The 57,185-nt window shown below is 69.8% G+C and carries 50 protein-coding genes and 1 pseudogene (2 of these 51 running past the window's edge); 30 read left to right on the top strand and 21 right to left on the bottom strand.

Translation table 11 applies throughout. The features are described 5' to 3' along the window. The 3 genes in view from ACFVV5_RS06875 to rfbB are tightly spaced (at most 4 nt apart) and all read right to left on the bottom strand, a layout consistent with a single transcriptional unit that may run on beyond the window. On the bottom strand, window positions 1–42 hold the 5' end (the start) of the coding sequence (locus ACFVV5_RS06875) for a glycosyltransferase family 4 protein (protein WP_387240911.1). It extends 1,107 nt beyond the left edge of the window; the window shows 42 of its 1,149 coding nt (coding positions 1–42); the start codon lies at window positions 40–42; its stop codon lies beyond the left edge, outside the window. Continuing rightward, on the bottom strand, window positions 17–892 hold the full coding sequence (rfbD, locus tag ACFVV5_RS06880) for a dTDP-4-dehydrorhamnose reductase (protein WP_387240914.1): 876 nt from the start codon (window positions 890–892) through the stop codon (window positions 17–19). The genes ACFVV5_RS06875 and rfbD overlap by 26 nt, the downstream gene beginning before the upstream one ends. A 4-nt stretch (window positions 893–896) precedes the next feature. Next, entirely contained in the window at window positions 897–1,886 is a 990-nt protein-coding gene (gene rfbB / locus ACFVV5_RS06885; RefSeq protein ID WP_387240917.1) for a dTDP-glucose 4,6-dehydratase, read from the bottom strand. A 92-nt stretch (window positions 1,887–1,978) separates the two neighbouring features. On the opposite strand from rfbB, the gene ACFVV5_RS06890 reads away from it, so the two are divergent. From ACFVV5_RS06890 to ACFVV5_RS06900, 3 genes are all read left to right on the top strand, one after another. Then, complete coding sequence (locus ACFVV5_RS06890; protein WP_387240920.1) at window positions 1,979–2,590, top strand: dTDP-4-dehydrorhamnose 3,5-epimerase family protein; 612 nt, start codon at window positions 1,979–1,981, stop codon at window positions 2,588–2,590. A 4-nt stretch (window positions 2,591–2,594) separates the two neighbouring features. Further along, complete coding sequence (gene rfbA / locus ACFVV5_RS06895; protein ID WP_387240923.1) at window positions 2,595–3,467, top strand: glucose-1-phosphate thymidylyltransferase RfbA; 873 nt, start codon at window positions 2,595–2,597, stop codon at window positions 3,465–3,467. A gap of 93 nt (window positions 3,468–3,560) precedes the next feature. Then, window positions 3,561–5,672, top strand: a complete 2,112-nt coding sequence (locus tag ACFVV5_RS06900) for a cell wall-binding repeat-containing protein (protein ID WP_387240926.1) — start codon at window positions 3,561–3,563, stop codon at window positions 5,670–5,672. Between the two features lie 22 nt (window positions 5,673–5,694). Here ACFVV5_RS06900 and ACFVV5_RS06905 read toward each other — a convergent pair whose 3' ends face one another. Together ACFVV5_RS06905 and ACFVV5_RS06910 are read right to left on the bottom strand one after the other, a co-directional pair. Continuing rightward, window positions 5,695–6,540, bottom strand: a complete 846-nt coding sequence (locus tag ACFVV5_RS06905) for a glycosyltransferase family 2 protein (RefSeq protein WP_387240929.1) — start codon at window positions 6,538–6,540, stop codon at window positions 5,695–5,697. Beyond that, complete coding sequence (locus ACFVV5_RS06910) at window positions 6,537–9,044, bottom strand: glycosyltransferase (RefSeq protein ID WP_387240931.1); 2,508 nt, start codon at window positions 9,042–9,044, stop codon at window positions 6,537–6,539. Before ACFVV5_RS06910 ends, ACFVV5_RS06905 begins: the two co-directional genes overlap by 4 nt. A 161-nt stretch (window positions 9,045–9,205) precedes the next feature. Between ACFVV5_RS06910 and ACFVV5_RS06915 the strand changes: the two genes are divergently transcribed. From ACFVV5_RS06915 to wecB, 7 genes are all read left to right on the top strand, one after another. Next, window positions 9,206–10,321 carry a glycosyltransferase family 2 protein gene (locus ACFVV5_RS06915; RefSeq protein WP_387240934.1) on the top strand — a complete coding sequence of 372 codons (1,116 nt, stop codon included), beginning with the start codon at window positions 9,206–9,208 and terminating at the stop codon, window positions 10,319–10,321. An 84-nt stretch (window positions 10,322–10,405) separates the two neighbouring features. Continuing rightward, on the top strand, window positions 10,406–11,302 hold the full coding sequence (locus ACFVV5_RS06920; protein ID WP_387240937.1) for an ABC transporter permease: 897 nt from the start codon (window positions 10,406–10,408) through the stop codon (window positions 11,300–11,302). 11 nt (window positions 11,303–11,313) lie between these two features. Beyond that, a complete protein-coding gene (locus ACFVV5_RS06925) occupies window positions 11,314–12,561 on the top strand; it encodes an ABC transporter ATP-binding protein (RefSeq protein WP_387240940.1) in 1,248 nt (415 codons plus the stop codon). 5 nt (window positions 12,562–12,566) lie between these two features. Continuing rightward, window positions 12,567–14,276 carry a hypothetical protein gene (locus tag ACFVV5_RS06930; protein ID WP_387240943.1) on the top strand — a complete coding sequence of 570 codons (1,710 nt, stop codon included), beginning with the start codon at window positions 12,567–12,569 and terminating at the stop codon, window positions 14,274–14,276. A 9-nt stretch (window positions 14,277–14,285) separates the two neighbouring features. After that, window positions 14,286–15,830: a DUF2142 domain-containing protein gene (locus ACFVV5_RS06935; RefSeq protein ID WP_387240946.1), complete on the top strand. Its 1,545-nt coding sequence runs from the start codon at window positions 14,286–14,288 to the stop codon at window positions 15,828–15,830. 85 nt (window positions 15,831–15,915) lie between these two features. Then, window positions 15,916–17,214 (top strand): nucleotide sugar dehydrogenase, encoded by a 1,299-nt coding sequence (locus ACFVV5_RS06940; protein ID WP_387240949.1) that lies wholly within the window; start codon window positions 15,916–15,918, stop codon window positions 17,212–17,214. A 9-nt stretch (window positions 17,215–17,223) separates the two neighbouring features. After that, window positions 17,224–18,288 carry a non-hydrolyzing UDP-N-acetylglucosamine 2-epimerase gene (wecB, locus tag ACFVV5_RS06945; RefSeq protein WP_387240952.1) on the top strand — a complete coding sequence of 355 codons (1,065 nt, stop codon included), beginning with the start codon at window positions 17,224–17,226 and terminating at the stop codon, window positions 18,286–18,288. Here the strand turns inward: wecB and ACFVV5_RS06950 are convergent. Genes ACFVV5_RS06950 through ACFVV5_RS06965 form a run of 4 tightly spaced genes read right to left on the bottom strand, consistent with a single transcriptional unit; the run spans window position 18,263 to window position 22,135 of the window. Continuing rightward, the gene (locus ACFVV5_RS06950; protein WP_387240955.1) at window positions 18,263–19,453 is read right to left on the bottom strand and encodes a glycosyltransferase; all 1,191 of its coding nucleotides are present in this window, start codon (window positions 19,451–19,453) and stop codon (window positions 18,263–18,265) included. The two genes, wecB and ACFVV5_RS06950, sit on opposite strands and share 26 nt — an antisense overlap. Next, window positions 19,450–20,451, bottom strand: coding sequence for a Gfo/Idh/MocA family oxidoreductase (locus ACFVV5_RS06955; RefSeq protein WP_387240958.1), 1,002 nt, complete (start codon window positions 20,449–20,451; stop codon window positions 19,450–19,452). Before ACFVV5_RS06955 ends, ACFVV5_RS06950 begins: the two co-directional genes overlap by 4 nt. Then, window positions 20,451–21,548 carry a DegT/DnrJ/EryC1/StrS family aminotransferase gene (locus ACFVV5_RS06960; protein ID WP_387240961.1) on the bottom strand — a complete coding sequence of 366 codons (1,098 nt, stop codon included), beginning with the start codon at window positions 21,546–21,548 and terminating at the stop codon, window positions 20,451–20,453. The genes ACFVV5_RS06955 and ACFVV5_RS06960 overlap by 1 nt, the downstream gene beginning before the upstream one ends. Then, window positions 21,548–22,135, bottom strand: a complete 588-nt coding sequence (locus tag ACFVV5_RS06965; RefSeq protein ID WP_387240964.1) for an acyltransferase — start codon at window positions 22,133–22,135, stop codon at window positions 21,548–21,550. Before ACFVV5_RS06965 ends, ACFVV5_RS06960 begins: the two co-directional genes overlap by 1 nt. A gap of 222 nt (window positions 22,136–22,357) precedes the next feature. Here ACFVV5_RS06965 and ACFVV5_RS06970 point away from each other — a divergent pair, with 222 nt between their 5' ends. From ACFVV5_RS06970 to ACFVV5_RS06985, 4 genes are read left to right on the top strand one after another with little or no spacing between them, the layout of a single operon-like run. Further along, window positions 22,358–23,005, top strand: coding sequence for a glycosyltransferase family 2 protein (locus ACFVV5_RS06970; RefSeq protein ID WP_387240967.1), 648 nt, complete (start codon window positions 22,358–22,360; stop codon window positions 23,003–23,005). 8 nt (window positions 23,006–23,013) lie between these two features. Continuing rightward, window positions 23,014–23,529, top strand: coding sequence for a DUF2304 domain-containing protein (locus tag ACFVV5_RS06975; RefSeq protein WP_387240970.1), 516 nt, complete (start codon window positions 23,014–23,016; stop codon window positions 23,527–23,529). A gap of 10 nt (window positions 23,530–23,539) precedes the next feature. Further along, entirely contained in the window at window positions 23,540–24,517 is a 978-nt protein-coding gene (gene galE / locus ACFVV5_RS06980) for a UDP-glucose 4-epimerase GalE (RefSeq protein ID WP_387240973.1), read from the top strand. Further along, complete coding sequence (locus tag ACFVV5_RS06985) at window positions 24,481–25,491, top strand: glycosyltransferase (protein WP_387240976.1); 1,011 nt, start codon at window positions 24,481–24,483, stop codon at window positions 25,489–25,491. Before galE (ACFVV5_RS06980) ends, ACFVV5_RS06985 begins: the two co-directional genes overlap by 37 nt. Window positions 25,492–25,517: 26 nt before the next feature. Here ACFVV5_RS06985 and ACFVV5_RS06990 read toward each other — a convergent pair whose 3' ends face one another. From ACFVV5_RS06990 to manA, 4 genes are read right to left on the bottom strand one after another with little or no spacing between them, the layout of a single operon-like run. Next, a complete protein-coding gene (locus tag ACFVV5_RS06990) occupies window positions 25,518–26,816 on the bottom strand; it encodes an O-antigen ligase family protein (protein ID WP_387240979.1) in 1,299 nt (432 codons plus the stop codon). Between the two features lie 9 nt (window positions 26,817–26,825). Then, complete coding sequence (locus ACFVV5_RS06995) at window positions 26,826–28,142, bottom strand: O-antigen ligase family protein (RefSeq protein ID WP_387240982.1); 1,317 nt, start codon at window positions 28,140–28,142, stop codon at window positions 26,826–26,828. Next, window positions 28,139–28,909, bottom strand: coding sequence for a glycoside hydrolase family 16 protein (locus ACFVV5_RS07000; protein ID WP_387240985.1), 771 nt, complete (start codon window positions 28,907–28,909; stop codon window positions 28,139–28,141). Before ACFVV5_RS07000 ends, ACFVV5_RS06995 begins: the two co-directional genes overlap by 4 nt. A gap of 10 nt (window positions 28,910–28,919) precedes the next feature. Beyond that, window positions 28,920–30,140, bottom strand: a complete 1,221-nt coding sequence (gene manA / locus ACFVV5_RS07005; protein ID WP_387240989.1) for a mannose-6-phosphate isomerase, class I — start codon at window positions 30,138–30,140, stop codon at window positions 28,920–28,922. 128 nt (window positions 30,141–30,268) lie between these two features. On the opposite strand from manA, the gene ACFVV5_RS07010 reads away from it, so the two are divergent. The 5 genes from ACFVV5_RS07010 to ACFVV5_RS07030 all read left to right on the top strand — a co-directional run bounded on the left by ACFVV5_RS07010 (window position 30,269) and on the right by ACFVV5_RS07030 (window position 37,844). Continuing rightward, window positions 30,269–31,447, top strand: coding sequence for an acyl-CoA dehydrogenase family protein (locus tag ACFVV5_RS07010; protein ID WP_387240992.1), 1,179 nt, complete (start codon window positions 30,269–30,271; stop codon window positions 31,445–31,447). Window positions 31,448–31,621: 174 nt separating this feature from the next. Then, window positions 31,622–32,584, top strand: a complete 963-nt coding sequence (gene galE, locus ACFVV5_RS07015; RefSeq protein WP_387240995.1) for a UDP-glucose 4-epimerase GalE — start codon at window positions 31,622–31,624, stop codon at window positions 32,582–32,584. A gap of 188 nt (window positions 32,585–32,772) precedes the next feature. Next, window positions 32,773–33,093, top strand: coding sequence for a WhiB family transcriptional regulator (locus ACFVV5_RS07020; RefSeq protein ID WP_387240998.1), 321 nt, complete (start codon window positions 32,773–32,775; stop codon window positions 33,091–33,093). Window positions 33,094–33,193: 100 nt separating this feature from the next. Beyond that, window positions 33,194–36,421 (top strand): glycosyltransferase, encoded by a 3,228-nt coding sequence (locus ACFVV5_RS07025; RefSeq protein ID WP_387241000.1) that lies wholly within the window; start codon window positions 33,194–33,196, stop codon window positions 36,419–36,421. Further along, the gene (locus ACFVV5_RS07030; RefSeq protein ID WP_387241003.1) at window positions 36,414–37,844 is read left to right on the top strand and encodes a DUF5719 family protein; all 1,431 of its coding nucleotides are present in this window, start codon (window positions 36,414–36,416) and stop codon (window positions 37,842–37,844) included. Before ACFVV5_RS07025 ends, ACFVV5_RS07030 begins: the two co-directional genes overlap by 8 nt. Before the next feature lie 25 nt (window positions 37,845–37,869). Here the strand turns inward: ACFVV5_RS07030 and ACFVV5_RS07035 are convergent, their stop codons facing one another. Continuing rightward, window positions 37,870–38,313, bottom strand: a complete 444-nt coding sequence (locus ACFVV5_RS07035) for a metallopeptidase family protein (protein WP_387241006.1) — start codon at window positions 38,311–38,313, stop codon at window positions 37,870–37,872. 42 nt (window positions 38,314–38,355) lie between these two features. On the opposite strand from ACFVV5_RS07035, the pseudogene ACFVV5_RS07040 reads away from it, so the two are divergent. From ACFVV5_RS07040 to ACFVV5_RS07055, 4 genes and pseudogenes are all read left to right on the top strand, one after another. Further along, a pseudogene (locus tag ACFVV5_RS07040) lies at window positions 38,356–38,541 on the top strand (DUF3499 family protein); the annotation flags it as partial. Window positions 38,542–38,573: 32 nt separating this feature from the next. Then, window positions 38,574–40,013, top strand: coding sequence for a phosphomannomutase/phosphoglucomutase (locus ACFVV5_RS07045; RefSeq protein WP_387241009.1), 1,440 nt, complete (start codon window positions 38,574–38,576; stop codon window positions 40,011–40,013). A 57-nt stretch (window positions 40,014–40,070) separates the two neighbouring features. Then, entirely contained in the window at window positions 40,071–41,561 is a 1,491-nt protein-coding gene (ahcY, locus tag ACFVV5_RS07050) for an adenosylhomocysteinase (RefSeq protein WP_387241012.1), read from the top strand. Beyond that, window positions 41,561–42,112, top strand: coding sequence for a GNAT family N-acetyltransferase (locus ACFVV5_RS07055; protein ID WP_387241015.1), 552 nt, complete (start codon window positions 41,561–41,563; stop codon window positions 42,110–42,112). Before ahcY ends, ACFVV5_RS07055 begins: the two co-directional genes overlap by 1 nt. A 29-nt stretch (window positions 42,113–42,141) precedes the next feature. Here the strand turns inward: ACFVV5_RS07055 and ACFVV5_RS07060 are convergent, their stop codons facing one another. Together ACFVV5_RS07060 and ACFVV5_RS07065 are read right to left on the bottom strand one after the other, a co-directional pair. Then, on the bottom strand, window positions 42,142–43,044 hold the full coding sequence (locus ACFVV5_RS07060; RefSeq protein ID WP_387241018.1) for a cyclase family protein: 903 nt from the start codon (window positions 43,042–43,044) through the stop codon (window positions 42,142–42,144). Window positions 43,045–43,093: 49 nt separating this feature from the next. Then, window positions 43,094–43,933, bottom strand: a complete 840-nt coding sequence (locus tag ACFVV5_RS07065; protein WP_387241022.1) for an RDD family protein — start codon at window positions 43,931–43,933, stop codon at window positions 43,094–43,096. Between the two features lie 17 nt (window positions 43,934–43,950). Between ACFVV5_RS07065 and ACFVV5_RS07070 the strand changes: the two genes are divergently transcribed. Further along, window positions 43,951–44,946 carry a stage II sporulation protein M gene (locus ACFVV5_RS07070; RefSeq protein ID WP_387241024.1) on the top strand — a complete coding sequence of 332 codons (996 nt, stop codon included), beginning with the start codon at window positions 43,951–43,953 and terminating at the stop codon, window positions 44,944–44,946. A 31-nt stretch (window positions 44,947–44,977) separates the two neighbouring features. On the opposite strand, the gene ACFVV5_RS07075 is transcribed toward ACFVV5_RS07070, so the two are convergent. The 5 genes from ACFVV5_RS07075 to ACFVV5_RS07095 are packed head-to-tail and all read right to left on the bottom strand — an operon-like array spanning window position 44,978 to window position 50,629. Beyond that, entirely contained in the window at window positions 44,978–46,309 is a 1,332-nt protein-coding gene (locus ACFVV5_RS07075; protein WP_387241027.1) for a DUF58 domain-containing protein, read from the bottom strand. A 9-nt stretch (window positions 46,310–46,318) separates the two neighbouring features. Further along, entirely contained in the window at window positions 46,319–47,332 is a 1,014-nt protein-coding gene (locus tag ACFVV5_RS07080; RefSeq protein ID WP_387241030.1) for an AAA family ATPase, read from the bottom strand. Then, window positions 47,329–48,630: a DUF4350 domain-containing protein gene (locus ACFVV5_RS07085; protein WP_387241033.1), complete on the bottom strand. Its 1,302-nt coding sequence runs from the start codon at window positions 48,628–48,630 to the stop codon at window positions 47,329–47,331. The genes ACFVV5_RS07080 and ACFVV5_RS07085 overlap by 4 nt, the downstream gene beginning before the upstream one ends. Further along, a complete protein-coding gene (locus ACFVV5_RS07090) occupies window positions 48,627–49,298 on the bottom strand; it encodes a DUF4129 domain-containing protein (protein ID WP_387241036.1) in 672 nt (223 codons plus the stop codon). The genes ACFVV5_RS07085 and ACFVV5_RS07090 overlap by 4 nt, the downstream gene beginning before the upstream one ends. After that, window positions 49,295–50,629, bottom strand: coding sequence for a glycerophosphoryl diester phosphodiesterase membrane domain-containing protein (locus ACFVV5_RS07095; RefSeq protein ID WP_387241039.1), 1,335 nt, complete (start codon window positions 50,627–50,629; stop codon window positions 49,295–49,297). Before ACFVV5_RS07095 ends, ACFVV5_RS07090 begins: the two co-directional genes overlap by 4 nt. Window positions 50,630–50,816: 187 nt before the next feature. On the opposite strand from ACFVV5_RS07095, the gene mtrA reads away from it, so the two are divergent. The 6 genes from mtrA to secA all read left to right on the top strand — a co-directional run. Continuing rightward, window positions 50,817–51,500, top strand: coding sequence for an MtrAB system response regulator MtrA (mtrA, locus tag ACFVV5_RS07100; protein ID WP_387241042.1), 684 nt, complete (start codon window positions 50,817–50,819; stop codon window positions 51,498–51,500). An 18-nt stretch (window positions 51,501–51,518) separates the two neighbouring features. Then, the gene (gene mtrB / locus ACFVV5_RS07105) at window positions 51,519–53,273 is read left to right on the top strand and encodes an MtrAB system histidine kinase MtrB (RefSeq protein WP_387241045.1); all 1,755 of its coding nucleotides are present in this window, start codon (window positions 51,519–51,521) and stop codon (window positions 53,271–53,273) included. Then, complete coding sequence (locus ACFVV5_RS07110; protein WP_387241048.1) at window positions 53,270–54,985, top strand: GerMN domain-containing protein; 1,716 nt, start codon at window positions 53,270–53,272, stop codon at window positions 54,983–54,985. The genes mtrB and ACFVV5_RS07110 overlap by 4 nt, the downstream gene beginning before the upstream one ends. A gap of 95 nt (window positions 54,986–55,080) precedes the next feature. Further along, window positions 55,081–55,782 (top strand): ComF family protein, encoded by a 702-nt coding sequence (locus ACFVV5_RS07115; RefSeq protein WP_387241051.1) that lies wholly within the window; start codon window positions 55,081–55,083, stop codon window positions 55,780–55,782. 144 nt (window positions 55,783–55,926) lie between these two features. Next, a complete protein-coding gene (gene hpf / locus ACFVV5_RS07120) occupies window positions 55,927–56,631 on the top strand; it encodes a ribosome hibernation-promoting factor, HPF/YfiA family (RefSeq protein WP_387241054.1) in 705 nt (234 codons plus the stop codon). A gap of 159 nt (window positions 56,632–56,790) precedes the next feature. Continuing rightward, window positions 56,791–57,185, top strand: the 5' portion of a protein-coding gene (gene secA / locus ACFVV5_RS07125; protein ID WP_387241057.1) for a preprotein translocase subunit SecA. Its footprint extends 2,413 nt past the window's final position; only the first 395 of its 2,808 coding nucleotides appear in the window; its start codon is at window positions 56,791–56,793; the stop codon falls past the right edge of the window.

The raw sequence follows: 57,185 nt of genomic DNA on the forward strand, positions 1-57,185 counted from the left end.
GTCGCCGATGAGCTCGTCAACGACCACTCTCAGGGTTGTCATGCTGCTCCAGAACTCCGTCTCGCGCGGCGTCGGCCAGCGCATCCTGCCATGCCCTCATGGGCTCGAGCCCGACGTCTCGCCAGGCCCGGTGACCGAGCACCGAGTACGCGGGTCGCGGTGCCGGTCGCACGAACTGGGAGCTGTCGGTCCGTGTGACCCTATCAGGGTTCAAACCGGCCTGGCTGAAGACGGCCTTCGCGAACTCGTACCAGGTCGCCTCGCCCGAGTTGGTGCCGTGATAGATGCCCGCGGGGGCATCCGAGTCGACGAGGGCGACGATGCACTCGGCGAGGTCTCCCGTCCAGGTGGGCTGACCGCGCTGGTCGTCGACGACGCCGACGGTCTCGTGGCTCGCGGCCAGGCGCAGCATGGTCTTGGCGAAGTTGGGGCCGCCCGCTCCGTAGAGCCAGGCGGTGCGGACGACGTAGGTGCCATCCGGATGCGCGGCGAGGGCGAGCTCTTCGCCGGCCGCCTTCGTGCGGCCGTAGGCGTTGATCGGGTCGCGCGGGGCGTCCTCCTCGTAGGGAGCGGTTCCGTTTCCGTCGAACACGTAGTCCGTCGACACGGTCACCAGGCGCGCCCGGTGCTGCTTCGCCGCCCGGGCGAGGTTCTCGGTCCCCGTCGCGTTGATCGCGTAGGCCTCGTCCTCATGGCTCTCGGCGTCGTCGACCTTCGTGTACGCCGCCGCATTGATCACGACGTCGTGGCCGGCGACCGCGGCGAGCACGGCCTCCTGATCGGTCACGTCGAGGTCGGCGCGGCGGAGCGCGGTGACCTCACGGCCGGTGAGGGCCTTCTGGAGGTCCTGGCCGAGCATTCCGGCGGCGCCGGTGATGAGGTAGCGGGTCATGCGCTCAATTGTCCAGTGCGGCGCGGGCCTTCAGCGGCTCCCACCAGGACCGGTTGTCGCGGTACCACTGCACCACGTCGGCGAGACCCTGCTGGAACGGGACGAGCGGCTCGTAGCCGAGCTCGGACCGGATCTTCGAGATGTCGACCGAGTAGCGGAGGTCGTGCCCGAGCCGGTCGGCGACGCGGTCGACGTACGACCAGTCTTTGCCGGTGGCGTCGAGGAGGAGCTGCGTGAGCTCCTTGTTCGTGAGCTCCGTCCCTCCGCCGATGTTGTAGATCTCGCCGGCGCGGCCGTTGACGAGGACCATCGCGATGCCGCGCGTGTGGTCGTCGACGTGCAGCCAGTCGCGGATGTTGTTCCCCTCGCCGTAGAGGGGGACGTGCTTGTCGTCGATCAGATTGGTGACGAAGAGCGGGATGACCTTCTCGGGGAAGTGGTACGGCCCGTAGTTGTTCGAGCACCGGGTGATCGAGAGGTCGAGGCCGTGCGTGCGGAAGTAGCTGCGGGCGAGAAGGTCGCTGCCCGCCTTGCTGGCGGAGTAGGGGGAGTTCGGCTCGAGGGGCCGGTCCTCGGCCCAGGAGCCCTCGGCGATGGAGCCGTAGACCTCGTCGGTGGAGACGTGCACGAAGCGCTTCAGATTGTTGCGCAGCGCCGCGTCGAGCAGCTGCTGCGTGCCGAGCACATTGGTCTCGACGAAGATCGACGCGTCGCGCACGGAGCGGTCCACGTGCGACTCGGCGGCGAAGTGGACGACGGCGTCGATGGACGGGAACAGCTCGTCGAGGAGGCCGCCGTTGCGGATGTCGCCCTTCACGAACGTGTAGCGCGGTGAGTCGGCGACCGGCGCGAGGTTCTCCAGGTTGCCCGAGTAGGTGAGGGCGTCCAGCACGACGACCTCGGCGCCTTCGAGGCCCGGGTAGGCGTCCTGGAGGGTGCGGCGGACGAAGTTGGAGCCGATGAAACCGGCGCCGCCGGTGACGAGAATCTTCATGTGGTGATGGGTGCTTTCTGTCGACAGATCGGCAACGAGTCTAGCGCGGACCATGAACGCCGCACTCAGGAGGCGATTGGTAGACTCCGTGGGTGCAAATCCGTGAACTCTCCGTCCCCGACGCGTACGAAATCACCCCCAAGCAGTTCGCCGACGACCGCGGCGTCTTCCTGGAGTGGTACCGCTTCGACCGCCTGGAAGAGGCGATCGGGCACTCCCTCGACCTCAAGCAGGCGAACACGTCGGTCTCCCGGCGCGGGTCGGTGCGCGGCATCCACTTCGCCGACGTCCCGCCCAGCCAGGCCAAGTACGTGACAGCGACGCGCGGCGCCGTGCTCGACTATGTGGTCGACATCCGCGTCGGCTCGCCGACCTTCGGAACGTGGGACTCGGTCCTGCTCGACGACACCGACCGCCGGGCGATCTATGTGGGCGAAGGCCTCGGGCACTGCTTCGTCGCGCTCACCGACGACGCGACCGTCAGCTACCTGGTGACCGACGTCTACAACCCCACCCGCGAACACGGCATCAACCCGCTCGACCCCGAGGTCGGCCTGCGGTTTCCCGACGAGGCGGGGGAGCTGCTCCTCTCGCCGAAAGACACTGACGCCCCCGGGCTGGCGGAGGCCGCGGAGAGCGGTCTCCTGCCCACCTGGGAGGCCGCGCGGGCGTACTACGCCTCGCTGAACAACGGAGGCAAGTAGACGAATGCGCGGAATCATCCTCGCCGGCGGATCCGGTACGCGGCTGTGGCCGATCACCAAGGGCATCTCGAAACAGCTCATGCCCATCTACGACAAGCCGATGGTCTACTACCCGCTGTCGACGCTGATGATGGCCGGCATCAACGAGATCCTCATCATCACCACGCCCGAGTACAACGAGCAGTTCAAAGCGCTGTTCGGTGACGGCTCCTCGCTGGGCATCCGGCTCGAGTACGCCGTGCAGCCGTCGCCCGACGGCCTGGCCCAGGCGTTCATCATCGGCGAGGAGTTCATCGGCGAGGAGTCGGTCGCGCTGGTGCTCGGCGACAACATCTTCCACGGCGCCGGACTCGGCTCGTCGCTTCGCAACCACAGCGAGATCGACGGCGCACTGATCTTCGCCTATCACGTGAGCAATCCGACCGCGTACGGCGTCGTCGAGTTCGACGAGAACTTCATCGCCCGCTCGATCGAGGAGAAGCCGGTCAAGCCGAAGAGCAACTACGCCGTTCCCGGTCTCTACTTCTACGACAACTCGGTCGTGGCGATCGCCAAGACGATCGAGCCGAGCGCCCGCGGCGAGCTGGAGATCTCGACCGTGAACGAGCGGTACCTGGATGCGGGCAAGCTGCAGGTTCAGGTGCTCGACCGCGGCACGGCCTGGCTCGACACCGGGACGTTCGAGTCGATGATGCAGGCCTCCGAGTACGTGCGCGTGATCGAGGACCGGCAGGGCTTCAAGGTCGGCTGCATCGAGGAGATCGCCTGGCGAGCCGGGTGGATCGACGACTCCCGCCTCAGTGAGCTGGCCGCCCCTCTCGTCAAGAGCGGCTACGGACGGTACCTGAACGGTCTGCTCGCCACGCCGGAAAGCTGAGCATCGCTCGATAATTGCGTCATCGTGCGCGTGGGAGCAATTTCGTTGCGTGGCTGAGGTCAATACGCTCCGAATCTGACTAGGTTGGTAAGCGTGTTGCTCCGACCAGCCCGCACGAGACTCCTCGCTGCCCTCCTCACGACCATCGCCGTCGTGCTCGGCAGCGCGACGATCGCCGCGCCGGCCGACGCGGAACCCGCTGCATCGGCGGTGAGGGCGAGCGTGGGCGGGCCTGCGAAGGCCGCTGTCGCATCCGGCTTCAACCCCGGCTACATCATCAGCGACTACAACTTCTTCAACGGCAGCGTGCTCGACACGGGCACGATCCAGTCGTTCCTCAACAACCAGGTCCCCACCTGCCGGGCCGGCTTCACCTGCCTCAAGAGCTACACCGAGAAGACGGTGTCGCGCGCGGCGGACGCGATGTGCGCGGCCTACACCGGGGGAGCGGTGGAGAGCGCCGCCACCATCATCTTCAAAGTCGGGCGTGCCTGCGGGATCAGCCAGAAGGTGCTGCTCGTCCTGCTCCAGAAAGAGCAGAGTCTCGTCACGGACGACTCCCCGAGCGCCAACCAGTACCGGAGCGCGACCGGGTACGCCTGCCCGGACACGGCCCCCTGCGACGCGCTCTACTACGGGTTCTACAACCAGGTGTACAAGGCGGCCTGGCAGTACAAGCGCTACAGCAACCCGCCCGGCACCGGCAACACGTTCACCTGGTTCCCGGTGGGCAAGGCGACCGCCATCCGGTACAGCCCCGTCATGACGTGCGCCGCCCCGTCCGTGGTCATCCAGAACGCCGCGACCGCCGCGCTCTACTACTACACGCCCTATCAGCCGAACCCAGCGGCTCTCGCCAACCTCTACGGAACCGGCGACGCGTGCTCGGCGTACGGCAACCGCAACTTCTGGCGGATCTACACCGACTGGTTCGGCTCGACCACCCGCAGCGTCCCGCCGATCGGGAGCTTCGACACCGCCGTGCTGAGTGCGACCGCGTTCACCGTGAGCGGCTGGGCGATCGATCAGTCGCTCATGCAGAAGTCGATCACCGTGTCCGTCAGCCTGAACACCCCGGCCGGCGTCACCACCAAGAGCATGGTCGCCAGCGGATCGCGGCCCGATGTCGGCAATGTCTACCCGTCGGCGGGCGCAGCGCACGGCTTCTCGGTCTCCATCCCGCGCAACGGCGCCAACGGCCAGTTCATGGCCTGCGTGACAGCGGTGGCGACGACAGGCAATTCGGCGGGCAATGCCGGCTTCGGCTGCAAGACGGTGTTCTACTCGCCGTCCCTCCTGGGAAGCCCGCCGGTGTCGCGGTTCCAGGGCGGCGACCGCTTCTCCACGTCGGTGGCGGTCTCGCGCGCGACCTATCCGGCCTCGGGCGTCCCCGTCGCCTTCATCGCCTCCGGCACGAAATTCGCCGACGCGCTGAGCGCCGGTCCCGCCGCTGCCGCTCAGGGCGGCCCTTTGCTGCTCGTCGCCCCCAACGCTCTTCCCTCGACGATCGCTGCCGAGCTGACCCGGCTCGCGCCGAAGAAGATCGTGATCGTCGGAGGGCCAGCCGCGGTGAGCGACGGCGTGGCGGCGAAGCTCCGCGCCATCCAGCCCAACGTGCAGCGACTGGCCGGGAGCAACCGGTTCGCCACCTCCCGTGCGGTCGCGTCCGCGGTGTTCGGCGCATCGACCGCCGCTTACGTGGCGTCGGGCTTCAACTTCCCGGATGCCCTGTCGGCGACCGCTGCGGCCGGAGCCGCGAAGCGTCCGATCCTTCTCGTCGACAACCGTGCTGCGTCGATCGACCCGAGCACGGCCGCCTACCTGAAGTCGTCCAGGATCCGTTCCGTCGCGATCGTGGGCGGGCCGGCGGTCATGCCGGTCACGCTCGAGGCGAGCATCGCGAAGGCCGGGTCCACACCGAGCCGGTTCGGCGGATCGAACCGCTACAACACGAGCCACCTGGTGAACATGGCGGCGTTCACCAGCGCACCGGCGGTCTATCTCGCGACGGGGCTGTCGTTCCCGGATGCTCTGTCCGGGGCCTCCGCCGCCGGCGTGATGTCCAGTCCGCTGTTCGTGATTCCGGGCACCTGCCTTCCGCGCACGATCGGGAACGACATCGTGACGCTCGGCGCCAAGAAGGTGATCCTGCTCGGCGGTCCCGCGGCGCTCTCCGTGTCGGTGAACGACCTCCGGCCGTGCTGACGCGGCCGGTAGCGTCGGCGTTCTAGCGGGAGATCCACCAGAGGCGGCCCCAGAGGCCGAGACGCAGCGCAAGGCGCACAGGCGCGTTGTACCAGCCCGAGTACTTGCGCGACAGGTAGCGGTAGGCGCTGTCGTGATGCGCCCGCTCCATGCGTTTCACGTTCCGCGACGCCGAGTGCGCGCCGGAATGGGTGATGACGGCCTCGGGGATGTAGACGTTCGACCAGCCGGCCCGGCCGAGCCGGTCGCCCAGGTCGACGTCCTCGAAGTACATGAAGTACGAGAGGTCGAAGCCGCCGATGTCACGGTAGGCGGACGGGCGGATGAGCAGACACGCCCCGGAGAGCCAGCCCGCGTTGCGCCGCTGGTCGCTCTCCCGTTCGGCGCGATACTTCATCGACCACGGATTCGTCGGCCAGACCCGCCCGAACAGGGCGTGGGCGACCCCCGTGCCCAGGCTCGGGAGCCGGCGGGCGGACGGATAGACGTCGCCTTCGGAGGTCAGGATCTTCGGGCCGAACGATCCGCCGTCGAGCCGTTCCTCCGCGGCCGCCACGAGGACGTCGACCGATCCCCGTCCGAGCACGACATCCGGGTTCGAGACGAGGATGTAGTCGTACGGCTTCGAGGCCGCGTCGATCGCCGCTGCGACGCCGGAGCCGTAGCCCACGTTGCTGGAGAGCGGAAGGAACCGCGCACCGGCCGCCCCGGCGACAGCCTTGGTCTGCAGCGCCTCTGACGAAGCGTTCTCGGCGACGATCACCTCGCCGATCGACTCGCCGGCATCCGGGATGGACGCCAGAAACTGGCGCACTGCCTCCGTGGAGTCGTAGGTGACAGTGACGACGAGAACCGAGCGCCCGGTCATCCGGCGGAGTCGCGCCTGCGGGTCTGACGCGCGCGGTAGCGCGTCATGACGGCCCCGGGACCTCCCTCTCGGAGGTAGTACATGGCCCGTTCGAAGTCGCGGCGCACGCCCGTGCTGGGCACGCGGTCGGAGTTCTTCTTCTTGCCCTTGCCTTTGCCTTTGGCCTTCTCGCCTTTGCGCAGGACGATCTTGTCGGCCGCGTGCGCCGGGTTCTGGCAGAAGGCGATCAGGGGTGCGAGAGCGCGCGACCAGCGGAAGTCCTCGCGGACGACCGCCACATTCGCGCGGGCCGTCGCGACGGCCTCGTCGTCGTAGAGGAACCTCTCCATCGCTGAGACGAGCGCCTTCTGGTCGCGCTCGGGCACGGCGGCGCCCAGGCTGCGCTCCGCGACGAGGTCGCCGAAGCTGTCGCCCTCGGTGGTGACGATCGGCAGGCCGGCCCAGAGGTAGTCCAGGATGCGCGTGCGGAACGAGAACGTCGTCTCGACGTGCTGGAAGTGCGTCGAGACGCCCAGGTCGGCGTCGAGCAGGTAGTTCTGACGGTCTTCGAACGGCACCCAGTTGTCGTTGAAGAAGACGTGGGTGCCGAGGAGGCCCAGCTCCTCCGCGAGGCGCTTCGCCTCGCCGACGGCCTCCATCTCGGGCACATCCGGGTTCGGGTGCTTGACACCCATGAAGAACAGCTTGACGTCGGTGTGCTCGAGGGCGAGCTCGCCGACCGCCCGGATGAGCGTCTGAGGGTCGAACCAGTTGTAGATCCCGCCTCCCCACACGATCACCTTGTCGTCGAGGCCGATGCCGGGCACGGCACCGCGGATGGCGTGGCGCGTCTGCTCCGGCTCCTCACTGGCGATGCCGAACGGTGCGATGGCGATGAGTGAGTCGAGTTCCGAGTCGCGGGAGTACGTATAGGCGTTGACGCGGCCGAGGCCGGCGAGCTGGCCGAGCCAGAAGTGCCGCTGGCGATCGCTGGCGCACAGGAAGAAGTCGCCGACTTCGAGCTGGTAGTTGAGCGAGGTGGTGGCGTCGCCGATCTGCTTGTTCCAGAGCGAGATGGTCTGCCCGCGCCCCTGCTCGAGCTGCTCGAGGTGCATCGGGTCGTAGATGTCGGCAACGATGATCTTCTGCGACTTCTCGAGCGCCGGGAACAGGACCAGCGCGTTGCCCTGCACGATGATGATGTCGGCCCACTTCTCGTGCTCGACCACCGAGCTCGGCCGGTGGTGCGAGATGGTGCCCAGCTCGAACGGTGCATCGACGGCCTCGACCCGGTTCATCGACACGAGGCGCACGTCGTGCTCGCCCGAGAGCTCCTTGGCGATGTGCCAGGCGCGGATGGCCGGGCCCGCCATGCGGCCGCCCACCGGGTCGCCGGTGATGACCAGGATGCGACGGCGGGCGGAGACGGAGAGGACGTCGAGGTTGCGGACGATCTTCTCGTAGCCCTCGAGGTAGCTCTCGATCGGGTACGCCGGCTCGTCGACCTTGCCGAACAGCCGGCGGAGCTCGCGGTCGCTGCGGACGCGCGTGCCCTGCACCTTCTCGCGTGCCGCGCTCATCTCGGGAAGCAGCTCGACGAGACGATCGATCGCGAAGATGCCCGCCATCGTCGACTTGGAGACCGGCATCGTCGGCTCGTCGTCGCCGCCGGGGTTGCGCAGGTCGAGCGCGGTCGAGTCGAGCTTGCCGCGTGCGACGGCCCGCCGGACGGCGAGGAGCAGCGCGCCCGGGAAGACATGCTCGAGTGACTCGTCGTCGAGGTTCTTGTAAAGGGTGTAGAGCGCGTTGCGCTCCAGCAGGTACTCCTCGCGGAAGTTGCCGAACTTGTTCATGGACGCGTGGTGCTTGTGGTACGCCAGCGACTTGGGCTGGAACCGGAACCGGTGTCCGAGCAGGTTGAGTCGCCAGCCGAGGTCGACGTCGTCGTAGAACATGAAGTAGTCGTCGTCGAAGCCGCCGAGCTCTTCGAAGAGCGCGGCACGGATGAACATGGCGGCGCCCGTGCCGAACAGCACGTCCTTCTCCACGTCCCACGAGCCACGGTCCTCTTCGCCCGCGTGCGGCTTGTAGCCCATCCCGTACCAGGTGACGGCGGCGTCGAGGTAGTCGACGTTCACGCCGTCCCAGTCGAGCACCTTGCTGGCCACCGCTCCGATGTCGAGCCCGGTCGCGAACGTGGCGATCGCCTCGGCGATCCAGTCGGGGTGCGGTTTCGCGTCGTTGTTCAGGAAGGCGACGAACTCGCCGGTCGATTCGGCGACGCCGAGGTTGCAGCCACCGGTGAAGCCGAGGTTCGCGCCCGAGTCGATGAGGGTGATGGCGTCGCCGAGTGCGCCCAGCTTCTCCATGCTGTCGTCGCCCGAGCCGTTCTCCACCACGACGATCTCGAGAAGGTCGCTCGGCCAGTTGAGCTGCTGAAGCCCCCGCACGCATTCGATGGTGTCATCCGCACCGCGGAAATTGACGAGGACCACTGATACGACCCCGGTGCGACGCTTCTTCATATACCCCGATATCCCTTATTGCCGTCCGTCGATGAACGCGGAGCAGTCTACAAGGTGCGTCTGGCAGGCCTCCGAGTGCTGAGAGTCTCCATATGAAATGATTGAGTCCTTGCCCCCGGCACTCCCAACCCGAAGGTGTGAACACGACCGTGAGACTGGTAATGACCCTGATGGTCCGCGACGAGGCGGACATCATCGGATCGATGATCGATCACTCCCTGGCGCAGGGCGTCGACACGCTCATCGTCACCGACAACGGGTCGATCGACGGCACGGTCGAGATCCTCGAGTCGTACGGCGACCGGATCGTCCTGCGGCACGACCCGGTGCAGCGCAAGCAGCAGCACTCGGTCGTGACGGGCATGGCGCGGGATGCGGCCACCGAGTTCGGCGCCGACTGGGTGATCAACGCCGACGCCGACGAGTTCTGGCTCCCCACCGCGGGCGGGGCGACGCTGCGCGAGGTGTTCGAGCAGCTCCCCACCGAGCTCCGCACCTTCCAGGTCGAGGTCGTCGACATGACCGGGGCCCCCGCTCTGCGGGGGAGCGGGCTGCAGCGACTGGTGTACCGCGACACCCGTCCGGTCGCGCGGCTCAACGAGCTGGGCATCCACTCGCACTCGACCCCGGATGCCGTGCACATCGGCAGCCCGGACATCGAGGTCGCCCAGGGCAACCACTTCGTCAACCTCGAGCAGAACGGCGAGGTCCCGGCAGGGCTGGGGATCGAGGTGCTCCACTTCCCGTGGCGCTCCTGGGAGCAGTTCGAGGGCAAGGTGGCGAAGGCCGGCCGCGCCTACGAGGCGAATCCGGTGCTCCGGCCGAGCCCGAACCACCACGGGATGCGCGAATACCACCGCTGGGCGGCGGGGGCGCTGAAGGCGTATTACGTCATCCGTCATCCCGACCGCGACGAGCTGGAGGCGGGCATCCGGGATGGCGTGTTCGTGGAGGACACCCGGATCGCCTCCGCCGTTCCTTCGGTCGTGGCAGACGAGCCGCTCGACGACGACGACGTGACGGCGTCACGACGGTGGGGTCCGGTGCTGGCCGCGAGCGAGGCGCAGTCGATCGGCGAGATCCGCGCCCGCGACGCCCGCATCGACGAACTGCTGCACTACGTCGACGAGGGCAAGCAGCGCATCGACGGCCTCATCGAAGACGTCCGTATCCTGAACGAGCGCATCGGGACGCTTCAGCGCTCTGCGGCGATGCGCCCCGTGCGCCGACTGCTCCGGGCGGGGAAGCGCGTGGTGGTGCGCGTCACCAAACGCTGAGCGGCCCCGCGCTCTCAGGTTCCGCGCCCGGGCGAGCGGTTATGCTTACACCTGCCCATGACGACTCCACTCACTGATCACGAAATGCGCGAGGCGCGTTTCGCCGCCCTCGCCACGAAGCCGATGGTGCAGGTCGGCCCGACGGCCGGCGGGTTCGGCAAGACCTGGTCGGCCATCCGCGACGTCCTGTCGCAGCGCGAGATGCTCGGTCTGCTCGTACGCCGCGATCTGAAGGCCAAGTACAAGGACAGCGCGCTCGGGTTCCTCTGGTCGTTGGTGCGGCCGCTCACGCAGCTGGTCATCTACTACGTGGTCATCGGGAAGTTCCTGCAGGCGGCGAAAGGCACCCCCGACTTCGCGATCTACGTCTTCACCGGCCTGACCGCGTACACGTTGTTCAGCGAGATCGTCTCGAGCGGCACCTCGTCGATCGTCGGCAACGCCGGATTGATCAAGAAGATCTACCTGCCACGGGAGATCTTCCCGCTCGCCAGCGTGGGCTCCGCCCTCTTCAACTTCCTCATCCAGTTCGGCATCCTGGTCGTGGCGACCCTGGCGCTCGGCAAGTTCCCCTGGCATCCGGGGATCGTGTTCCTGGTCCCGTCGTTCCTGCTGATCGTCATCTTCGGCACGGCGTTCGCCATCCTGCTCTCGGCGCTCAACGTCTACCTGCGTGACATCCAATACCTCGTCGAGGTCTCCATCATGATCCTGATGTGGGCGTCGCCGATCGTGTACCCGTGGTCCACCGTGCAGAACGTGCTGGGCGACGGGATCCTCCTCGACATCTACACCGACAACCCGATCACACTCGCCGTGCTGGGCTTCCAGCGCGCGATGTGGGTGGCGGGCGACGACGTGCCCTCCCCGGAGTGGCTGATGCCGCGCATCCTGATCGCCTGCGCCGTCGGGCTCGTCATGCTGTTCGGGTTCCAGCGCGTGTTCGCCCGTCTGCAGGGCAACTTCGCCCAGGAACTGTGATGGGAGCGACGATGCCGAACACCGTGGAAGCCAGCACAGACAGCACCGGGATCCCCGAGATCATCGTGGTCGACGACGTCTCGAAGCGATTCGTCGTGCGCAAGGACAACTCGCTCAAGGAGCGCCTCGTGACCTTCGGTCGCGGCCGCCAGCACCGTGAGGACTTCTGGGCGCTGCGCAACGTCTCGGCAACGATCAAGGCAGGCAGCACCATCGGCCTGATCGGACACAACGGCTCCGGCAAGAGCACGCTGCTCAAGGTGATCGGCGGCATCCTCGAGCCGACGACCGGAGTGGTCAGCCACCGCGGACGCATCGCCGCGCTCCTCGAGCTGGGCGCCGGCTTCCACCCCGACCTCACAGGCCGGGAGAACGTGTTCCTCAATGCGTCGATCCTCGGACTCTCGCGCAAGGAGACCGAGGAGCGGTTCGACGAGATCGTCGCCTTCTCCGGCATCGCCGACTTCATCGACACCCAGGTCAAGTTCTACTCGTCCGGCATGTACGTGCGGCTGGCGTTCGCCGTCGCGGTGCACACCGACCCCGACATCCTGCTGGTCGACGAGATCCTCGCGGTCGGCGACGAGGCCTTCCAGCGCAAGTGCCTCGACAAGATCCGCTCGTTCCAGGAGCAGGGTCGCACCATCCTGCTGGTGACCCACTCGCTGAGCCAGGTCACCGAGCTGTGCGACTGGGTCATCCTGCTCGACAAGGGCAACGTGATCTTCGAGGGCGACCCCAACCAGGCGGTGTCGCTGCTGCGCGAGAACCTCGAGGAGCGGCGGCTCGCCGAGGGCGGCGGACAGGACGCCATCATGGGGCGCGGCAGGATCACCGCCGCGCGGGTGCATCGGGCAGGCGGAGACGCGCACGATCCGGTCGCTCCCGGCGACGACCTCGTGGTCGAGCTCGACGTCGAGCACTTCGACGGCCTCGACGACTGGATGGCGGCTGTGCAGATCGACACCCCCAACGGTCAGGCGGTGTACGGCACGACGACGAAGCGTCTGGGCATCCACCTGAAACGGCTGAAAGAGCCCCGCACGATCCGCTTCACCATCAAAGACGCACGATTCGGCTCGGGCAAGTACTTCGTGAACGTCTCGCTGATGGACGAAGCCGGGCGCCACATCCACGACCTGCCGCAGGTGGCGTCGTTCGACGTGCCGTACTACCCCTACGCCGTCGGCGCGATGCACGCGGAGCCGGTGGCGGACGATCTCGGCGAGGTTGCGCTCTCAGGCGAAAAGCTGGCGTGACGTCGATGGCGCTCACCGTGGTGCTCCGCCTGAACGACGGGGACGCCGACATCGTCGAGTCCTCGGTGCAGCACTATCGGCGCGAAGGCGTCGACCACATCGTCCTCGTCGACGAGAGTCACGACGACGAGGTGCGCCTGGCGGCGGAGGCGGTGCCGGATGCTCCGGAGCTCGACGCCACTGTCGAATTCGCGCGCACCTGGAGTCCGTCGGGCGGGGGCTGGCACCTCGACGCCCACGGCGGCGAGTTCTGGATCGCGTCCGACCCCGGCACCCGGCTCGCCGATGCCTTCGCGAGGCTCACGCGCGACGCTGCGCGCGTCGACGCCCCCGTGACCCGGATGACCGGAGCGCCCGCCGCCACCGGCTCCGGCCTCGCGCGCCTCACCTTCCGCGACCTCCGTCCGCCTGCAGAGGCGGAATCGGTCGGCCTGACCGTCGCCCCGTCCACCCGCACCGCCCTCCGCCCGGGCGCGGACGTCCCGGTGCCCGGCACGGGTGTCGAGGTGCTCCGGTTCGACCAGCGGTCGATCCGTCAGGTGCGAGCGCGGGCGGGCGGCGGAGCGGAAGCCGAGCTCGCGGTCGCCCGCTATCTCGCGCTCGCGCCCGGAGAGCCCGCTGCGGCCGGAAGCGCCGACGGCGTGTTCGAGTACGAGGGGCGGCTCGCCGACCTCGGCTCGCCCGAGACGGCCCTGAGCGGCGAGGAACGGGCGGTAGAGGTCCGCGCCGCGCTGCTGTCGACGCTTCGGCTGGTCGAGACGCTGCGTCCCCTCCCCGACAAGGTCGCCGAACTCGAGGCCGCGGTCCGCGGCTATACGGGGAGTCTCGTCGGGCGCACGGCCGACGGCGTCTCGCGCGTCGTGAACGGTGCGGGACGACGCGCAGGCCGCGCCGTCGGCCGCGGCCGGGCCGTCACCGCGCACTGGCTGCGCGCCCGCGGCGAGGAGCGTCGCGCCGCCACGGTGCGCAGACTGCTCGACCGGCCGATCCCGCCGACCGTCGTCCTCGGCACACCCCGCACCGACGCCGTGCCACTCGTGATGTGCCTCTGGAACCGGCCGCAGCGGCTCGGTGAGATCGTGCGGATGCTCGCGGCCCAGGAGTCCGGGCATCCGGTGCGGCTGGTGCTCTGGAACAACGCGCCCCAGCATCAGGCCGAGCTCGAACGCGTGCTGGCGGACCTCCCGCTCGGCGCGCTGTCCTCGGTGGAGCTGTACGCGTCGCCGGCGAACATCGGAGGCGTCGCGCGTTTCGTCGTCGCCCGCTGGCTGCGGAACGCGGGCACCCGCGGCGCGTTCATCATGCTCGACGACGACCAGCAGGTCGGGCCCGATTTCGTCGACCGGATGCTCGCCGACTACGCCCCGCACACCATCGCCGCCTGGTGGGCCTTCGCCAACCACGGCAGCCACTGGAGACGGTCGGAGCTCGAGCCGGGGGAGGACGCCGGCTACGCAGGGACGGGCGGCGCGGTCGCCGACCTCGACCTCGTGAGCGATGCGACGTTCTTCGACCTCCCCGCGCGCTACCTCATGCTCGAAGACCAGTGGATGACGTACTACGCCCGCACCAACGGCTGGACGGTGCGCAAGTCGGCCGTCTCGATCGAACAGGTGATGGCCGAAGAGTCCGAGAACCAGTACCACGGGCTCCGGTCGCTGAAGGACGAGTTCTACGACTACCTGTACGGCGATCGCCGTGGAGCGGGCGGGTAAGCTTCCGTGGTGCCCGTTTCTCACTCTGCCCCGACTCGCCGCAGACGCTGGTCGTACATCGGGCTCGTCCCGATCTTCGCGCTTCTCGCCCTCATCGCCTGGGCCGTATCGTCCCCCATCGGCTCCAGCCCCGACGACGACTACCACCTCCCCAGCATCTGGTGCGGACTCGGCGACCGGCCGGGCATCTGCGAGACGGTGCCGGGGCATCCGGATCAGCGGGCCGTGCCGAACGCGATCGCGGACTCGAAGTGCAACATCAAGATCCTGAACGTGCAGTGCCGGACCCGGGTGGTGCCGCCGCCCGGAACCATGACCCCGACCATGCGAGGCAACTTCGAGGGGATCTACCCGCCGGTCTACTACTCGTTCATGAGCATCTTCGTGACGCCGAACGTCGCCGCGTCGGTGATCGGGATGCGCATCGTGAACGCGGTGCTGTTCGTCGGAATCACGACGCTGCTCTATCTCCTGCTCGCACCGTCGCGGCGAAGAACGCTGCTCTGGACATGGGCGATCGGCATCGTGCCGCTCGGCGCCTTCCTCGTCGCCTCCAACAATCCGAGCGCGTGGGCGGTCATCGCGGGCGGCTCGCTCTGGCTCTCCCTGGTCGGCTACTTCGAATCCCAGGGCCGCAGAGCGATCTGGCTGGGAGTGCTCTCCGTGGTGCTGGCGGTGATGGGGGCGGGCGCACGCGCGGACTCCGCGCTGTACACGGTGGGGGCTGTCATCGTCGCCGGCATCCTCACCGCAGAACGCACGCGTGCGTTCTTGCTGAAGGCGATCCTGCCGGCGGCGCTGGTGATCGTCGGCGTGTTCTTCTACCTCACGGCCGGGCAGTCGGCGGTGGCGTCGTCCGGCTTCGGCGGCGGCAGCGGGGGCAAGGCCAACCCGGTCTCCATGTCATCGCTGCTCTGGAACAACCTCCTCAACCTCCCATCGCTCTGGGCGGGCAATCTCGGAACCTGGGGGCTCGGCTGGCTGGACACCCCGATGCCCGCCATCGTCTCGGTGACGTGCATCGCCCTGTTCGGCGGCGTCACCTTCGCCGGTCTGCGCTCCGCGTCGACACGGAAGCTCCTCGCGCTGGGCGCCGTGACACTCGCGCTGATCGTCGTCCCGATGTGGGCGCTGTACGTGAGCCGTGCCCTGGTCGGCTTCCAGATCCAGCCGCGCTACATCTTCCCCCTGCTGCTCATGTTCGCCGGTGTCGCCCTCCTGAGCGTGCGCGGACGGCCCATCACGTTCAGCCGGCTCCAGGTCGGCGTGGTCGCCGTCGGGATCGCGATCGCGAACTCCGCAGCGCTGCACATCAACCTCCGCCGGTACATCTCCGGCCTCCAGGTGACCGACCCGAACCTCAACCACTTCGTCACCTGGTGGTGGCACGTGCCGATCACCCCCATGGTCGTCTGGGTCGTGGGCTCGCTCGCGTTCGGCGTCGCCATCTGGCTCGCGCTCTGGTACGTCGCGATCAGGACGCCCCGGCTCGAGGCACTCGAGGAGCCTGCCGAGCCTGTCGAGCCGGTGACCCGACCGGTCGCCGCAGTGTAGACCGCGCCCGCCCGGAGGCTCCTCCGAGGTGCGGGCCAATAGGATTGACAGGATTGTTTTGCACCCCATGGGAAGTGACAGATAGATGAAGATCGCCGTTATCGCTCTAGGCAAGATCGGCCTGCCCCTCGCCACCCAGTTCGCCTCCAAAGGGCACGAGGTGGTCGGGGTCGACGTCAATCCGCGGACGGTCGAACTGGTCAACTCCGCCCAGGTGCCGTTCCCGGGTGAGGCCGGACTGGCCGAAGGGCTGTCCTCGGCGATCGCGGCCGGCACGCTGCGGGCGACCACCGACTACGCGGACGCGGTGCCGGGCGCCGACGCCGTGGTGATCGTGGTCCCGCTCTTCGTCGACCTGGATGCCCGGCCCGACTTCGCGTGGATGGACGCGGCGACCGAGTCGGTCGCCTCCCACCTCACCCCCGGAACCCTGATCTCCTATGAGACGACCCTTCCGGTCGGCACGACCCGCGACCGCTGGAAGCCGCGCCTCGAAGAGATCTCGGGCCTGACCGAGGGCGTCGACTTCGACGTCGTCTTCTCGCCGGAGCGCGTGCTCTCCGGCCGCATCTTCGCCGACCTCCGCAAGTACCCGAAGCTGATCGGCGGTCTCTCCGACAGCGGTGCCGCGCGTGCGATCGCCTTCTACGAGGCCGTCCTCGACTTCGACGCGCGCGCCGATCTGGCCCGGGCCAACGGCGTGTGGGACCTGGGCTCGGCCGAAGCGGCGGAGTTCGCCAAGCTCGCCGAGACCACTTACCGCGACGTCAACATCGGTCTCGCCAACCAGTTCGCCCGTTACGCCGAACGCGCCGGCATCGACGTGTACCAGGTGATCGATGCCTCCAACTCGCAGCCGTACAGCCACATCCACCGCCCCGGCATCGCCGTCGGCGGCCACTGCATCCCGGTGTACCCGCGTCTCTATCTCTGGAACGACCCGGAGGCGACCATCGTCCGCGCCGCCCGCGAAGCGAACGCGGCCATGCCGTCGCATGCCGTCGCGATGCTGGAGGGCGCCTACGGCAGCCTGGCCGGCGCCCGCGTCGTGGTGCTCGGTGCCGCCTACCGCGGAGGCGTGAAGGAGACCGCCTTCTCCGGCGTCTTCCCGACGGTCGACGCGCTGCACGCGCGCGGCGCCGTCCCTCTCGTGCACGACCCGCTGTACACCGATGAGGAGCTCCGCGCTCTCGGCTTCGAGCCGTACACGGTCGGAAGCCCGGCGGACGCCGCTCTCATCCAGACAGACCACGCCGACTACAAGGGCCTCGGCCCGAACGATCTCCCCGGCATCAAGGTCCTCATCGACGGTCGTCGTCTGAGCTCGGCCGAGGCCTGGCCCGGCGTCGTCTACCGCGTCATCGGCGTCGCACCGAACAATTAGGCTGGGGCGATGCGCGTTCTGAGTGTTGTCGGTGCCCGTCCGCAATTCGTGAAGCTGGCTCCCATCGCCGCTGCCATGCGCGGCAGGGCGGAGCACATCGTCGTGCACACGGGGCAGCACTACGACGAGATCATGTCCGACGTGTTCTTCCGTGATCTGGGCATTCCGGCGCCGGATGTGAACCTCGCGGTCGGCTCCGGCAAGCACGGCGAGCAGACCGGGGCCATGCTCGCGGGCCTCGAGCCCGTGTTCGAGCGCTATGCGCCCGATTGGGTGCTCGTGTACGGCGACACCAACTCGACCCTCGCCGCCGCGGTGGCGGCCGTCAAGCTGCATCTGCCCCTCGCGCATCTCGAGGCCGGTCTGAGGTCGTTCAACCGCCGGATGCCGGAAGAGCACAACCGGGTGCTCACCGACCACGCAGCCGATCTGCTGCTCGCCCCGACGCAGGTGGCGATGGAGCACTTGGCGACCGAGGGCCTGGCCGAGCGCAGCGTCCTGGTCGGCGATGTGATGACCGACGTGCTCTTCCAGGTGCGCGACCAGGTCCAGGCGTCGGGGCTGCGGCCGGCAGGGATGGAGCCCGGTCAGTACTATGTGGCCACCATCCACCGGCCCGACAACACCGACGACCCCGAGAGGCTCACGGCGATCGTCGAGGCGCTCGGCGGACTCGACCGCCCGGTCCACCTGCTCGCCCACCCGCGCCTGGTCGCCGCAGCCGAGGCCGGGGGGGTGTCGCTCGAGCGCGGCTCGATCGTGCTGACGACCCCGCTGGCCTATCCGGAGCTGATCGCGGCGGTCTCGGCGAGTGCCGGGGTGGTCACCGACTCCGGCGGCCTCCAGAAGGAGGCGTTCCTGCTCCGGGTGCCGTGCACGACAGTCCGCCCCGAGACGGAGTGGGTCGAGACCGTGCAGCTCGGCTGGAACGAGCTGGTCGGCTCCGACCTCCCGCGGCTGCGCGGCGCCGTTCAGCGCCCGCGGCCCGCCGACACGGACGAGACGCCGTACGGCGACGGCCACGCCGCCGAGCGTGTCGTCTACGTGCTCAGCGAGCGGATGCGGCGGGGCTGACCACAGCCAGGATCGCCTCGGCCGCGCGCGAGCCCGCGGCTGCGATCGAGGCGTTCTCCCGCGCCCAGGCGGCGCGCCGATCGCGCTGTGCAGCAGTCGTGCCGTCGGCCTGCGCATTTGCGGCGGCGATCATGGCGTCGGCGACCGACTGCGGATCGTGTCCGCACCGCCAGCCGAGCCCGTTGTCGGCCACGAGAGCCGCGCCGGCGCCCTGACCGGCGAACACGACGGGAACTCCGCACGCGGCCGCGGCATACGTCTTGGTCGGCTTGGCGAAGTCATAGCCGGCCCCGGGGCTGATGCTCGCCAGTGCGGCCGTCGCCCCGCGGATCCAGCCGGCCGTCTCGGCAGGCGGGATGACGCCGCCGAAGTGGACGGAGTCGAGCCCCAGGCGTCGCGCCGTCTCGCGGAGGTGCGGCTCTTCGACGCCCTGGCCGAAGAACCGGATCGAAGCGTCGGGGAACACCTCGCGCACCCGGGGGAGGGCCTCGACGAACACCGACGGCCTCTGCCATTCCGACATCGCGCCGGTGTAGACGAAGGTCGGCCGGGTGCGCTCCGAGCTCGGGCCGTCCGGGGTGAAGGTGTCGGTGTCCACACCGTTGCCGACGACGCCGACCGTGCCACGCGACGTGCCGAACGAGACGACCTTGTCCGCCACCTCGTCGGACACGGCGACGACCGCGGACGCGTGGCGGAGCACGAAGCCCTCGACGGCCCGCATGATCCCGATCAGGGGCGCGGGAGCGCCGAGCGCGACGAGGCCGTCGGTCCAGACATCGGCGGCGTAGTAGGCGTACGGCCTCCGCCGAAGCCACGACGTCACGGCGACGACGAGGCCGGTCGTGGGCGGTGGCTCGGAGACGACGAGGTCGGCCCGCGTGAACAGCAGGCGGAAGAACAGGGGGATGTCGAAGCTGAGGTACTGGATGTAGCCGCGCACGTTGCCGCCGGCGTCGCGCAGCACCGGGAACCGGGAGACGCGGACACCCCGGTCGTGCGGCGCGCGGGCGCTTCCCGTCGGGGGCGTGGTGGTGACCACCGTGACGGCGGCCCCCTCGCGCACGAGGCCATTCGCCAGGGCACGCAGACGGAACGCGGCGGCGCCCACCTCCGGCGCATACAGCCGGGAGGCGATCACGACCCGCCGCATGGGCCGCTTCACTCGGAGACGGTGACCGTGGTCGACTGTCTGGCCGAGGCGAGCACGGCCTCAGCGACGCGCACGTTCTCCAGTCCCTCCCGCATGGTCACGATGCCGGGGTGGCTGCCGGTGCGACCCAGGATGGCATCCCGGAACGCCTCATGCTCGACTCGCAGGGGCTCGCGCTTGGTGAGCGCGTAGCGGAGCACGCTGCCCTCGCTCACGCCGCGGAACGCCATGACGGAGTCCCATTCGGTGCGAACCGTGCCGTTTTCGTAGAACGTGAGGTCGCCGCTGACGGTGTCGGCCACGAAGGCTCCGAGCTCACCGGTGACGACCGTGACGCGCTCCTTCATGGGCGACAGCCAGTTGACGAGGTGGTTGGTGATGACGTTGTTCTCGAGACGAGCCGTGAACGACACCATGTCTTCGAACTCGCGGCCGCTACGCAGAGCGGTGTGCGCCGCGACGGTGACGAAGCGGCTCTGGGCGAGCCAGGAGGTGAGGTCGATGTCATGGGTGGCGAGGTCCTTGACGACGCCGACGTCGGCGATGCGCGACGGGAACGGGCCCTGACGGCGCGTGGCGATCTGATACACCTCGCCCAGCTCGCCGGCCGCGATGCGTTCGCGCAGGCTCAGCAGGGCCGGGTTGAACCGTTCGATGTGGCCGACGGCCCCGACCAGACCGCGGTTCTCGAAGGCCTCGACGATGCGGGTCCCCGACGCGACATCGCCCGAGATGGGCTTCTCGACGAGCGCGTGCACGCCGGCGTCGGCCAGGCGCAGTGCGACCTCCTCGTGCAGGACGGTCGGCACGGCCACCACGGCCCCGTCGATGCCCTTCGCGATCAGTTCGTCGACCGAGGCGCCGACGTCCAGGTCGCCGGCGACACCGTGCGGGTCGCCGTAGGAGTCGGCGACGGCGACGAGCGTCACGCCGTCCGTCTCGCGGATCACCCGGGCGTGGTGACGGCCCATCATGCCGAGGCCGATGAGGCCCAGTCGCAGGTCGCCCATCAGGCGCCCGCTCCCGCGAGAGCGTTGACGGCGGACACGATGCGGTCGAGGTCGCCTTGGCTCAGCGACGGATGCACCGGCAGCGAGAGCACCTGCTGCGCGGCCCGTTCGGTCTCGGGGAGGTCTTCCGGACGGTTGAACGACGGGAGCCGGTGGTTCGGGATCGGGTAGTAGACCCCGCTGCCGATCGCGTACTCCTCGCGCAGCGCCTGGGCGAAGCCGTCGCGGTCCTCGGCGACGCGGATCGTGTACTGGTGGTAGACGTGCGTCGCGCCTTCGGCGACCGCCGGCGTCTGGACACCGCTGAGGTTGGCGTCGAGGAAGGCCGCGTTGGAACGGCGCTGCGCGGTCCAGCCGTCGATCTTGGTGAGCTGCACCCGGCCGATCGCGGCGTGGAGGTTGGTCATGCGAGCGTTGAAGCCGACGATCTCGTTCTCGTACTGGCGCTCCATGCCCTGGTTGCGCAGCAGGCGCAGGCGACGGGCGATCTCGTCGTCGCCGGTGGTGACCATGCCGCCTTCGCCGGATGTCATGTTCTTGGTCGGGTAGAGGCTGAACATGGCGAACGTGCCGAAGGAGCCGACGGGCCGGCCGCCGAACCACGCCCCGTGGGCCTGGGCGGCGTCTTCGAACAGCTTGAGCCCGTGCCGGGCGGCGACGGAGCCGAGTGCGTCCATGTCGGCCGGGTGGCCGTAGAGGTGGACCGGCATGATGCCGACGGTGTTCTCGCTGATGACGGCCTCGACCGCTGCGGCGTCGAGAGCGTAGTGATCCGGCTCGATGTCGGCGAACACCGGACGGGCTCCGGTGAGGGCGACGGAGTTCGCCGTCGCCGCGAACGTGAAGGAGGGGACGATGACCTCGTCGCCCGGGCCGACGCCGGCGGCGAGGAGGCCCAGGTGGAGTCCGGCGGTCCCCGAGTTGACGGCGACCGCGTGTCGGCCGTCGACCAAGTGCGAGGAGAACTCCGTCTCGAACGAGGCCACCTCGGCGCCCTGGGCGAGCATCCCGGATGCGAGGACCGCGTCGACAGCGGCCCGTTCCTCATCGCCGACGATCGGCTTGGCTGCGGGGATGAAGGCGGGTGCCTCGGTCATCAGACCACCTCTCTCAGTACGTCATCTTGCTCGCGGTATCGTTCGCCCGTCGTCGGGCACACCCAGTCGTCTCCGTCTCGTTCCAGCGGAACGCCTGCTTTGCCCACCCAGCGGATGCGGCGGGCCGGCACGCCGGCGACGAGAGCGAAGTCCGGCACGTCCTTGGTGACGACGGCGCCGGCGGCGACGGTCGCCCAGCGGCCGATGGTCACCGGTGCCACGCACACAGCCCGGGCGCCGATCGACGCGCCGTCGTGGATCGTGACCCCGACCGGTGTCCAGTCGTGGGCGCTCTTGAGCTCGCCGTCCGGGGTGATCGCTCGGGGATAGGTGTCGTTCGTGAGGACGACGGCCGGTCCGATGAACACGCCGTCGCCGAGCACGGCCGGCTCGTAGACCAGGGCGTAGTTCTGGATCTTGCAGTTGTCGCCCATGCGCACGCCGGTGCCGATGTAGGCGCCGCGCCCGACGATGCAGTCGGTGCCGAGCACCGCGTTCTCGCGGACCTGGGCCAGATGCCAGATCTTGGAACCAGCACCGATCGTCGCGTCGGGCGAGACATCGGCCTGAGGTGCGACAAAGACCAACGCCGTGTGTCCTCTCGGAAGTGAAGGGGCGCCCTCGTGCTGGGCGATTGCGCATCGAAACTACCATGCGAACCTCCGGAACCGCCCCGCGCACGGTCGGGGTCCAGGTTCGGCGGACCTGGTGGCGATAAGATGTATCAGCCATTCGAGCCGACGCCCCGGCCGGGGCGACGATAGAGGAGACGACCGATTACACCGCCCGTCGAGCAACGAACGTGGCTCGTGATCCCCCTCTACAACGAAGCGCCAGTCGTGCGGTCCGTGATCGAGGAGGCACGCAAGACGTTCCCCAAGGTCGTCTGCGTCGACGACGGCAGCACGGACGCGTCGGTGCGCGAAGCCGAAGCGGCCGGAGCGGTCGTGGTCCGGCATCCGGTGAACCTCGGTCAGGGCGCGTCCTTGCGCACCGGGCTCGACTACGCCCTCGGCGATCCGGACGCCGACTATTTCGTCACCTTCGACGCCGACGGCCAGCACCAGGTGGCCGACGCGCTCATCATGGTGCACATGCTCGACGAGCAGCCGCTCGACATCGTCGTCGGGTCCCGGTTCCTCGACGACCGCACCAAGGTCGCCTTCGTCAAGCGGGTCGTCCTCAAGCTCGGCATCGTCTTCGAGCGGATGAGCAGCGGCGTGCACCTCACCGACGCCCACAACGGGCTCCGCGCGCTCAACCGCCACGCGGCCGAGACGATCGCCATCACGCAGAACCGCATGGCCCACGCCTCGGAGATCGTCGCCGAGATCGGCCGCAACGACCTGCGCTGGGCCGAGGCGCCGGTGCACGTGGTCTACACCGACTACTCGCGTTCGAAGGGCCAATCCGTCTGGAACTCGGTCAACATCCTCAGCGACCTGTTCCTGAAGTAGGAGACAACGTGGACACCGGGCAACTGACCATCAAGATCATCCTGATCATCGTTCTGGCCGCATTCGCGGTCTTCCTCATGCTGCCGGGCCGCGGCCTGCGCCACCTGGCGATCCGGCGGCTCGTCATGCTGCTGCTGGTCGCCGCGGTCGTGATCGCCGTCGTGTTCCCCTCGGCGGTCACCGCCGTCGCACGGGTGGTCGGCGTCGGCCGTGGAGCGGATCTGCTGCTCTACGGGCTGATCGTCGTGTTCGTCGGCAATTCGATCCTGCAGCAGCGGCGTCATCGTCACACCGAGCGCGAAATCACCGAACTCGCCCGGCAGCTGGCGATTCTGCAGGCTCCGCCGGCCGCGCAGGTGTCGGCCGCTGCGACCCGCGAGCCGATCCCGGAGAAGGCTGCCGGAACGGTCGCAGAGACAGTCGCCGAAACGGTCGCCGAAACGGTCGCCGAAACGGCCGCCGAGCCGCCGAGCCCGCACACGGCGGGCCCGAGTACAACGGATGCTCAGACTCCTGTCTCATAGAATCGGGGCCATGCGAATCCTCGTCACCGGCGGCGCCGGCTACATCGGTGCACATGTGGTGCGCCTGCTGCGCAGCCGCGGCGACCACGTCGTCATCGTCGACGACCTCGAAACGGGAAACGCCGGTCGCGTGCCCGACGTGCGCATCGAGCGACTCGACCTCTCCGAGCCGTCGTCGATCGCGATCCTCGCCGCCCTGTTCGCCGAAGAGCGCATCGATGCCGTCCTGCATTTCGCCGCCCGCAAGCAGGTGCTCGAATCCGTCCTGCGGCCCGCTTGGTACTTCCAGCAGAACGTCGCCGGGCTGGCCAACCTGCTGCTCGCGATGGAGGAGGCGTCCGTCCGGCGGCTCGTCTTCTCGTCGTCCGCCTCCGTCTACGGCAGCGTCGACGGCGATGCGATCACCGAAGAGGCCGAGACGCGTCCGCTGAACCCCTACGGCGAGACGAAGCTCGTGGGGGAGCAGCTCGTCCGCGATGCCGCCCGCGCGTTCGGGCTGTCGGCGATCAGCCTGCGCTATTTCAACGTGGCAGGCACCGGATGGCCGGAGCTCGCCGACCACGCCGTGCTCAACCTCGTTCCGATGGTCTTCGAGCGCATCGACAACGGGCTCCCACCACTCATCTTCGGCGACGACTACCCCACCGCAGACGGGACCTGCGTGCGTGATTACGTGCACGTGCTCGACCTGGCGGAGGCCCACCTGGCCGCGGTGGAGCGCACGGATGCGGGCGAGCCCGGCCACCGGGTGTTCAACGTGGGCACGGGGGAGGGCACCAGCGTCCGTGCGATGGTCCAGGCGATCCTGACCGTGTCGGGTTCCGAACTCGAGGCGGAGGTCGCACCGCGGCGTCCGGGGGACTCCGGAATCGTGGTCGCCTCGCCGGCGAAGATCGCGCGCGAGCTCGACTGGCGCGCCAGCCGCGGCCTCGACGAGATCGTCCGATCGGCATGGGACGCGCACGTCTCCCGGTCGGCCGTCGCATGATCCGTCTCTCCGTCGCCCTCTGCACGTACAACGGGCGGCCGTACATCGCGGAGCAGCTGGCGAGCATCCTGGACCAGCAGCCCGGCGTGGCGCAGCTCGTCGTCTCGGACGACGGCTCGCTCGACGGCACGCTCGACGTGGTGCGCAACGCCCTCGCGAGCCGGACCGGCCTTCCGGACGTCGTCATCCTCGAAGGGGAGACGCCCGCCGGTGTCACCGCCAACTTCGAGCGCGCGATCACCGCGACCGACGGCGAGCTCGTGGCGTTGAGCGATCAGGACGATCGGTGGCACGTCGACCGCGTCCGCACGATCGGCGCCCGGTTCGACGCCGAGAAGGACCTCACGCTGCTCCACACCGACGCCACGCTGGTGAAGGCCTCCGGCGCGCCGCTGGGGCGCACACTGTTCGAGTCGCTCGAGGTCTCGCCGGCCGAGTTCGCGGCCGAGGAGAGCGGCGATGCCTTCCGGGCACTGCTGCGCCGAAACCTCGCCACGGGCGCGACGGTGGTCTTCCGTCGGGAGCTCCTCGCCCAGGCCCTGCCGCTCCCGCGCGAATGGGTGCACGACGAATGGCTGGCGATCATCGCGGCGGCCACGGGCACGGTCGGTGTGCTCCGGGAGCCCACGATCGACTACCGCCTCCACGGGGCGAACCAGATCGGCGTCGCCGAGCCGACCCTCCGGTACAAGCTGCGGCGGGTGCTCGAACGGCGCGGCGACCGCAACGCCGTGCTGGCGGCCCGCTTCGCCGTGCTGGCGGAACGGCTGGCGGCCCTGGGCGACGCCGTCGCACCCCAGGACCTCGCCGCCGCTAGGGCGAAGGCAGCCTTCGAGGCTGAGCGCGCCGCCCTCCCGGCAAACCGTCTGCGGCGCATCCGGCCCGTGCTCGCGCTCCGGCGCCGTGGGCTGTACCCGGCCTACGCGAGCCGCGGCAGGGCCGACGTGCTGCGCGATCTGCTGCAGCCGGCCTAGCGCGGACGGCCTAGCGTGCAGCCGGCCTAGCCGGCAGCCGGCTCCGGCTTTCGGGGCAGCCGCCGGCGCCAGCTCATGCCCTGCGACGCTTTGACCGCGCAGATCACGAGCAGCAGCCAGCCGGCCTCGATCAGGATCGAGCTCTCGAAGACGCTGGTCGTGAGCAGGGCGACGAGCACGAGCGGCGCCCAGGCGTAGACCACGCTGCGCTTGTTGGACGCCAGCAGCCAGGAACGGCCGAACGCCAGCGCCACCAGCCCAACGAAGAGCGCCAGGCCGATGATGCCGACCTGCAGGTAGACGTCGAGGTAGGCGTTGAGCCCGTCGGCATGCGACGAACGGGTCGCCGCGTCGATGGCGGAGAACGGGTACAGGTCTTGCGGCCACGCCCCCACCCAGCCCCAGCCCACGGTCTGGTTCAGCGGGATGAGCTGCCAGATCTGGATCCACAGCTGGTAGCGCACCTGGAAGTCGGAACGCGCGTTCAGCAGGTCGATCACCCGCGTGCGGTAGACGTAGGCGAGCACCAGCGCCACCAGCGTCACCGCGGCGAGCCCCCACTGGTAATAGCGCCGGTGGGCCGCCGGCACCTTCCGGATCCCGTAGAGGGCGAAGGTCGCCAGCCCGACGACCAGCGACACCGCCGCGATGACGGGCGAATGCGCCAGCAGGATGCTCACCGCGGCGAGCGTGATCGACACGGCGGCCAGCGGCGGGCGCACCGACCGGGTCCGCAACTCCACGAGGAAAGTGACGAAGGCGATCAGCGCGACGATGCTCAGCTGGTTACGGGAGCCGAAGAGCCCCTGAATCGGGCCGCCGAGGGCGATGTTGCCCTGGATCCCCAGAAACCGGATCGGCAGGTCGAGCAGCAGCCCGCTCACGACCTCGAGCGCAAGCGAGACGGCGAGCAGGAAGCGCAGCACGTCTCCCACCACGCGCACGATCTGGATCGCGTCCCGCACCAGCGCGATGTACACGGCGAGGAACGCGAAGCTCAGCTGGTAGATCACCCCGGCCGCCGTCGCCCACTGGTAGCTGCTCCAGAACAGGCTGAGCGCGCACCAGGCGACGAACAGCAGGATCGAGATCGGCAGCAGACCGTGCCACTCGATCAGCTTGCGCTGCGCGATGAAGGAGAGCGCCGCGAGCACCACCAGCACGCCCAGCGCGCCGATCAGCCCCGGCCAGCCGATGACCGCACGGATCGCGTGCGTCGAGAATCCGACGCCGACCGCGACGAGCGAGAGGACCGAATTGAACCGCGCAGACCCGAGGAACTCGGTCACCGCGACGGGGACCAGTGAACGTCGGGTCGCGGCCATGCAGCAATCCTACGGTGCGGTCTGCTTCGTCTTCACGGAGAAGACCACCAGCAGCAGCCAGCCCGCTTCGATGAGCAGCCGGCTCTCCGCGACGCTCTGCGCGAGGAACGCGGCGAGCACCAGCAGCGGCAGCAGGGTGAGCGCCCGGTACGGCTGGTCGTCGGCGACGCCGAGGCGCGGGCGGTCGACCGCGAGGAACCAGGTGCGCTTGAGGGTGGACAGCACGAGCAGGATGAAGACGACCAGGCCGACGATACCGAGCTGCAGCCACACGTCGAGCCAGGCGTTGTGGGCCTGAAGGTACTGCACCCCGCTGCGCACCGCGAGCCCGTCGAACGGTTTCACCCAGGGTGCCCAATAGCTCACCCAGCCCCAGCCGAAGACCGGGCGCTGCTGGGCGAGGGCGATCACCTGGTCCCAGATTCCCAGCCGGCCGGTGAGGTCTTCGCTCTTGCCGAGCAGCGTCGGGATGCGCGCCGCGAACACGACGGCGAGCACGGCTCCCACGACCACGAGCGCGGCGGCGGTGAGGTACACCGGGCGCCGATGCTCCGGCCCGGCCCGCCTTGTCCACAGCGCGAACCCGAGCACTACCGCCGTGAAGAGGAGGGCGACGATGACCGTGGACGACCGGGTGAGCGCCAGCATCAGGGCCGCGATGACGATCCACGTGATGCCGGTGCCGCGGCGCACCGTGCGGTCGGCGAGCTGGATGCCGAACACGATCAACGCCAGCAGGCTCACCATCGCCAGCAGATTGCTGTTGCCCTGGATGCCCTGGATCTGTCCGCCGTGGAACAGCAGGTCGCGGCTCCAGTAGAACGCCGCCGGCTGCTTGCCCGGGGGGAACGGCGCCCAGAAGGGGAGGATCGGCTGCCGCACGAACAGGGACACGATCAGCTCGAACACCAGCGACAGCCCCAGGATCCAGCGGAACGCATTGGCAAGCGCGCGCAGCAGTTGCGGCCAGTCGAGGCAGAGGGCGACGAACGCTGCGGCCGCCGTGGTGACCCACTGCGCCAGCACGCCGAGAGCGCTCGCCCCCGGATAGAACGACCACGCGATCGACGCAGTCGCCAGGAGCAGGAAGAGGACGAGCATCCGGGGTGTGCGCCGCCAGTTGAACGCCGGTCGCAACCGCGCCAACAGGACGATGCTGGTCACCACGAGCGCGAAGGCGAGCACGAAATAGCCCGGCCAGCTGATCAGGTCGCGCCAGAAGTCGCCCGCGAAGAGCGTGAAGATCAGCAGCGTCGCAAAAGCGACCGTCCCGTCGGCGCCCGTGACGGAGCGTGCGCGGGTGCGGATCGAGGCTGCTGAAGTCACCTCGAAAGACTAGTGGAGTGCACTTGCGACGCCCCTGCGACCCGGCGCACCCGGAGCTCGGCGGTCGGCGCGTCCGGTTCGGCCGCCGTGCCCTCGGGGAAGTCGAAGACGCCCAGCATCAGCTCCAGCGGATAGTCCGGCGACACCTGCGCTCGCCGCGTGATCCGTCCGTCGACGGAGAACACGACGCCGCCCGGCGTCCAGTCGGCCGCATAGGTGTGCCAGTCGCCGACGTCGAGGCCGAGGTCGAGCGTGTCGAAATCCTCCCGCAGCCGGGCATCCCGGAACGGATGCACGCCGCAGCCGACCAGCCTCGTGTCGCCGAAGACCTCGACCAGGCAGATCTCGCCGCACCGCTCCGGCCGGTCCTCCAGGCCGACCATCCACGCCGAGAACATCGAGCGGGCCGTGATCGTCGCCCGGCACTCCACCTCGATGCGCCCGAAGAGCGGAGCGAAGCCGATCGTGGTCGGCTGCTCCTCGCGCACCAGCATCCCGTCGAGGAACGGCTGCTGACCGTCCGTGCTGCCGACCGGCCCCGACCGGTTCCCGGTCTGCACGGCGGAGACGCGCAACGGCCCGTCGTGCAGGTCGGGGCACCAGAGCGGCTGGTCGGGCGGGATCGTGAGCGACAGCTCTCCGTCGCTCACGCGGTAGGTCGCCGCCGAGGCCGCGCGCGAGCTCCACGCCGGCAGGTAGCTCGTCGTCCACACCGCCGGGTCGAGGTCGTCGCCGTCGAAGGTCTCGACGAACACCGTCGTCGCCATGAGGCCGAAACTACACGTTCGGCGTCGCCACGAACAGGGTCCCGTCGCCCCGAACGGTCAGCTCGCCCTCGTCGGGCGTGACGAACACGGACTCGCCGCGCGACAGCTCCACGCTGCCGTGCGCACCGGCGATCGTGACGACTCCCCCCGTGCTGAGCGCGATCGCGGGGCCGGGCAGCGGCAGCCGCGCCTCGGCGACCGCGCCGCCCACCACCACGTGGTCGAGGGCGAAGTCGGGCACGTCCGGCCGGAACACCTCGACACCGGGCGCCGGATGCTCGGGCGCGAGCGGCTTCGCGTCGATGGGCGAGAAGTCGAGGATGCTCACCAGCTCGGGAACGTCGATGCGCTTGGGGGTGAGGCCGCCGCGCAGCACGTTGTCGCTGGCGGCCATCAGCTCGATGCCCAGTCCGCGGAGGTAGGCGTGGATGTTCCCGGCCGGCAGGTAGAGCACCTGGCCGGGGGTGAGCGTCACGCGGTTGAGCAGGAGGGCGAGCACGATGCCCGGGTCGCCCGGGAAGGCTGCGGCGAGCATCCGGACCGTGTCGGCGGCCACGGCGAGGTCGTCTCCTCCGGCATCCGGCACGATGGTCTCCGCTGTCGCGGAGACGGCGCCGACGAGCCGTGAGACGGCGGGGTCGCCTCCGAGCAGCCACTCTGTGGCCGAGCGCAGGACGGCCGACGGGTCGCCGTCCAGCGTGCGGGCGAACGACTCGATGGTGTCACGCCTTTCGTTGGTCGCCGACGCGGCCAGCCGGCCGAACAGGGCGGCGCTCCTGGCCACGTCGCGGAACCCGCAGAGCGCGTCGAACGTGTCGCTGAGCGCGAAGATCAGCTCCGGCTTGTGGGAGGCGTCCTTGTAGTTGCGGTCGGGGGAGTCGAGCGGGATGCCCGCCGCGTTCTCGCGCGCGAAACCGGCCTCGGCCTGCGCGTTCGACGGGTGCGCCTGCAACGACAGGGGGCCGGCCGCCGCGAGCACTTTGAGCAGATACGGCAGGCGCCCGGATGCGTCTCCGAGCGCCTCGCCGGGGTCGCGGCCGATCCAGGCGGCGAGGTCGGGGGCGCCGTCGACCTGCGACGGGTCGAGGATCACCGACGGGGATCCGGCGTGCGCGCCCAGCCACAGCTCCGCCTCCGGATACCCGGACGGAGTCGTGCCGAGCAACCCCGCGATCTCCGTGGTGGAGCCCCAGGCGTAATCGCGTGGGGTATTGCCGATGCGCACAAACATCCGTCACGGTCCCTTCCGAATCGTTAGACCAAACTACCAATCGCTTTGAACGACCGGGGTGCGCTCCCTAGGCTGACGCTGGTCCTTTCCGGACGTCACCCCGCATCCCGGCACGCAATGGAGCAGACATGGCCTTCGAGACTCTCGCCAGCGACTTCTACGGCTACGAGAACCTTCTCACCGACCGCGAGAAGGACTTCCTCGCCGGCCTGCGCGCCTACCTCGAGTCCGACGTGAAGCCGGTGGTGAACCAGTACTGGGAGAAGGCGGAGTTCCCGCACGAGATCATCGAGGGGCTGCACCGCAGCGGCGTGATCGGGCTCGGCTTCCCGGAGACGGCTCCGTTCGAGAACTCGGCGGTCTTCCGCGGCTGGGCCGCACTCGAGCTCGCCAGGGTCGACGCATCGGTCAGCACGTACGTCGGCGTGCAGAACGGACTGGCCGTCGGCGCCGTCGGCGTCTGCGGCTCGGCCGAGCAGCGCGCCGAATGGCTGCCCAAGCTGGCCTCCGGCGAGGTGCTCGGCGCGTTCGGGCTGACCGAGCCGCTCTCGGGCTCCGACTCGGCGCAGGGTCTGCGCACCGTCGCGAAGCGTGACGGCGACAACTGGGTCCTCAACGGCTCCAAGCGCTGGATCGGCAACGCCACCTTCAGCGACATCACCATCATCTGGGCCAAGAGCGAGGAGGACGGCCAGGTCAAGGGCTTCATCGTCCCGACCTCGACGCCCGGATACACCGCCACCAAGATCGAGGGCAAGCAGTCGCTGCGCATGGTGCAGAACGCCGACATCACTCTCGAGAACGTGGTCGTCCCCGAGTCGCTGCGCCTGCAGAACGCCAACAGCTTCAAAGACACAGCGGCAGTGCTGCGGCTCACCCGCGCCGAGGTGGCGTGGGCAGCGGTCGGCGTCGCCGTCGGCGCCTACGAGGCCGCCGTGCGGTACTCGAAGGAGCGCGTCCAGTTCGGCAAGCCGCTCGCCGCCCACCAGCTCATCCAGGACCTGCTCGTCAAATCGCTCGGCAACATCACCGCGTCGATCGGCCTCTGCACACGCGTGTCCGAGATGCTCGACCGCGGCGAGCAGCGCGACGAGCACTCCGCCCTCGCGAAGGCGTTCGCCACCGCCCGGATGCGCGAGACGGTCGCCTGGTGCCGCGAGATCCTCGGCGGCAACGGCATCGTGATCGACTACGACGTCATCCGGTTCTTCGCCGACGCCGAGGCGCTGTACTCCTACGAGGGGACGCGCGAGATGAACACGCTCATCGTAGGCCGCTCAATCACCGGCCAGGCGGCGTTCGTGTGATCCGGCGACGCCGGCGTCGCCAGGGCGCGTCGTTTGCCGGTAGCTGTCGTCATCCCGGGCGCGTTGCCGACGACGACCGGCAAACGACGACCTGACCCCGGTCCGGTCGCCGACCGCCGGTCGCGATAGGGTGGCGCGTGGCCGGCACGGTGCCGGCGCGAGGAGGTGCGTCGCGTGACGTGGTTGGTGACCGGAGGAGCCGGATACATCGGTTCTCACATCGTCCGGGCGTTCCTGAGCGAGGGCATCGACGTGGTCGTCGTCGACGACCTGTCGAGCGGGCACGAGGAGTTCGTGCCGGCCGGCGTCCCGTTCCATCGCGGCACGATCCTCGACGGCGAGCTGCTCGACCAGGTCATCCGCGCGAACGGCGTGACCGGTGTCGTGCACGTCGCCGGGTTCAAATACGCCGGCGTCTCGGTGCAGCGGCCGCTCCACACCTACGAGCAGAACGTCACCGGAACCGCCGTGCTGCTGGCGGCGATGGCGGATGCCGGCGTCGACGCGATGGTCTTCTCGTCCTCAGCGGCCGTCTACGGCACACCCGACGTCGACCTTGTGACCGAGGACACCCCCAAGAACCCCCAGTCGCCGTACGGCGAGACCAAACTGATCGGGGAGTGGCTGCTGCGCGATCAGGGGGTCGCCGCGGGTCTGCGCCACACGTCGCTCCGTTACTTCAACGTCGTCGGGTCCGGGGACCCCTCGCTGCGCGACACGAGCCCGCACAATCTCTTCCCGCTCGTCTTCGACGCCCTGGTCGACGGCCGCGTCCCGCGGATCAACGGGGACGACTATCCGACCTCCGACGGCACCTGCGTGCGCGACTACATCCATGTCGCCGACCTCGCGGCGTCGCACGTCGCGGCGGCCAAACGCCTCGACGCCGGGGAACCGATCGCGCCCGTCTACAACCTGGGCAGCGGGGACGGGGTCTCGGTGGGCGAGATCATGGCGACGGTGGCCGCTGTGACCGGTATCGCGTTCACCCCAGAAGTGGGGCCGCGCCGCGCTGGAGATCCTGCCAGGATCGTGGCATCGGGAGAGCTCGCAGCACGCGATCTCGACTGGAAGATGAGGCACTCGCTCGAGGAAATGGTCCGCAGCGCCTGGGAAGCACGGCAAGCGGCCTCCTGAACGCGATGCGCACGGGGGTAGAACGCCCGGGCGTGTCGCGATTGTTGTCGACCTTCGGCGCGTCGTGAACTCTCGACCAGCGCTCAAGGCTTTACGATTCGCGACTTGACGTAATCGAATGACAACGGTGTAATTATCAACAACACGTTGCCTTTACGTGCAGAGCAGTTAATGGGTGGGAGACCGATATGACAGTTCCTGAATATCGTTCCGGGGTACCCGACGACTGGTTCATCGATCCGGTCAAGCTGGGCGTTCCGGGGGTGCGGTCCACTGTCGACGACGACAACCCGCTGGCCTGGCAGACCGACTCGCTCTGTGCCCAGACCGACCCCGAGGCGTTCTTCCCTGAAAAGGGCGGCTCGACCCGCGACGCCAAGCGCATCTGCGCCTCCTGCGAGGTGCGCTCGCAGTGCCTGGAGTACGCACTCGCGAACGACGAGCGCTTCGGCATCTGGGGCGGCCTCTCCGAGCGCGAGCGCCGCAAACTCCGCAAGCGCGCAGGCTAGTCCTCCTGACTCGTCGCAGCGGGGCGGGCATCCGGCGCGAATCCACGCCGCGCCCGAGAGATGAACGGGATACGTCGAAGGCCAACTTAGGCTGACTCCGATGTATCCGAGAGTCACCGCCATCGTCGTCGCCCACAGTGGTGGCCACCATCTTCAGCGCACTCTCGACGCCGTCGCAGCGCAGACGAGAAAACCGGATGCCGTGATCGCCGTCGATTGCGCGTCCACCGACGACGCCCCCCGCCTGCTCGCGGAATCCGGTCCCACCCAGCTGCTCTCCGTGCAGGAGAGGCTCCCGTTCGGCGCCGCGCTGGCGACCGCCGTGCGCGTCACGGCTCCGCCCGCCTCCGACAACGAATGGCTCTGGCTCCTCGCCCAGGACACCGCTCCGGAGCCAGGCGCTCTCGAGGCCCTGCTCGCCGCCGTCGAGGTATCGCCCTCCGTCGCCGTGGCCGGTCCCAAGCTGGTCGACTGGGAGGACCCCGCCTTCATCCGCGAGTTCGGCGAGGCGATGACCCCGCTCGGCGCCGCGGTGCCTCTCGTCGAGAACGAGATGGACCAGGCGCAGCACGACGGCTTGAGCGATGTGCTCGCGGTGTCGTCCGCCGGTATGATCGTGCGCCACACGCTGTGGGATGCCCTCGGCGGCTTCGACCCGGGGCTCCCGACGGCCGACGACGGCCTCGACTTCAGCACCCGGGTCCGTCTCGCCGGGTTCCGCGTGATGCTCGTCGCGCAGGCACGTGTGGCGATCGCCGGAGACGGCATCGCCGGACCGAACCTCTCGCGCAAGTGGCGCGTCCGCCGTCGTCTCGTCAAAGAACGACGTGCCGCCCAGCTGCACCGTCGCATGGTCTACGCGCCGGGGGCCGCAGTGCCCTTCCACTGGCTGAGCCTCGTGCCGCTCGCCATCCTCCGGTCGATCGGCCGGATCGTCCGCAAGGAGCCGGGCGCCGTCGGCGGCGAGCTCGCCGCAGCCTTCGCGGTCGCCTTCTCCGGACGCAGGGTCGGCAACGCCCGCCGCACGCTCGCCGCGAACAAGGCGGTCGGGTGGGCGGCGGTGGCGCCGCTGCGCATCCCGTTCGACGAGGTCCGGCGTGCGCGGGCGCTGAAACGCGAAGCCGCGATGGTCGGCCAGCAGGGCGAGCGCCAAGAACTCGACTTCTTCGGAACCGGGGGAGGCTGGACCGTCGCCGCCGCCCTCGTGATCGGGATCGTGCTCTTCTTCCCCCTCCTCGGGAGCAACACGATCACCGGCGGGGGACTGCTTCCCCTGAACGACTCGGTCGGCCAGCTCTGGGCACAGCTCGGCTACGGCTGGCGCGATCTCGGGCTCGGCTTCGTCGGTGCGGCGGACCCGTTCGCCGCCGTGCTCGCGGTTCTCGGCACGCTCACGTTCTGGAACCCCTCCCTGTCGCTGGTCGTGCTCTATTTCGCAGCGCTGCCGCTGGCCGCCCTCGGCGCCTGGCTCGCCGCCGCCCGCCTCACGAACCGCACGCTCCTGCGCGCTTTCGCGGGTCTCGCCTACGCGATCGCGCCGACACTGATCGTCGGGCTGCAGAACGGCCGTCCGGCAGCCGTGCTCGCGCACATCCTGCTGCCCTGGCTCTTCTTCGCCGGTCTCGCGGCGCGACGCTCCTGGGCGGCCAGCGCAGTGACCGCCCTGCTCGCCGCGGCCACCGTGGCCTGCGCACCCGCGCTCATCCCGGCCCTGCTGGTGGCCTGGATCGCAGCCATCGCGTTCGCCGGCCGCCGCGCCGCGCGCATCGTCTTCATACCGCTGCCGGCCGTCGTGCTGTTCGCGCCCCTCGTCTGGCAGCAGATCTCGCGTGGCGCCTGGCTGTCGATCTTCGCCGATCCCGGCGTCGTGCAGGACGCCAGGCAGACGCCCGCCTGGCAGCTTGCACTCGGCTTCCCCGACGGCACTCTGGGCGGATGGCACACGCTGGCCGCCGCCGTCGGGATCCCGGCCGCCGCCCCCAACCTCGTGGTGCCTCTTCTGCTCGCGCCGCTCGGTGTGCTGGCCATCCTGGCGCTCTTCCTCCGCGGTTCGTCGCGGGCGATCGTCGCTCTCCTGGTCGCCCTCGCCGGATTCGTGTCCGCCGTCGCCGCCCTCCATGTGCAGGTGGCCTCCGCCGGCGCGACCGTCGTTCCGATCTGGCCGGGCACGGCCGTCAGCCTCTACTGGCTCGGGCTCGTCGGGGCCGCCGTACTGGCGCTCTCCGCGGTGGGCCGGGCTGCCGTTTACCCGGCCTGGGTGGCGCTCGTCGCGCTCGCCGTGGCGGTCGTGCCGTCCGCCATCGCTCTGCACGCGAACCAGTCCCTCGTCACCGAGAGCAGCGGACGCACGATGCCGGCCGTCGTGACCGCCAAGGCCGCGACCCAGCCGCGCGTCGGCACGCTGCGAATCACCCCCCAGCCGGACGGCGGCATCGAGGCGAACCTGATCCGCGGCGCCGGCGAGACGCTCGACGGTCAGACCACGCTGGGCTCGACCGAACGCAGCCTCAGTGCGCGCCAGCGCGAGCTCGCGACACTGGCCGGCAACCTCGCGTCGGTGAGCGGCTACGACGCCACCGAGCGGATGAGGGAGCTCGGCATCGACTTCGTCCTCCTGTCACCGGCGGCCGCGGCGCTCGACGAGAAGGCGACGGCGCCCGCTGAGGTCACGGGAACCCGCGCCTCGACCGCGCTCGACGCCAACCCGATCCTGGCGCCGGTCGGCAGCACCGCGAACGGCCGGCTGTGGGCGTTCGACCGCGGCACCGCGGAAGTCGCTCCGGCCGCGAAGATCCCGGCGGACGCGGGTCAGCCGTGGCGCACCATCGTGCTCGTGGTTCAGGGCGTGGTGATCGGCCTGACGCTGCTGATGTCCATTCCGACCATCCGCTCGGCCGATCGAGTCGCAGAGCTCAACGCCCGTCGCCCGAAGCGGCGTGCCGAGCAGGAGGACGAGGCCGCGGTCGAGCCCGAGGACGAACCGGACGAGGACGACGCGGAATCGTCGGGCGACGAGACCGTCTCGGAGTACGAGGTCGAACCCGACGACGAGGCTGCCGTCGAGTCGGCGGACGAAGAGTACCCGCGCGCGCAGCGGCGGGAGGAGTTCGAGCCGGAGCAGGAGCCGGAAGCCGAGCCGGAGCCGGAGCAGGAGCCGGAAGCCGAGCCGGAGCCGGAGCCGGAGCCCGAAGCCGAGCCGGAGCCGGAGCCCGAGCCCGCCGCCGACCGGGAGCGCGCCTCCGTGACGACGCCCACCACCCTGGAGGACGGGCTCGACGAGACCATCATCAGACCGCGACGAACGCCGGAAGGAGGCCCCCGTGGCTGACAAGCGTGGCATCGCCCGCGTCGGGGTCCGAGCCCTGAGCGGTGTGATCGGAGTCGGCGTCGCCGCCCTCGTGGTCGCCGGAGCCACCCTCCTGCCCCTGCCGTCGTTCCAGGTCGCCGCTCCGGTGTCGACCGTGACCCCGGTTCCCGCCGACCAGCAGCGCGTCTGTCCGGGCCCGCTGCTCGCCCTGGCCGCCGACGCCGGCGCCGCGACCACGCCGTCGTCGTTCGGCGAGCCGATCTCGGCCTACGGGACGGACGCCGACGGAATGCAGACGCACCTCCTCAAGCCCGACTCAGACGCCGCCACCCCGTCGCAGGCGCCGCTGGTGCTGACCGTGCCGACGCCATCCGGCTCGACCACGCCGCCCCTCGTGGCCGGCGCGCAGTCGCAGGCCGCCGTCACCGACGATCTCGCCGGACTGGCCGCCTCCTCGTGCGACGAGCCGAGCGCCGACAGCTGGCTGGTCGCCGGATCGACCGCCCTCGGTCAGACGAGCCTTGTGATGCTGTCGAACCCCACAGCGGTCGAGGCCACGGTGAACCTCACGATCTTCGCAGAGACCGGGGCGGTGGATGCTCCGGGAGCCACCGGCATCGTCATCCCGCCGGGCGCCCAGAAGGTCGTCCCGCTCGCCGGACTCGCGCCCGGCGTGTCAGCACCGGTCGTGCACGTGAAGACCTCGGGCGGGCAGGTGGTTGCCTCCCTCCAGCAGAGCTACGAGGTCGGGATCGAACCGCGGGGCGTCGAGTTGAGCGCCCCCACCGGCTCGCCGTCGCCGACGCAGGTGATCTCGGGGGTGACCATCCGCACGCTCGCGAAGGTCACCGCCGGCCAGGTCGGCGAAGGGTACGGAGTCGATCTGCCGGCCGTGCGGGTGTTCGTGCCGGGCGATCAGCCTGCCGAGGTCGCGGTCGGCGCCGTCGGGGAGACCGGAACCGCCGCCGGCAACTCGTACTCGGTCAGTGTGAAGCCCGGGGTGGTCGCCGAGATCCCGATCCAGGGTCTCAAAGACGGGAACTACACGGTGACGGTCCATTCGTCCCAGCCGATCATCGCGGCGGCCCGCACGGCTGTGGTCGGAGCGAAGACCCGCGACTTCGCCTGGTTCGTGTCGTCCGAGCAGATGCCGGACCGGTTCCTCGCCGCCGTCCCGACGGCGCCGTCCCCGCTCATCCACTTCGCCAATCAAGGCAGCGCCGACCGGACGGTCACCATCACGGGCCAGAACGGCAAGAAGGCGACCGTGAAGGTTCCCGCCGAAGGCTCGGTCAACCGGCCGGTGGCCGCCGGGCTGAACACGATCGAGGGCGCGCGCGGACTGGTGACGAGCGTCAGCTTCTCAGCCGACGGCAGCGCCTCGACGTTCGCACTCAACCCGCCGGGGCCGCTTGCAGCGCCACTGGACGTGTACCCGCGCTGAGCCTCCCACCTGGCCTGCGACCCGCTCAGAAGTGGCGGAAGCGCTCCGGGGCCAGATCCCACGGGTCCTTGCCGAGCAGTTCGGCGACGGCGCGGAAGACGCAGCCCTCCACGTACATCCGGCGGTGCAGATCGTCGTTGCGGTGCAGCTTCGCCAGGCGCTGGATGGGCACGCGGTACAGCACGACGCGGCGGTGAGCGTGATCGACCTGCCAGCGATCGACCCCGTCGGCGCCGGAGATGCCGATGGGCGTCGCCGCGACCTCGAAGTGGACATCGGACAGCTCGTTCGGCCAGATCCCCTTGAGGTAGTCGGCGGTGGACGCGACGGTCATATCGAAGGCGTCGATGCGGTTGTTGAGCATCGGGAGGTGCGGGCCGGTGACCGGGCCGCGCGCACCGCGCCCATGCCTGCTGCGCCAGCGGGAGGTTGCTGGCGGCTCACTGCTGGTGCGGCGGTTGCGGGGCATGTCGTCATCCTACGTCGCCGGTGCTCCGGTAGTCTGAGGCCGATGTTGAGCCGCCCCTGTTCCCGCGTGGCGTGCCCGCGCGACGCCGTGGCCACGCTCACGTACGTCTATGCGGACTCGATGGTCGTCCTCGGCCCGCTGAGCCTCAGTCACGAGCCGCACACCTACGATCTGTGCGCGATCCATGCGGAGCGGATGTCCGCCCCGCAAGGCTGGCAGGTCGTGCGCCACGAGGTGTTCGGTGAAGTAGGTTATGGGGCGTGAGCACCTCTGACAACACCGACCAGTTCCGCGCCGCCCTCGACCGGGTCGTCAAGACCTACGACGTCCGCGGGCTCGTGGGGAGCGACCTCACCGAGGAGGTCGTCACGGCCATCGGCGCGGCGTTCGTTGACGAGGTCGGCGCTGCGGGGCACGAGGTCGTCGTCGGTCACGACATGCGCGACTCGTCTCCTGCCTTCGCCGCGGCGTTCGCCCTCGGCGCCCAGGCCCGGGGTGGCGACGTCGTCTCCATCGGGCTGTGCTCCACCGACGAGTCGTACTACGCCTCGGGCGCGCTGAGCGCCGCGGCGGCCATGTTCACCGCCAGCCACAACCCCGCCACCTACAACGGCATCAAGCTCTCCCGCCCGGGTGCGCAGGGCCTCAGCCGCGACACCGGTCTCGCGGCGGTGCGCGACCGCGCGGCCGTGTATCTGCGCGACGGCATCGACGAGGTCGCCGTGCCGGGCTCGTTCCGCAGGCAGGACGTGCTGGCCGACTACGCCGCCTACCTCCGGTCGCTGGTCGACCTGAGCTCGATCCGCCCGATCACGATCGTCGTCGACGCCGGAAACGGGATGGGCGGTCTCACGGTGCCCGCGGTGCTCGGCGAAGCGGCCGGCCTTCCCCCGCTGCCGATCACGGTCATCCCGATGTACTTCGAGCTCGACGGCTCGTTCCCCAACCACGAGGCCAACCCGCTGGAGCCGAAGAACCTGGTCGATCTGCAGCGCGCGGTCGTCGAGCGCGGCGCCGATCTCGGTCTCGCCTTCGACGGCGACGCCGACCGGTGCTTCGTGATCGACGAGAACGGCGGCGCGGTGACTCCCTCTGCCGTCGCTGCGATCGTCGCACTCCGTGAGATCGCGCGGGCCCGCGCCGAAGACCCGGATGCGGAGATCACGGTCATCCACAACCTGATCACCTCCTGGATCGTGCCGGAGACGATCGAGGCCGCGGGAGCGATTCCGCTGCGCACACGGGTCGGGCACTCGCTGATCAAGGACGCCATGCGCGAGTCGGGCGCGGTGTTCGGAGGTGAGCACTCCGCGCACTACTACTTCCGCGACTTCTGGAGCGCCGACAACGGGATGCTCGCAGCGATGCACCTGCTCGCCGAGTTCGGTGCCCAGGATCGCCCGCTGTCCGAGCTGTCCGCGCAGTTCACCCCCTACGCGATGTCCGGAGAGATCAACTCCACGATCGACGACGTGCCCGCCGCGTTCACGCGCATCGTCGAGGCGTTCACCGGCCGTGCCGACTTCGACGAGCTCGACGGCCTGACGGTGACCGGCTCCGTGGCCGGAGACGAGCCGTTCTGGTGGTTCTCCGTGCGATCGTCGAACACCGAGCCGCTTCTGCGGCTCAACGTCGAGGCCGGCGACCGGGCGACGATGGAGCGCATCCGCGACGAAGCGCTCGCGCTCATCCGCGGCTGAACAGCCCACAGCCCGGCCGGGGCGTAACGCGGGCCCGGCGGATGCGAGAATGGGGCAATGGCCATCTCCACCGTCGCTGACTCGACCACCGAGCTCCCGTACAAAGTCGCCGACCTCTCGCTCGCCGAGGCAGGTCGGCACCAGATCCGCCTCGCCGAGAACGAGATGCCGGGCCTGATGTCGCTCCGCGAGGAGTTCGGCGCGAGCCGGCCGCTCGCCGGCGCGCGCATCGCCGGCTCGCTGCACATGACCGTTCAGACGGCGGTGCTCATCGAGACGCTCGTGGCTCTCGGCGCGCAGGTGCGCTGGGCCAGCTGCAACATCTTCTCCACGCAGGACGAAGCCGCCGCCGCCATCGCCGTCGGCCCGAACGGCACGGTCGAGCATCCTACCGGCGTGCCGGTCTTCGCGTGGAAGGGCGAGACCCTCGAGGACTACTGGTGGTGCACCCAGCGCATCTTCGACTGGTCGGCCGAAGCCACCGCATCCGGAGCCGAGTGGACCGGGCCCAACCTCATCCTCGACGACGGCGGCGACGCCACCCTGCTCGTGCACAAGGGCCGCGAGTTCGAGCTCGCCGGATCCGTGCCCGACGAGGCCGTCGGCGACAGCCACGAGTACCGCGTGATCCTCTCCGCGCTACGCGCCTCGCTCGGCGAATCGGCCGACCGCTGGACCCGCGTCGCCGCCGACCTCATCGGTGTCACCGAGGAGACCACCACCGGCGTCCACCGCCTGTACGAGCTCTTCCGCGACGGGCAGCTGCTCTTCCCGGCCATCAATGTCAACGACTCGGTGACCAAGAGCAAGTTCGACAACAAGTACGGCATCCGGCACTCGCTGCCCGACGGCCTGAACCGCGCGACGGATGTGCTCATCGGTGGCAAGGTGGCGTTCGTCGCCGGCTACGGCGACGTCGGAAAGGGAGCCGCGGAGGCGCTGCGCGGCCAGGGAGCCCGCGTGATCGTGAGCGAGGTCGACCCGATCAACGCGCTGCAGGCGGCCATGGACGGCTATCAGGTGGCTCGCCTCGAGTCGGTCGTCGACCAGGTGGACATCTTCATCAGCGGCACCGGCAACCTCAACGTGATCACCGTCGACCACATCCTCGCGATGAAGCACCTGGCCATCGTCGCCAACGTCGGCCACTTCGACAACGAGATCGACATGGCCGGTCTCGAATCGCTCGAGGGCGCCGTCAAGGTCGAGATCAAGCCGCAGGTGCACGAGTGGCGTCTTCCCACCGGCCGCAGCGTCCTGGTGCTGTCCGAGGGGCGGCTCATGAACCTCGGCAACGCCACCGGCCACCCGAGCTTCGTGATGAGCAACTCGTTCACCAACCAGGTGCTCGCGCAGCTCGAGCTGTACGTCTCGCCGGAGAAGTACCCCATCGGCGTCTACGTGCTTCCGAAGCACCTCGACGAGAAGGTCGCCCGTCTCCACCTCGACGCGCTGGGCGTCGAGCTCACGACCCTCACCGACGAGCAGGCGGCGTACATCGGAGTACCGGTGGACGGCCCCTACAAAGTCGACCACTACCGCTACTGATGGCGACGACATTCGCCGACCGGGGGCTTCCCGGAGGAATCATTTTGCGCGTCCTCTCCGAAGACGACGCCGGCGCGCTGGCCGACGCCTACGTGCGCAACCGGGGCCACCTCGCTCCGTGGGATCCCACGCGAACCGAGGCGTTCTTCACGCCGGCGGGCCAGCTCGAGCAGATCCGCGAGAAGCTCAGCATGCGCGACCTCGGCCTGGGACTCCCCCTCGTGCTCGCCGAGGGCGTGACGATCGCGGGCATCATCAACCTGAGCGGCATCGTGCGCGGGGCGTTCCAGAGCGCTTCGATCGGCTACTGGCTCGACCGCGACCACACGGGCCGCGGGCTCGCCTCGGCCGCCCTGACCGCCGTGATCGAGACGGCCCGCGACGACCTCGGGCTGCACCGCATCCAGGCCGCGACGCTGACGGCGAACCACGCCTCCCAGTCGGTGCTCGTGCGGTCCGGCTTCGAGCGCATCGGAGTCGCGCCGGCCTACCTGCAGATCGCGGGACGCTGGCAGGATCACGTGCTGTTCCAGCGCATCCTGCACGACTGACGCGCCTGCGCGGCCCTGGCCGCACGGCCTCAGATCACGGCGTAGGCGCGCACCGGGAAGGTGCCGAAGCCTTCGACAGCCGGCGGTGCGGCCGTAAAGCGCGCGCCGCGGGCGGGCACGGCGCCGAGCCCGGTGAGGTGCTCGACGACGTGGATCCCGGCCTCGAGCAGCAGCGTGTGCGCGGGCCGTTCGCCGCCCGACTCCGTGTCGTCGATGTTGAGGGCGTCGATGCCGACGAGCTGCACCCCGGCGGCGACGAGGTGCCGTGCGCCCTCCTCGGTGAGGTAGGGCGAGCCCGTCACGTACCCGGGCGTGCCGAAGTGGGCGTCCCAGCCGGTGTGCAGCAGCACGGCCGTGCCGGCGAGCTCGCGGTCGTAGAAGACCTCGGCCGGGATGCCGCGGGAACCGGCATCGCTGACATGGAAGACCTCGGCGGGCAGGTCGACGAGGGTGGCGAGGTCGAGCGAGGCGAGGTCGCCGCCGTCGGCGAAACGATGGAAGGGGCTGTCGAGGTAGGTGCCCGTGTTGCCGATCATCGTGATGATGTCCATCGCGAACTCGGTGCCCGGAGCGTATCTCGCTCGCGAGTCCTCGCGCGTCAGGTGCGGCGTGATGGTCGGTGCGGGCAGCCCGGGGTACGTCACCAGACCGGCCCGGATGCGGTGGCTCAGGTCGACGACGCGACGCACGCGGTCCTCGCCGCCGGCAGTCTCGACGCCCCGGCTGCCGCGGTGCTGCTCCTCGACGATCGAGAGGTTGGCCAGGGTCACGTCCCCGACGAGGGCCAGGCCGAGGTGGCGCACGAAGAGGCGGGCGATGTCGGACGCGTCCAGAGCATCCGTCGGCAGGTCGAGCCGGAAGCCGGTGGCCTCCAGGCCTCCGCCGTTGACGAAGCTGACGGTCGCGTCGAAGTGTGCGCGGTACTCGGGCATGGCGGTGCCTCCTGGCGGGTCGGCGGGCGGAGCGTTCCGCACGCGGCGGTCAGCGGTCGGGGAACGCGTGGGGCAGCCCGGCCAGCACCGGGTCGAGTCGCTGCAACCGGTCGTGCTCGAGGCCGAGGGCCACGGTTTCGCGGTCCCGGCGGAGGACGGAGACGGCGACCAGGAAGGTCTCGGCGTCGACCGGGGGCATCGGGGAGACGTACGCGGCGGCCTCGTTCGCCAGCTCGCCGCTGAGCCCGATGCGCGCCGCCGGGGTGAGGTGCGGCGCCTGCCGCACGAACTGGGCGATCCGGCGCGCCAGCCGGTCCGGAAGCTTTCCGACGTCGGCTGTCGCCGCCCAGACGGCGAGCTGCGGGGGGAGGGCGACGGCCAGCGGAGTCACCTTCGGGACCCGTTCCAGCTGGCTGTACGTTCCGGCGAGCAGGTCGCCGAGGCGCTTGGAGCGCGCGTTGAGCAGTCCGGCCAACGCGGCGACACCGCCGAAGGTCAGGAAGATCTCGAGCACACCGACGAGGGCCCGAATGAACGCGTGACGGAACCCGATCGCCCCGCCGTCGTCGCGCACGATGCGGGCGCCCACCGCGAGCTTGCCGAGCGAGCGGCCCCGGGAGGAGAGTTCGACGGTCATCGGCAGCACGACCATCCCGAACACGAGGATCAGGACGACCAGCACGCGGCCGAGCGCGTCGTCGAGACCGCCACCGGTCCAGACCAGCAGCAGGATCGCGCCCAGCATCACGAGCATGGAGAGCAGCCAGTCGATCGCGGTTCCGGCGGCCCGCAGGATGTAACTGGCCGGCTTGACGTCGAGGGCGACGGCCTCCCCGGTGACGAGCTCGCGCTCGCCGGGCGTCTGAAAAGACTCGACCATGGTCTGCATGACACTAGCCTAAGCATGTGGATCTCGACGCATACACGGCGGCGCACAGCGCCGACTGGGACCGGCTCGCGGAGCTGTCGAAGCGCCGGCGCATCGACGGGCGCGAAGCGGACGAGCTGATCGAGCTGTACCAGTCGGGGGCGACCGACCTGTCGGCGATCAAGACCCTCGCCGGGTCCACTGCGACGGGCGACCGCCTGTCCGTCGCACTGGCGTCGGCGCGGCTCCGGTTCACCGGGGCCGGGTCCAACCTCTTCTCGCAGCTCCCGCGGTTCTTCGTGTACCAGCTGCCGGCGGCGCTGTACCGCATCCGCTGGATCGTGCTCGCTGTCGCCGTCGCGACGATCGTCGTGTCGACGCTGTATGCGGTGTGGATTGCGGGCAATCCGGATGTCCTCGCGAACTTCGGTCAGGATGCCCAGCTGCGCCACTACGTCGAGCACGACTTCATCGACTACTACTCCAACAATCCGGCCGCATCGTTCTCGGGGCAGGTCTGGACGAACAACGCCTGGATCGCCGCGCAGTGCATCGCGTTCGGCATCACGGGGATCTTCGTGCCGTACGTGATCATCCAGAACGCCGTCGGGATCGGCACGGCGGCCGGCGTGATGTTCGCCTATGGCCGCGGCGACGTGCTGTTCGCGTACATCCTGCCGCACGGGCTCCTGGAGCTGACCAGCGTGTTCGTCGCTGCGGCGGCCGGCCTCCGCATCTTCTGGGCCTGGATCGCGCCCGGTGCGCGCACGCGGGCCCAGGCGCTCGCCGAGGACGGCCGTGCTCTGTTCACGGTGGCGATCGGGTGCGCCATCAGCCTCTTCGTCTCCGGCATCATCGAGGGCTTCGTCACGCCGTCATCTCTGCCGGTGTGGGCGAAGATCGCGATCGGCGCCCTCGCGCTCGCCGCCTTCCTGGCGTACATGCTCGTGCTGGGCCGGCGGGCGGTGCGCGCCGGCGAGACCGGCGACCTGACCGAGTTCGAGGCCGGCTCGCGCCGCGTGGTGGCCGGCTGACCGACGGCGCTGCCGAACCGGTGGGCGTGCGCTAGAGCCTGCCGGCCGCCTTGAGCGCGAGGTAGCGGTCGCTGAGCGCCGGCGGGAGGTCGGCGGGCGATCCGGTGACGACGTCCCCTCCCGACCGCTCGATGGCGGCCGTGACGCGTGCGACGTCGAGCAGGGCGCGTTCGGCCGCCGCCGCCCGGTACACCTGGTCGCGGTTCCCGCGCTCGGTGGTGGCGCGCAGGGTCTCGGGATCGGTGACGGACGCCACCAGCACGACGTGCTTCTTCGCCAGCTGGGGCAGAACGGCGAGCAGGCCGCGTGACGCCCCGGGCGCCTCGATGGAGGTGAGGAGGACGACGAGCGACCGCTGACTGGTTATGGCGGCGACCTGCGACGGCACGGCGCTCCAGTCCATCTCGATCAGCGCCGGCTCGATCCCGGCCATCACGTCGACCATGCGGGAGAGGAGCTCCGGACCGCTGGCGCCCTGCACCCGGCCGCGGACCGTCCGGTCGTAGGCGAGCACGTCCACCCGGTCGCCGGCGCGGCCGGCGAGGGCCGCCAGCAGCAGGGCCGACTCGAACGCGGTGTCGATGCGCGGCTCGTCGCCGATGCGCGCGGCCGAGGTGCGGGCGGTGTCGAGCACGATGACGACGTGCCGGTCGCGCTCCGGGCGCCAGGTGCGCACCATGACTTTCGCGCCCCGCCCGGCCGACGGATCGTGTCGCCGGGCGGTGGCCCGCCAGTCGATCGAGCGCACGTCGTCGCCGCGCACGTACTCGCGCAGCGAGTCGAACTCCGTTCCCTGCCCGCGCAACATCACGCTGGTCATCCCGTCGAGCTCGCGCAGGCGCGCCAGCCTCGACGGCAGGTGCTTGCGCGACGCGAACGGCGGCAGCACCCGGATGCGGCCCGGCGCGCTCAGCGTCGCCTGCCGGGCCCCGAGGTGCAGCGGCCCCCACGCCCGCACGGTGATCTCGGACACTCGGCGTTCGCCGCGGCGCCACGGAGTCAGGGTCGTCACGATGCGGCGGCGTTCGTGCGGCGGGATGGAGACCGCCGTCCGCGACCGGGCGATCCCGGCCGACGGCTCCCACGCATCCCGGAGCTCGCCACGGATCGTGCGGGTGCCGGTGTTCGTCACGAGCAGTTCGGTCTCCGCCTCGGCGCCGAGACGCACACGCGCCGGCACGTGACGCTCGACCGCTACCCGCCGGGGTGAGGCGGCGAGGACGAGGTCGATCGCGCCGAGCAGAACGCAGAGCAGAACCCATCCGCCCAGCACGAGATACGCGGTGCTCTCCCGCGCGCCGAAGACCACCAGGGGGATCACCCCCAGCGCGAGCAGTGCGACGAAACGTCCGGAAACGGTCACGGCGGCGTCCTAGATCGGAACCTGGACCTGCTGCACGATGGAGCGCAGGATCGCATCGACGCCGACGCCCTCCAGCTCCGCCTCCGGGCGCAGCTGGACGCGGTGCCGCCAGACGGGCAGCAGCATGGCCTGCACGTGGTCGGGGGTGATCGAGTCGTAACCGGAGAGCCACGCCCAGGCCTTCGCCGCGGCGAGCAGCGCGGTCGTGCCGCGCGGGCTCACACCGAGTTTCACCGACGGGCTCGACCGGGTCGCCCTGGCCAGGTCGACGATGTACGCGAGCACGTCGGGGGTGGCGCCGACCGAGGCGGTGGCCGTCCGGGCGGCGGCGAGCTCGGAGGCGCTGAGCACCGGCGTGACACCGGCCGCCACGAGGTCGCGCGGGTTGAAGCCGGCGGCGTGACGTCGGAGCACCTCGACCTCGGTCTCGCGCTCCGGCACGTCGAGGGTCAGTTTGAGAAGGAAGCGGTCGAGCTGCGCCTCGGGGAGGGCGTAGGTCCCTTCGTACTCGATCGGGTTCTGGGTGGCGGCGACGATGAACGGGTCGGGCAGCGGCCGGCTCACACCGTCGACGCTCACCTGACGCTCCTCCATCGCCTCCAAGAGAGCCGACTGGGTCTTCGGCGGTGTGCGGTTGATCTCGTCGGCCAGCAGGATGTTCGTGAAGACCGGCCCCTCGCGGAATTCGAACCCGCCCGTCCGCCCGTCGTAGACGAGGGAGCCCGTGACGTCGCCCGGCATCAGGTCGGGGGTGAACTGGATGCGCTTGGTGTCGAGACTCAGCGCCTGACTGAGCGAGCGCACGAGCAGCGTCTTCGCGACCCCGGGAACCCCCTCGAGCAGCACGTGGCCGCGGGTGAGAAGAGCGATGATCAGCCCGGTGACGGCGCCGTCCTGCCCGACGACCGCCTTGCCGACCTCGGTTCGCACCCGGCTGAGGGCGTGGCGGAGCGCGGTCTGGTCGACCGTGCCCAGGGGAGTGCTGGCGGAGCCCGTGGGGTGTCCGGTGGTGACGTCGGTCATGCATCCATTCTTCCGGTCGGCCCCGGATGCCCGGGGGTGACGGCTGCGGCGGTGGCCCGTTCGAGCTCCGCGAGGTGGTCGGACTGGGCGATCAGGTCGGCATCCGTCCGCGGGACGCCGTCGATGAGGAGGGTGCGCACGTCGTGGCGGTCGCGGCGCGTGACCGCTGCCACCGCATCCGAGATCTCTCCGGCGGTGGCCGCCTGCGGGAGCCCGGTCAGGCCGGCGAGCCGGCCGAGGGACCCGATGCGCAGCGAGTCGAGGGCGCGCAGCCTGGCCGACGAGCGCTGGTACAGGCGCGCCCGGCCCTCGCGCGTCTCGCCGGCCCGGACGACCACCGGCAGGTTCTCGATCACCAGGGGGCCGAAACGGCGGCCGCGCCAGAAGGCGGCGGCGATGAACACGAACACGAGCAGCAGCACGACCGGGGTGACCCAGCCCGGCGTCAGGGCGGCCAGGTCGGGCGGTCCGGTTACGGCCCGGTCGGCCAGGCCGGGCAGGTACCAGACGAGCGTGCGGTGGCCGCCGAGCAGGTTGAGAGCCAGGGCGGCGTTGCCGGCGCGATCGACGCCGTCGTTCATCAGCACGGCCGCCGAACCCAGCAGAGCTACCTCGCGGCCGTCGGTTTTGGTCGTCACCAGGGAGTACCGGTCGCCGGCGGCGAAGCATCCGGTCGCGTCTCCGGAGGCCGCCGAGCCGATGCGGAAGGTTCCGGCGACGGTCACGTCTCTCAGGTTGGGGGTCGGGCGCGGGTCGATGCGCTCGGCTCTCACCGCGGGCGGCACGTCGCACGCCGCGGAGACAGTGCCCGCTCCGGAGAGGCCGCCCGCCGCGCGCACACCGGGTGCGAGCCGCTGCAGTGCCCGGTAGCCGGGCTCGACGACGACGATGGTCGACGCGATGGAGGTGAGCCGGTCGAAGCCGGCATCGTCGAGGTTGCCTTCGGGGTCGTAGACGAGGACAGTCGTGTCGTCGGTGGCGTGGTCCTGCACCTCACCGAGGCCGGTCGCGCTCCGCACGTCCACGCCCTGCTGTCGCAGGACCTCGGCGACGGCCTTGCCGCCCGCCAGCCCGGCGTTGGCCGGATCGAGCGGCACTCCGGCGGACTTGCCTCCGGAGAGAAGGATGCCGAGCAGGGCGACCAGCACGGCGATGACGCCGAGGACGATCCACGGGATGCTCCGCCGGCCCACCTGGCGCGCAGACGGCGACACGGCCTGGGCGTCGGCGGGTGCGTGGGCGTCCGGAGGCGCCGTCGGCTCTGTGCGGGCCTCGGAACGGTCCAGGACGCCGGTCATCGCGCGGCCTCCGCGGCCGGCACGAGCGACGGCCGGAACTGCTGCAGGCTCTGGTCGAGGGCGACGAGCTGCTGGTAGTGGGCTTCGGTGCCCGCCCTGCCCAGGTACCGCACGTCGTCGAAGGCGCGCGCGGCGGCGGCGAGGCGTTCGCGCTCGGCGGGAGCGACGACGGCCGCCCGGGCGGCGAACTCGGTGGCGGTGGTGCCGGGGGAGACGGTGACGATGGTGCGCTCGTCGAGGCTCTGGGCGATCGCGCGGAACAGCTCCTCGGTCGCGACGATCCAGTCGCCGCCATGGGCAGCCGCAGCGGCGGATGCCCGGAGCTCGGCAGCCGAACGGGTGTCGTCCGCCCCGAACACGGAACGCCTGCCCTCGGCGCCGCGCCGGTTCAGCCGGGGAAGCCCGAAGATCAGGAAGGCGGCGACGATCAGGCCGGCGACGAGAAGCAGCACGACCGTGAGGAGGACCGGGCCGGCATCGCCGCCGGGGCCCTGGAACAGCGAGGCGAGCCAGTCCTGAACCGCCTTGGACGCGATGTCGAACCACGTCGGTTTTGCGGCCTGGTATTCGGCCTTGGCGAGCTCGCCCTCGATCCAGTTCTTCGCGTCGGGCGAGCTCGGGTCGACGGGCACGTCGCCGGCGAGCAGCCTGAGGACGGACAGGCTCATGCGGCGGGCGGCGGCGGGGGATAGGAGCCGGGCGGCGGGTAGGAGCCGGGTGCGGCCGGGGGCTGCTGGTGGTACGCGTTCTGCGGCCGCGCCGGCGTGAGGTACGGGTCGGGCACGTCGGTGCGGCCCGCCTGGCGTGCCTCGACGAACCGCACCAGCTCGAGGTCGAGTCCCTCTTTGCGCATCCGGAGGTCGATGTAGAGGAGCGCGACGGCCGACGTCTGCACCACGGCGAGGATCGCGCCGACGATCGAGGAGACGATGCTGGCCAGGATGTTGATGCTGAACTGGCTCACCAGGACCTGGGTGACGGCCGAGGTGTCGCCCTCACTCATCGAGGTGGGCGCGAAGATGCCGCCGACGATCCCGCCGATCACTCCGAACGGGAACGAGATGATCTGGGCGACCATGTACACGATCAGGCCGATCAAGGCGATCACGCCGAATGTCTTCCAGAAGTAGCCGCGGGTGAGGTTCCACGAGCGCGCGACGGCGCTGCGCAGCGGCAGCCGCTCCAGCACGATCGCGCTCGGGACCATCACGAGCTTCGTGTTCAGCCAGATGGCGAGGGCCAGCAAGCCGGCGCCACCGAACAGCACGACGGCGATCCCGCCGACGACACCCGCGGAGCCGCCGAGGGCGAACAGTGCGAACGCGACGAGGGCGACCAGGGCGACCACGACGATCCAGCCGATGGAGAGCAGGAAGGTCCAGCCGATCAGAGCGCCGATGCGCCCCTTGACGAGCTGCCACAGCGCCCTCAGCGTGAGCTTCTCGCCCACGGTGCCGCGGGCGACCTCGCCCACCACCACGCCTTGCAGGAGAGCGCCCGAGATCGCGGTGACGACGAGCGACAGGAGTCCGAGCACGATCGAGCCGCCGATCGCACCTGCGGTGATGGTGCTCTGGTCGGCCTGGTCCGCGTTCGCGAGCCGGCCGAGCAGGAGGGCCGCGCCGCCGAAGATGAGGAGGCTGGCCACGATCGACGGGATGCCCTGGATCAGCAGCGCCGCGCCCACCGTGATCTTGGGGTTACGACGCAGGGTCTGGAACGGGGCGCCGATGAGTGTGCCGAAGCTGAGCGGGCGGAGGGGGATGAGGCCCGGCTTGGGAGGCGGTGTCCAGCCGGGCTGCTGCGCGTACGGGTAGGGCTGCTGGCCGTACGGCTGCTGGCCGTACGGGTATTGCGGCTGTCCGAACTGGGGCTGGCCGAACCGGGGCTGTCCGTGGGGCGGCGGCGGCGCGCTCGGCGGCTGATCGCCCTGCGGCGCGGCCGTTCCGGAGGCGGGCGGTTGTGCGCCGGGCGCCTGCCAGTTCTGCTCGTCGGTCACGCCGTGCTCCTCACTCCCCGCGCGCGGTGCGTAGTCCTCCCCATGCTGGCACATCCGCGGCTCCAGCACTGTCCCACCCACAGGGCACGCAATGCTTGTATTCACGGGGTCTGCAGCTGTCTCGACTACTCTTGTGCCGAGACTTATGCGGTGTGCGCCGCGAGACGAACGTAGTGGAAACGGGGAAATGAACAGTCGCATCCTGGTGGTCGACGATGACACCGCCCTGGCCGAGATGATCGGCATCGTTCTTCGCACCGAGGGTTTCGACCCGGTGTTCTGCGAAGACGGGGCATTGGCCGTCGACACGTTCCGCTCGTCGAAGCCCGATCTGGTGCTCCTCGACCTGATGCTTCCGGGCCTCGACGGGATCGAGGTGTGTGCGCGCATCCGGGCCGAGTCCGGGACGCCCGTGATCATGCTCACGGCCAAGTCCGACACGGCCGACGTGGTGAAGGGGCTCGAGTCCGGCGCCGACGACTACATGGTCAAACCGTTCAATCCCAAGGAGCTCGTCGCGCGCATCCGGACCCGCCTCCGCCCCGCCAGCGCCTCACCGGCAGCGGAACAGCTGCGCGTCGGCGACCTCGCCGTCGACGTCGCCGGGCACGAGGTCAAGCGCGGAGACAGCCGCATCAACCTCACGCCGCTGGAGTTCGACCTGCTGCTGGCGCTCGCGTCCAAGCCGCAGCAGGTGTTCACGCGCGAGATGCTGCTCGAGCAGGTCTGGGGCTACCACTACAAAGCCGACACCCGCCTGGTGAACGTGCACGTGCAGCGCCTGCGGGCGAAGGTCGAGCAAGACCCCGACAACCCCAAGATCGTCATGACCGTGCGCGGAGTGGGCTACCGCGCCGGCGCCGCCGGTTAGCGACGGAGCCTCGAAGCGATGCGGTACCGGTGGCTGGACGGACGGTGGTGGCGGCAGGTGCCGTCGCAGCTGGCGCGTGTCTGGCGCACCTCCCTGCAGGTGCGCACCGTCGCCATCACTCTTCTCCTCACCGGCGCGGCCATCCTCGTCACCGGCATCTACATGTCGCTCAGCATCAGCAACGACCTCTACCAGTCGCGCCTCGACCAGGCGTTGCGCGACTCGAGCCGGGCGACCACCGCGGCGCAGTCGGCGCTCAACGCCTCCGACGTCTCGTCGGTCGACTCCGGCAAGAACCTGCTGAGCAGCGCCCTCACCACGGTTCAGGCCTCCACGTCGAGCCGCCTCGTCGCCGCCTACCGGGTGCCTGGCCAGGAGACGACGACCCCGGTCCCTCCCGACCGGGGGAGCCCCGGGCTCAATCTCGTCATCACCGACGCGCTGCGTAATCAGGTGCAGAAGGGCGGCACGAAGCAGTACTACCAGTCGGTCGCGCTCGCGGGACTGAACGGAACGACCGACCCGGGACTCGTCGTCGGCACGCAGCTCACGCTTCCGAGCTACGGCCACTACGAGCTGTACATCGGCTACAACCTGCGCGACGCCGAGAACACCCTGCTCTTCGTGCAGGGCACCCTGCTGCTCGCGGGCCTCGCGCTCATCCTGCTGATCGGCGCGATCACCTGGGTGATCGTCCGGTTCGTGGTGCAACCGATCCGCGTCGCCGCCGAGACGAGCGAGCGGCTGGCATCCGGAGACCTCGCGGTGCGCATCCCGGAGCGCGGCGAAGACGTGTTCGCCTCGCTCGCCCGCTCCTTCAACGGGATGGCCGACAGTCTGCAGAGCCAGATCAACCAGCTCGCCGCCCTCTCGCAGCTGCAGCAGCGGTTCGTGTCCGACGTCTCGCACGAGTTGCGCACCCCGCTCACGACGATCCGGCTCGCAGGCGACGTGATCTACGACCAGCGCGAGAACTTCCCTCCGGCCACCGAGCGCACGGCCGAGCTGCTGCACACCCAGATCGAGCGCTTCGACCGGCTGCTGTCCGACCTCCTCGAGATCAGCCGGTACGACGCCGGATCGGTGGCACTCGAGCCCGAGCCGACCAACCTGGTGCGGCTCGCCGACGACGCCGTCGACGAGATGCGCACGCTCGCCGAGCAGAACGGCTCCGAGCTGCGGCTGGAAGCCCCCGGCGGGTATTTCGACGTCGGCATGGACCCCCGGCGCATCCGCCGGATCGTGCGCAACCTGCTCGGCAACGCCATCGAGCACGGTGAGGGGAGGCCGGTGATCGTGACGGTCGACAGCAACGAGAGCGCGGTGGCCCTGTGCGTGCGCGACTACGGTCTCGGGATGAGCCAGGCCGAGGTGAACCACGTGTTCGACCGCTTCTGGCGTGCCGACCCATCGCGCAAGCGCACCATCGGAGGCACCGGGCTCGGCCTGGCGATCTCGCTCGAAGACGCGACGCTGCACTCCGGCTGGCTGCAGGTGTGGTCGGCCCCGGGCGCCGGCTCGTGCTTCCGACTCACGCTTCCGCGCGTGCCAGGGCGGGAGATCGCCTCGTCGCCGTTGACCCTGCCTCCGCTCGACGCCGGAGCGACGGACGCGGTCGCGAGCGTTCGGGGCGCGGATGCTCGGAGCACCGATGCGCTGCACCCCGGTGCTTCGGGCAGCCGCGCTTCCGGCACCGACGCCCCGAATGCCGGGGCCGGTGTCGATGTACCCGGTCGCACCCCCCACGGCGCGGAGTCGGAGGCCCACGCATGAGCCGTCCCGCCCGCATCCGTCGCGCCCGCCTCGGCCGCGTCCTCGCCGCTGCCGTCGCTGCCGTGCTGCTGGGAGCGCTCGCCGCGTGCGCGAGCATCCCGGACTCCGGCGCGGTGCGCCAGGGAGGCCCGATCGCGCAGGTGAACGATCCGCTGTCGCTGGACTTCAACCCCTCCCCGCCGGAGCCCGGCGCCACCCCAGAACGCATCGTGCAGGGGTTCATCGACGCCGCCTCGAGCCCCAAGAACGGGTTCCAGATCGCTCGGGAGTACCTCACGAAGCCGATGTCCGCGAAGTGGAACCCCGACGAGTCCGTCACGGTCGACGACGGCCGCAATCGCTCGTTCGACCACGACGGCAATCAGTGGACGGTCGACGTGAACCCGGTCGCCAACGTCGACAGCGGCGGCGCCTACCATCCGGTCGGCAGCACGGCGCCCGTGAGCCTGCGCTACGAGCTGCGCCGAGAGGACAACGAGTGGCGCATCGACGTCGCTCCGAACGGCGTCGTCATCGACGACCCGACCTTCCACGCGGTGTACGCGCAGCAGACGCTCTACTTCTACAACCCCGATTTCACGTTCCTGGTCCCGGATGCCCGCTGGTTCCCCGCCCGCGTCGCCAGCGCAGCGACCCGGGTGACCACCGCCGTGCTCAACGGGCCGTCGAAATGGCTCTCGTCGGCCGTCGGATCGGCGTTCCCGAACGGGACGAAGCTCGCGTTCCCGTCCGTGACCACCGACGGCGGGGTCGCCAAAGTCGACCTGAGTTCCGAGGCCGGCCAGGCGGACACGCTGGGACTGCAGCGGATGCAGGTGGAGCTCGAGTCGAGCCTCGGCACTCTCGCGCAGACCGTGCAGCTCTCCATCGAAGGCAACGCCCAGCAGATCCCGCCGATCAGCGACGCCGACCGGCCGATGCAGGACCCGCCGGTGGACTCGCACCCGATCGTCTACCGCGCGGGCACGTTCGGCCTCCTCAGCGGGTCGACCGTCACCCAGCTGAGCGGGCTGAGCGACAAGATCGTGGCATTGCAGCCGTCGGCCGTCGCGCTCACGGCGGCGCGCGACGAGGCCGCGGTCCTCTCGCACGGCGCCGCCTACCTCGTGCGCAAGCCGGCAGCACCGCTGCGGGTCGACGCACGCCCCGGACTGATCGCGCCCGCAATCGACAACAACGGCTGGGTGTGGTCGGTGCCCGGCAACGCACCGGCCGCGCTGGAGGTGTTCGGTCAGGACGGCGTGCGTCATGTCGTGAAGACCGCCTGGCCGAGCGCCACGCAGATCGTCTCGCTGGCCGTTTCCCGCGATGCGACCCGCCTGATGGCCCTGTTGAAGTCGGGGTCGGCATACTCGCTGGTCGCGGTGGGCATCACCCGGGGCGCGAACGGCGTTCCGACGGCCCTGAGCGAACCGCTCGAACTCGCGCTCGGAACAGGGGCGCCGCGCTCGGTGGCGTGGATCGGCGAACTGGATGTCGTGGTACTGAGCACGACGAGCGGCAACGGGTCGTCGATCGCCGCGCAGACCATCGGCGGGCAGCAGACCATCACCGCCGGTCCGGCCGGGGGCGTGACGATCGTCGGCGCCGGCGGCCTGACCCGCTACCTGGTCCTGACCTCCGACCAGTCACTGCAGGCTCCGACGGGAACCGGCTGGCAGGCGCAGACCGACAAGGTGAGCGCGGTGGCCGTTCAGCTCGGCCAACCGTAGCGGGGCGTTCCTCCACAGAGGCGCCGCGCAGCGCGTTCTCCACCGACCACGAGATCTGCTGCCGCACGCGGCTCCGTGACGGGGATGCTCGGAGCATGACAACCGCCGACACGCTCCGTCCTCTGCTCATCCCGTTGCGCGAAGCCGTCCTCGACGCGCTCTCCGTCGTCTCGCCCATCAGCTGCAGCGGGTGCGGCGCCGATGACCGCTCACTGTGCGCAGACTGCCGCCGGGCTCTCGCTCCGGCACCGGCCCGTCTCGACGACGGAGTCGAGAGCCCGCCGGTCTGGGCGTCCCTCGCGTACGCCGGCTCGGTGCGGGCAGTGCTCCTCGCGTTCAAAGACCACGGCAGAACGGATGCGGGACCAGCGCTCGCCCGCGCGCTCCGGGCATCCGTCGTCGCCGCGATCGCCGGTGCGCGGCCTGTGGAGCGGGCCGGAGGAGTGACCCTCGTCACCGTTCCCTCCACCCGCGCGGCCTTCCGCTCCCGCGGCTACCACCCCACCGAGTTGATGCTGCGGAGGGCGGGCCTCTCCATCGGATCCCGGTCGCTGAGACTCTCCCGGCAGGTGGCCGACCAGGCCGGACTCAGCGCGGCAGGGCGCGCGCAGAACCGGTCAGGGTCGTTCGCCGCGTCGCAGAGGCTGGCGGGCCGGGCGTGCCTGATCGTCGACGATATCGTGACGTCGGGTGCCACGATTCGCGAAGCGAACAGGGCGATCGAGGCAGCCGGAGGGCGTGTGATCGGCGCTGCGGCACTCGCGCACACGGAACTCCGCGGCAGTCCCGGCCGGTGAGGGGGAAGCCACAGCGAGTGCTCGGCGAATCCGGTGCCGTTGCCTGTTCACATTCGGGCAGGACGGCACTACGGTGGTCCAAAAGGCGTGGATGACCCGCCCTTCGTGACCGGGCGAGAGACACGTCAGATCAGGGAGGCCGTAATGGACATCAACATCATCGGATTAAACCTGGACATCACTGATCGCTTCCGTGAATACGCCACCGAGAAGGCCGCAAAGGTCTCGCATCTCGCTGAACGGGCTATCGCGTTCGAGGTGAAGGTGAGCCGCCACAACGAGAAATCGGGAAACCAGAACGGCGACGACCGAGTCGAGCTCACGCTCCTCGGACCCAAGGTCGTGGTGCGATCCGAGGCGACCGGCACCGACAAATACGGGGCGTTCGACATCGCACTGGGAAAACTTCTCGAGAGAGTCCGGCGAGCGAAGGATCGTCGAAAGGTGCATCGCGGGCAACACCGCCCGACCTCGCTCCGTGAGGCGAGCACCGACGGATTCAGTGGTGTCGGAATCGCGGCGGCTCCCGTCGCGGTCCTCGACCAGGTTCGAACGGGGAGCATCCCCGTGGTGTCCGTTGAGACTGATGCGGCGGTCGAGGCCGAAGACGAGTACTGCCCCGTCGTGATCAGGCAGAAGGTGTTCGCCTCGGTGCCGATGACCGTCGACGACGCCCTTTACTACATGGAGCTCGTCGGACACGATTTCTACCTGTTCATCGACCAGCACACCGAGCGCCCGAGCGTCGTGTACCGCCGCAAGGGCTGGGACTACGGCGTCATCGCGCTCGACGAGGAGGCCGAGGAACTGCAGGAGGTGGCGACCGCCAGCCGCAAACTCAGCAGCTGACCGCGCGCCTGGCCGACGCGCCGATGGAAGCCGCCCAGGCGGCGGCCTCCATCGGCGTCCGTTCTCAGGAAAGCACCTGTTCAACCCACTAGCATTGTGAGAGTTTCGTTCCCGGGCGATCAGCGCCTGGACGACAAGACAGACAAGTGGAGTGCATAGGTGGCCTCAGTACTGGAAAAGGTCCTCCGAGTCGGCGAGGGTCGTACCCTCCGTCGTCTGGAGGCGTATGCCAAAGCGGTGAGCGCGCTCGAAGACGACTTCAGCGAGCTGACCGACGAAGAGCTGATGCACGAGACCGTTGAGTTGCGCGAGCGCTACAGCAACGGCGAGTCCCTCGACGATCTCCTGCCGGAAGCGTTCGCGGCTGTCCGCGAGGCGGCCAAGCGCACCCTCGGCATGCGGCACTTCGACGTGCAGATCATGGGTGGCGCCGCCCTGCACCTCGGCAACATCGCCGAGATGAAGACCGGTGAGGGCAAGACCCTGGTCGCGACCACCGCTGCCTACCTCAACGCCATCTCCAGCCGTGGTGTGCACGTCATCACGGTCAACGA

The sequence above is a fragment of the Leifsonia sp. NPDC058248 genome, from assembly GCF_042881905.1.
Lineage (GTDB): Bacteria > Actinomycetota > Actinomycetes > Actinomycetales > Microbacteriaceae > Leifsonia.

Excerpts from the sequence above, each read along its gene's own strand:
- rfbD (WP_387240914.1), bottom strand. The coding sequence starts at position 892 with ATGACCCGCTACCTCATCACCGGCGCCGCCGGAATGCTCGGCCAGGAC.
- rfbB (WP_387240917.1), bottom strand. The coding sequence starts at position 1,886 with ATGAAGATTCTCGTCACCGGCGGCGCCGGTTTCATCGGCTCCAACTTC.
- rfbA (WP_387240923.1), top strand. The coding sequence starts at position 2,595 with ATGCGCGGAATCATCCTCGCCGGCGGATCCGGTACGCGGCTGTGGCCG.
- ACFVV5_RS06905 (WP_387240929.1), bottom strand. The coding sequence starts at position 6,540 with ATGACCGGGCGCTCGGTTCTCGTCGTCACTGTCACCTACGACTCCACG.
- ACFVV5_RS06910 (WP_387240931.1), bottom strand. The coding sequence starts at position 9,044 with ATGAAGAAGCGTCGCACCGGGGTCGTATCAGTGGTCCTCGTCAATTTC.
- ACFVV5_RS06915 (WP_387240934.1), top strand. The coding sequence starts at position 9,206 with ATGACCCTGATGGTCCGCGACGAGGCGGACATCATCGGATCGATGATC.
- ACFVV5_RS06920 (WP_387240937.1), top strand. The coding sequence starts at position 10,406 with ATGCGCGAGGCGCGTTTCGCCGCCCTCGCCACGAAGCCGATGGTGCAG.
- ACFVV5_RS06925 (WP_387240940.1), top strand. The coding sequence starts at position 11,314 with ATGCCGAACACCGTGGAAGCCAGCACAGACAGCACCGGGATCCCCGAG.
- ACFVV5_RS06930 (WP_387240943.1), top strand. The coding sequence starts at position 12,567 with ATGGCGCTCACCGTGGTGCTCCGCCTGAACGACGGGGACGCCGACATC.
- ACFVV5_RS06940 (WP_387240949.1), top strand. The coding sequence starts at position 15,916 with ATGAAGATCGCCGTTATCGCTCTAGGCAAGATCGGCCTGCCCCTCGCC.
- wecB (WP_387240952.1), top strand. The coding sequence starts at position 17,224 with ATGCGCGTTCTGAGTGTTGTCGGTGCCCGTCCGCAATTCGTGAAGCTG.
- ACFVV5_RS06955 (WP_387240958.1), bottom strand. The coding sequence starts at position 20,451 with ATGGGCGACCTGCGACTGGGCCTCATCGGCCTCGGCATGATGGGCCGT.
- ACFVV5_RS06960 (WP_387240961.1), bottom strand. The coding sequence starts at position 21,548 with ATGACCGAGGCACCCGCCTTCATCCCCGCAGCCAAGCCGATCGTCGGC.
- galE (WP_387240973.1), top strand. The coding sequence starts at position 23,540 with ATGCGAATCCTCGTCACCGGCGGCGCCGGCTACATCGGTGCACATGTG.
- ACFVV5_RS06985 (WP_387240976.1), top strand. The coding sequence starts at position 24,481 with ATGGGACGCGCACGTCTCCCGGTCGGCCGTCGCATGATCCGTCTCTCC.
- ACFVV5_RS06990 (WP_387240979.1), bottom strand. The coding sequence starts at position 26,816 with ATGGCCGCGACCCGACGTTCACTGGTCCCCGTCGCGGTGACCGAGTTC.
- ACFVV5_RS07000 (WP_387240985.1), bottom strand. The coding sequence starts at position 28,909 with ATGGCGACGACGGTGTTCGTCGAGACCTTCGACGGCGACGACCTCGAC.
- manA (WP_387240989.1), bottom strand. The coding sequence starts at position 30,140 with ATGTTTGTGCGCATCGGCAATACCCCACGCGATTACGCCTGGGGCTCC.
- ACFVV5_RS07010 (WP_387240992.1), top strand. The coding sequence starts at position 30,269 with ATGGCCTTCGAGACTCTCGCCAGCGACTTCTACGGCTACGAGAACCTT.
- ACFVV5_RS07020 (WP_387240998.1), top strand. The coding sequence starts at position 32,773 with ATGACAGTTCCTGAATATCGTTCCGGGGTACCCGACGACTGGTTCATC.
- ACFVV5_RS07025 (WP_387241000.1), top strand. The coding sequence starts at position 33,194 with ATGTATCCGAGAGTCACCGCCATCGTCGTCGCCCACAGTGGTGGCCAC.
- ACFVV5_RS07035 (WP_387241006.1), bottom strand. The coding sequence starts at position 38,313 with ATGCCCCGCAACCGCCGCACCAGCAGTGAGCCGCCAGCAACCTCCCGC.
- ahcY (WP_387241012.1), top strand. The coding sequence starts at position 40,071 with ATGGCCATCTCCACCGTCGCTGACTCGACCACCGAGCTCCCGTACAAA.
- ACFVV5_RS07055 (WP_387241015.1), top strand. The coding sequence starts at position 41,561 with ATGGCGACGACATTCGCCGACCGGGGGCTTCCCGGAGGAATCATTTTG.
- ACFVV5_RS07060 (WP_387241018.1), bottom strand. The coding sequence starts at position 43,044 with ATGCCCGAGTACCGCGCACACTTCGACGCGACCGTCAGCTTCGTCAAC.
- ACFVV5_RS07065 (WP_387241022.1), bottom strand. The coding sequence starts at position 43,933 with ATGCAGACCATGGTCGAGTCTTTTCAGACGCCCGGCGAGCGCGAGCTC.
- ACFVV5_RS07080 (WP_387241030.1), bottom strand. The coding sequence starts at position 47,332 with ATGACCGACGTCACCACCGGACACCCCACGGGCTCCGCCAGCACTCCC.
- ACFVV5_RS07085 (WP_387241033.1), bottom strand. The coding sequence starts at position 48,630 with ATGACCGGCGTCCTGGACCGTTCCGAGGCCCGCACAGAGCCGACGGCG.
- ACFVV5_RS07090 (WP_387241036.1), bottom strand. The coding sequence starts at position 49,298 with ATGAGCCTGTCCGTCCTCAGGCTGCTCGCCGGCGACGTGCCCGTCGAC.
- mtrA (WP_387241042.1), top strand. The coding sequence starts at position 50,817 with ATGAACAGTCGCATCCTGGTGGTCGACGATGACACCGCCCTGGCCGAG.
- mtrB (WP_387241045.1), top strand. The coding sequence starts at position 51,519 with ATGCGGTACCGGTGGCTGGACGGACGGTGGTGGCGGCAGGTGCCGTCG.
- ACFVV5_RS07110 (WP_387241048.1), top strand. The coding sequence starts at position 53,270 with ATGAGCCGTCCCGCCCGCATCCGTCGCGCCCGCCTCGGCCGCGTCCTC.
- ACFVV5_RS07115 (WP_387241051.1), top strand. The coding sequence starts at position 55,081 with ATGACAACCGCCGACACGCTCCGTCCTCTGCTCATCCCGTTGCGCGAA.
- hpf (WP_387241054.1), top strand. The coding sequence starts at position 55,927 with ATGGACATCAACATCATCGGATTAAACCTGGACATCACTGATCGCTTC.